At 44.2% G+C, this 57,671-nt stretch carries 51 protein-coding genes and 2 pseudogenes (2 of these 53 only partly in view); 18 read left to right on the top strand and 35 right to left on the bottom strand.

The genetic code is table 11. From position 1 onward, the window contains the following. The 13 genes from AC27HD_RS14230 to gspC form a co-directional block, all read right to left on the bottom strand. A protein-coding gene (locus tag AC27HD_RS14230; protein ID WP_032095333.1) for a YdgA family protein crosses the window boundary here: on the bottom strand, positions 1-737 show its 5' portion. 691 nt of this gene lie to the left of the window's left edge; 737 of the gene's 1,428 nt are visible here — the first part of the coding sequence; it begins with the start codon at positions 735-737; its stop codon lies beyond the left edge, outside the window. A gap of 37 nt (positions 738-774) precedes the next feature. Beyond that, the gene (locus tag AC27HD_RS14225) at positions 775-1,530 is read right to left on the bottom strand and encodes a type II secretion system protein N (protein WP_032095334.1); all 756 of its coding nucleotides are present in this window, start codon (positions 1,528-1,530) and stop codon (positions 775-777) included. After that, on the bottom strand, positions 1,527-2,006 hold the full coding sequence (gspM, locus tag AC27HD_RS14220) for a type II secretion system protein GspM (RefSeq protein ID WP_032095335.1): 480 nt from the start codon (positions 2,004-2,006) through the stop codon (positions 1,527-1,529). The genes AC27HD_RS14225 and gspM overlap by 4 nt, the downstream gene beginning before the upstream one ends. Next, positions 2,003-3,202 carry a type II secretion system protein GspL gene (gspL, locus tag AC27HD_RS14215; protein ID WP_487106650.1) on the bottom strand — a complete coding sequence of 400 codons (1,200 nt, stop codon included), beginning with the start codon at positions 3,200-3,202 and terminating at the stop codon, positions 2,003-2,005. The genes gspM and gspL overlap by 4 nt, the downstream gene beginning before the upstream one ends. Beyond that, positions 3,202-4,242, bottom strand: a complete 1,041-nt coding sequence (gene gspK, locus AC27HD_RS14210; RefSeq protein WP_487106679.1) for a type II secretion system minor pseudopilin GspK — start codon at positions 4,240-4,242, stop codon at positions 3,202-3,204. Before gspK ends, gspL begins: the two co-directional genes overlap by 1 nt. A 59-nt stretch (positions 4,243-4,301) precedes the next feature. Next, positions 4,302-4,931: a type II secretion system minor pseudopilin GspJ gene (gene gspJ, locus AC27HD_RS14205; protein ID WP_487106648.1), complete on the bottom strand. Its 630-nt coding sequence runs from the start codon at positions 4,929-4,931 to the stop codon at positions 4,302-4,304. A 4-nt stretch (positions 4,932-4,935) separates the two neighbouring features. Next, positions 4,936-5,340, bottom strand: a complete 405-nt coding sequence (gspI, locus tag AC27HD_RS14200) for a type II secretion system minor pseudopilin GspI (RefSeq protein WP_487106646.1) — start codon at positions 5,338-5,340, stop codon at positions 4,936-4,938. Then, positions 5,337-5,963 (bottom strand): type II secretion system minor pseudopilin GspH, encoded by a 627-nt coding sequence (gspH, locus tag AC27HD_RS14195; RefSeq protein ID WP_487106644.1) that lies wholly within the window; start codon positions 5,961-5,963, stop codon positions 5,337-5,339. The genes gspI and gspH overlap by 4 nt, the downstream gene beginning before the upstream one ends. An 18-nt stretch (positions 5,964-5,981) precedes the next feature. Further along, on the bottom strand, positions 5,982-6,419 hold the full coding sequence (gene gspG, locus AC27HD_RS14190) for a type II secretion system major pseudopilin GspG (RefSeq protein WP_032095339.1): 438 nt from the start codon (positions 6,417-6,419) through the stop codon (positions 5,982-5,984). Continuing rightward, positions 6,419-7,645, bottom strand: coding sequence for a type II secretion system inner membrane protein GspF (gene gspF, locus AC27HD_RS14185; RefSeq protein ID WP_032095340.1), 1,227 nt, complete (start codon positions 7,643-7,645; stop codon positions 6,419-6,421). Before gspF ends, gspG begins: the two co-directional genes overlap by 1 nt. 1 nt (position 7,646) lies before the next feature. Then, complete coding sequence (gspE, locus tag AC27HD_RS14180; RefSeq protein ID WP_032095341.1) at positions 7,647-9,209, bottom strand: type II secretion system ATPase GspE; 1,563 nt, start codon at positions 9,207-9,209, stop codon at positions 7,647-7,649. Position 9,210: 1 nt separating this feature from the next. Beyond that, a complete protein-coding gene (gspD, locus tag AC27HD_RS14175) occupies positions 9,211-11,256 on the bottom strand; it encodes a type II secretion system secretin GspD (protein WP_487106642.1) in 2,046 nt (681 codons plus the stop codon). Positions 11,257-11,362: 106 nt separating this feature from the next. Continuing rightward, the gene (gspC, locus tag AC27HD_RS14170) at positions 11,363-12,286 is read right to left on the bottom strand and encodes a type II secretion system protein GspC (RefSeq protein WP_032095343.1); all 924 of its coding nucleotides are present in this window, start codon (positions 12,284-12,286) and stop codon (positions 11,363-11,365) included. Between the two features lie 126 nt (positions 12,287-12,412). On the opposite strand from gspC, the gene hslR reads away from it, so the two are divergent. From hslR to AC27HD_RS14145, 5 genes are all read left to right on the top strand, one after another. Continuing rightward, a complete protein-coding gene (gene hslR, locus AC27HD_RS14165; RefSeq protein WP_032095344.1) occupies positions 12,413-12,817 on the top strand; it encodes a ribosome-associated heat shock protein Hsp15 in 405 nt (134 codons plus the stop codon). A gap of 21 nt (positions 12,818-12,838) precedes the next feature. After that, positions 12,839-13,738 carry an Hsp33 family molecular chaperone HslO gene (hslO, locus tag AC27HD_RS14160; protein WP_487106639.1) on the top strand — a complete coding sequence of 300 codons (900 nt, stop codon included), beginning with the start codon at positions 12,839-12,841 and terminating at the stop codon, positions 13,736-13,738. 426 nt (positions 13,739-14,164) lie between these two features. Next, positions 14,165-15,727, top strand: coding sequence for a phosphoenolpyruvate carboxykinase (locus AC27HD_RS14155; protein WP_487106637.1), 1,563 nt, complete (start codon positions 14,165-14,167; stop codon positions 15,725-15,727). A gap of 260 nt (positions 15,728-15,987) precedes the next feature. Continuing rightward, on the top strand, positions 15,988-18,387 hold the full coding sequence (locus AC27HD_RS14150; protein WP_487106635.1) for a TIM-barrel domain-containing protein: 2,400 nt from the start codon (positions 15,988-15,990) through the stop codon (positions 18,385-18,387). A gap of 206 nt (positions 18,388-18,593) precedes the next feature. Beyond that, complete coding sequence (locus AC27HD_RS14145; protein WP_487106633.1) at positions 18,594-19,763, top strand: MFS transporter; 1,170 nt, start codon at positions 18,594-18,596, stop codon at positions 19,761-19,763. 18 nt (positions 19,764-19,781) lie between these two features. Here the strand turns inward: AC27HD_RS14145 and envZ are convergent, their stop codons facing one another. From envZ to AC27HD_RS14125, 4 genes are all read right to left on the bottom strand, one after another. Further along, positions 19,782-21,107 carry a two-component system sensor histidine kinase EnvZ gene (envZ, locus tag AC27HD_RS14140; protein ID WP_032095348.1) on the bottom strand — a complete coding sequence of 442 codons (1,326 nt, stop codon included), beginning with the start codon at positions 21,105-21,107 and terminating at the stop codon, positions 19,782-19,784. 41 nt (positions 21,108-21,148) lie between these two features. Further along, a complete protein-coding gene (ompR, locus tag AC27HD_RS14135; protein WP_032095349.1) occupies positions 21,149-21,871 on the bottom strand; it encodes an osmolarity response regulator transcription factor OmpR in 723 nt (240 codons plus the stop codon). 241 nt (positions 21,872-22,112) lie between these two features. Further along, positions 22,113-23,246, bottom strand: a complete 1,134-nt coding sequence (locus AC27HD_RS14130) for a DUF2855 family protein (RefSeq protein WP_052010095.1) — start codon at positions 23,244-23,246, stop codon at positions 22,113-22,115. Positions 23,247-23,356: 110 nt separating this feature from the next. Next, positions 23,357-24,265 carry a phosphoribulokinase gene (locus AC27HD_RS14125; protein WP_032095351.1) on the bottom strand — a complete coding sequence of 303 codons (909 nt, stop codon included), beginning with the start codon at positions 24,263-24,265 and terminating at the stop codon, positions 23,357-23,359. Positions 24,266-24,417: 152 nt separating this feature from the next. On the opposite strand from AC27HD_RS14125, the gene AC27HD_RS14120 reads away from it, so the two are divergent. The 4 genes from AC27HD_RS14120 to AC27HD_RS14105 all read left to right on the top strand — a co-directional run bounded on the left by AC27HD_RS14120 (position 24,418) and on the right by AC27HD_RS14105 (position 28,574). After that, on the top strand, positions 24,418-27,252 hold the full coding sequence (locus AC27HD_RS14120) for a DUF2339 domain-containing protein (RefSeq protein WP_487106630.1): 2,835 nt from the start codon (positions 24,418-24,420) through the stop codon (positions 27,250-27,252). A 158-nt stretch (positions 27,253-27,410) separates the two neighbouring features. Then, on the top strand, positions 27,411-27,860 hold the full coding sequence (locus tag AC27HD_RS14115) for a hypothetical protein (protein WP_052010097.1): 450 nt from the start codon (positions 27,411-27,413) through the stop codon (positions 27,858-27,860). Between the two features lie 4 nt (positions 27,861-27,864). Next, on the top strand, positions 27,865-28,254 hold the full coding sequence (locus AC27HD_RS14110; RefSeq protein WP_487106628.1) for a hypothetical protein: 390 nt from the start codon (positions 27,865-27,867) through the stop codon (positions 28,252-28,254). A gap of 8 nt (positions 28,255-28,262) precedes the next feature. Next, the gene (locus AC27HD_RS14105; protein WP_032095353.1) at positions 28,263-28,574 is read left to right on the top strand and encodes a helix-turn-helix transcriptional regulator; all 312 of its coding nucleotides are present in this window, start codon (positions 28,263-28,265) and stop codon (positions 28,572-28,574) included. A gap of 75 nt (positions 28,575-28,649) precedes the next feature. Here AC27HD_RS14105 and AC27HD_RS14100 read toward each other — a convergent pair whose 3' ends face one another. Next, entirely contained in the window at positions 28,650-29,396 is a 747-nt protein-coding gene (locus tag AC27HD_RS14100) for a hypothetical protein (RefSeq protein ID WP_487106626.1), read from the bottom strand. A 329-nt stretch (positions 29,397-29,725) separates the two neighbouring features. Here AC27HD_RS14100 and AC27HD_RS14095 point away from each other — a divergent pair. Then, positions 29,726-31,141: pseudogene (locus AC27HD_RS14095) on the top strand (IS1182 family transposase). A 409-nt stretch (positions 31,142-31,550) separates the two neighbouring features. Here AC27HD_RS14095 and AC27HD_RS14090 read toward each other — a convergent pair. The 5 genes from AC27HD_RS14090 to AC27HD_RS14070 form a co-directional block, all read right to left on the bottom strand. Then, on the bottom strand, positions 31,551-31,958 hold the full coding sequence (locus AC27HD_RS14090; protein WP_032095355.1) for a diacylglycerol kinase: 408 nt from the start codon (positions 31,956-31,958) through the stop codon (positions 31,551-31,553). Then, positions 31,946-33,553 carry a phosphoethanolamine transferase gene (locus AC27HD_RS14085; RefSeq protein ID WP_487106624.1) on the bottom strand — a complete coding sequence of 536 codons (1,608 nt, stop codon included), beginning with the start codon at positions 33,551-33,553 and terminating at the stop codon, positions 31,946-31,948. The genes AC27HD_RS14090 and AC27HD_RS14085 overlap by 13 nt, the downstream gene beginning before the upstream one ends. Positions 33,554-33,675: 122 nt before the next feature. After that, a complete protein-coding gene (locus AC27HD_RS14080; RefSeq protein WP_487106622.1) occupies positions 33,676-35,418 on the bottom strand; it encodes an ArnT family glycosyltransferase in 1,743 nt (580 codons plus the stop codon). Beyond that, complete coding sequence (locus AC27HD_RS14075; protein ID WP_487106620.1) at positions 35,393-36,109, bottom strand: TVP38/TMEM64 family protein; 717 nt, start codon at positions 36,107-36,109, stop codon at positions 35,393-35,395. The genes AC27HD_RS14080 and AC27HD_RS14075 overlap by 26 nt, the downstream gene beginning before the upstream one ends. Further along, positions 36,110-36,844 carry a glycosyltransferase family 2 protein gene (locus AC27HD_RS14070; RefSeq protein ID WP_032095388.1) on the bottom strand — a complete coding sequence of 245 codons (735 nt, stop codon included), beginning with the start codon at positions 36,842-36,844 and terminating at the stop codon, positions 36,110-36,112. Between the two features lie 625 nt (positions 36,845-37,469). On the opposite strand from AC27HD_RS14070, the gene AC27HD_RS14065 reads away from it, so the two are divergent. Together AC27HD_RS14065 and AC27HD_RS14060 are read left to right on the top strand one after the other, a co-directional pair. Further along, complete coding sequence (locus AC27HD_RS14065; protein ID WP_487106617.1) at positions 37,470-38,159, top strand: response regulator transcription factor; 690 nt, start codon at positions 37,470-37,472, stop codon at positions 38,157-38,159. Continuing rightward, positions 38,143-39,576: a sensor histidine kinase gene (locus AC27HD_RS14060; protein ID WP_032095360.1), complete on the top strand. Its 1,434-nt coding sequence runs from the start codon at positions 38,143-38,145 to the stop codon at positions 39,574-39,576. Before AC27HD_RS14065 ends, AC27HD_RS14060 begins: the two co-directional genes overlap by 17 nt. Before the next feature lie 269 nt (positions 39,577-39,845). Here AC27HD_RS14060 and AC27HD_RS14055 read toward each other — a convergent pair. Further along, positions 39,846-40,394 (bottom strand): annotated as a pseudogene (locus tag AC27HD_RS14055) (DUF3703 domain-containing protein). An 89-nt stretch (positions 40,395-40,483) separates the two neighbouring features. On the opposite strand from AC27HD_RS14055, the gene AC27HD_RS14050 reads away from it, so the two are divergent. Together AC27HD_RS14050 and AC27HD_RS14045 are read left to right on the top strand one after the other, a co-directional pair. Further along, entirely contained in the window at positions 40,484-40,876 is a 393-nt protein-coding gene (locus AC27HD_RS14050) for a MerR family transcriptional regulator (protein WP_487106615.1), read from the top strand. 458 nt (positions 40,877-41,334) lie between these two features. Continuing rightward, the gene (locus tag AC27HD_RS14045; protein WP_487106613.1) at positions 41,335-42,351 is read left to right on the top strand and encodes a serine hydrolase domain-containing protein; all 1,017 of its coding nucleotides are present in this window, start codon (positions 41,335-41,337) and stop codon (positions 42,349-42,351) included. A gap of 771 nt (positions 42,352-43,122) precedes the next feature. Here the strand turns inward: AC27HD_RS14045 and AC27HD_RS14040 are convergent. From AC27HD_RS14040 to prmA, 7 genes are all read right to left on the bottom strand, one after another. Continuing rightward, positions 43,123-44,082: an ion transporter gene (locus AC27HD_RS14040; protein WP_032097601.1), complete on the bottom strand. Its 960-nt coding sequence runs from the start codon at positions 44,080-44,082 to the stop codon at positions 43,123-43,125. A gap of 182 nt (positions 44,083-44,264) precedes the next feature. Then, complete coding sequence (gene purD, locus AC27HD_RS14035) at positions 44,265-45,554, bottom strand: phosphoribosylamine--glycine ligase (RefSeq protein WP_487106611.1); 1,290 nt, start codon at positions 45,552-45,554, stop codon at positions 44,265-44,267. Positions 45,555-45,583: 29 nt separating this feature from the next. Next, positions 45,584-46,396 (bottom strand): class I SAM-dependent methyltransferase, encoded by an 813-nt coding sequence (locus tag AC27HD_RS14030; protein ID WP_081926639.1) that lies wholly within the window; start codon positions 46,394-46,396, stop codon positions 45,584-45,586. 514 nt (positions 46,397-46,910) lie between these two features. Next, positions 46,911-48,509 (bottom strand): bifunctional phosphoribosylaminoimidazolecarboxamide formyltransferase/IMP cyclohydrolase, encoded by a 1,599-nt coding sequence (gene purH / locus AC27HD_RS14025; RefSeq protein ID WP_487106608.1) that lies wholly within the window; start codon positions 48,507-48,509, stop codon positions 46,911-46,913. 82 nt (positions 48,510-48,591) lie between these two features. Then, the gene (gene fis, locus AC27HD_RS14020) at positions 48,592-48,885 is read right to left on the bottom strand and encodes a DNA-binding transcriptional regulator Fis (protein ID WP_012520109.1); all 294 of its coding nucleotides are present in this window, start codon (positions 48,883-48,885) and stop codon (positions 48,592-48,594) included. Between the two features lie 30 nt (positions 48,886-48,915). Continuing rightward, positions 48,916-49,914: a tRNA dihydrouridine synthase DusB gene (dusB, locus tag AC27HD_RS14015; protein ID WP_032097760.1), complete on the bottom strand. Its 999-nt coding sequence runs from the start codon at positions 49,912-49,914 to the stop codon at positions 48,916-48,918. A 398-nt stretch (positions 49,915-50,312) separates the two neighbouring features. Further along, entirely contained in the window at positions 50,313-51,191 is an 879-nt protein-coding gene (prmA, locus tag AC27HD_RS14010) for a 50S ribosomal protein L11 methyltransferase (RefSeq protein WP_032097603.1), read from the bottom strand. Positions 51,192-51,430: 239 nt separating this feature from the next. Here prmA and AC27HD_RS14005 point away from each other — a divergent pair, with 239 nt between their 5' ends. Next, positions 51,431-52,192 carry a substrate-binding periplasmic protein gene (locus AC27HD_RS14005; protein ID WP_052010352.1) on the top strand — a complete coding sequence of 254 codons (762 nt, stop codon included), beginning with the start codon at positions 51,431-51,433 and terminating at the stop codon, positions 52,190-52,192. A 183-nt stretch (positions 52,193-52,375) separates the two neighbouring features. Here AC27HD_RS14005 and AC27HD_RS14000 read toward each other — a convergent pair whose 3' ends face one another. Further along, complete coding sequence (locus AC27HD_RS14000) at positions 52,376-52,966, bottom strand: hypothetical protein (RefSeq protein ID WP_032097604.1); 591 nt, start codon at positions 52,964-52,966, stop codon at positions 52,376-52,378. Positions 52,967-53,255: 289 nt separating this feature from the next. On the opposite strand from AC27HD_RS14000, the gene AC27HD_RS13995 reads away from it, so the two are divergent. Continuing rightward, positions 53,256-54,872 (top strand): amidase, encoded by a 1,617-nt coding sequence (locus AC27HD_RS13995; protein ID WP_032097605.1) that lies wholly within the window; start codon positions 53,256-53,258, stop codon positions 54,870-54,872. A 274-nt stretch (positions 54,873-55,146) separates the two neighbouring features. Here the strand turns inward: AC27HD_RS13995 and AC27HD_RS13990 are convergent, their stop codons facing one another. The 3 genes from AC27HD_RS13990 to AC27HD_RS13980 all read right to left on the bottom strand — a co-directional run bounded on the left by AC27HD_RS13990 (position 55,147) and on the right by AC27HD_RS13980 (position 56,476). Next, positions 55,147-55,440, bottom strand: coding sequence for a high-potential iron-sulfur protein (locus AC27HD_RS13990; protein ID WP_032097606.1), 294 nt, complete (start codon positions 55,438-55,440; stop codon positions 55,147-55,149). A gap of 222 nt (positions 55,441-55,662) precedes the next feature. Beyond that, positions 55,663-56,292: a flavin reductase family protein gene (locus AC27HD_RS13985; RefSeq protein ID WP_032097607.1), complete on the bottom strand. Its 630-nt coding sequence runs from the start codon at positions 56,290-56,292 to the stop codon at positions 55,663-55,665. Continuing rightward, entirely contained in the window at positions 56,285-56,476 is a 192-nt protein-coding gene (locus AC27HD_RS13980; RefSeq protein WP_032097608.1) for a zinc ribbon domain-containing protein, read from the bottom strand. The genes AC27HD_RS13985 and AC27HD_RS13980 overlap by 8 nt, the downstream gene beginning before the upstream one ends. Before the next feature lie 223 nt (positions 56,477-56,699). Here AC27HD_RS13980 and AC27HD_RS13975 point away from each other — a divergent pair, with 223 nt between their 5' ends. After that, entirely contained in the window at positions 56,700-56,990 is a 291-nt protein-coding gene (locus AC27HD_RS13975) for a hypothetical protein (RefSeq protein WP_032097762.1), read from the top strand. A gap of 159 nt (positions 56,991-57,149) precedes the next feature. Continuing rightward, positions 57,150-57,671 carry the start of an exonuclease domain-containing protein gene (locus tag AC27HD_RS13970; protein WP_032097763.1) on the top strand. The gene runs 1,623 nt beyond the window's last position, so only the first 522 of its 2,145 coding nucleotides appear in the window; the start codon lies at positions 57,150-57,152; its stop codon lies off the right edge, out of view.

Raw genomic sequence — 57,671 nt, 5'->3', positions numbered from 1 at the left:
TTCGTTCCCGTTTCATCTGAAAATACCATTTCTTCAATGGCAATAGCCGCATCACCCTCAAACAGTTCACCGTTCATAGCCGCAAGCATATCGACGTCGTCGTTGTAGGTAATATCAGCGGTGGTGTTCAACATTTCAAATGAGAAAGCACCATCGTTCATAGTAAGTGACTCAGCCTGTCCCTGATAGCGAATGCCATCACCTTCATGTTTCGCTTCACCATTAAAGCCTGAAAAGTTTAGGGTTAGCTCGTCATCTACACCTTGTAGTGCTGGAATCGCATCGGAGTAATTTAGACCATTGAAAAGGCCTAACGTACCTTCGTTAAAATACAGAGGCACGTCTTCGGGCCAGGCTACATACTCGCGAAGCGCTTCACCTTGAACTGCGATATTGTATTTTACTTTTGCAATACCCACACCGTCACCAAAATAGATGGGGCCATGATAGGCGTTTACATTAGCGATTATGGTGGGGTTCTCCATGCTAACGTCTTGAGTGTTGTCCACTTGCTGCGCGGCTAATATACCGTTGATATCTAGCGCGATCTCTATTTGTGCACTGCTGCTAAACCAACCTTTGTCGTAAGACACTATTGATGCAGAATACAGCGGCTGTTCGTTTAACGCAGCAAGGGTGCTGCGTGTTTTTGTTTCAATGTTATTGCCGATAAAAGTGGGGGCAATTAAAAGCGCAGCAAGGGTAACTCCGCCGCCTAAAATGAATGCTTTATTCAAAGTACAGTCCTTTGTTTGTGTAATTAAAAATCAAAATTTAAAGCTTAATTTGCGTGTAGCCATTGGCGTCAGGCGTGCCGAAAAGCCGTGCCGCTTGGTGCACCTCATTGGGCAAACTGTCGTCGGGCTTAAATTTTCCAGCGACTTGGAATTTTTGCATGTCGGCTTGAATGGTTGCATCGATAGACAGCCCAAGCATATTTGGCTCATTTACGGTAATGCCAATATCGTCACCTTCGCAGCGAAGCTTAGCCGAATAGGTCCCAAAATCGATAGGGCCTTTGGTGCCAGCCACTGTCGCGTTTAGCCAGTCACCCGTGCCAGAGAGTGCGCGGCATGTTGGCCCGTAGTGCAACTCGTCTAACTTTACTTTAAAGCGGCCGCCTGCGTTAACTGGCAGCGGTAGCTGAACTTGAGCTAGCACTCTATCGACAGGCAAATACAGCGTAAATGCCTCTGTGCTTACCGATGTTTGACTAAATAGCCCTGTTGAAATTGGGCCTTCAAAAGCAATGTCGTTTTTATCGCGAATATTGCCTGCTTTTACATCAAGATTAATGCTGCCAATGAGCATGTAAAGCGGGTTTAATTCCCACTTTACATTGTTAATAGGAAGACCGTTTACCACCACAGTTTGAGCTTTTCCGCTAAACAGCGTTCCGCTCACGCCTTCAATAGAGACATTTTGCGGCAGTGTTATGCGGCCAATAACTTGAACCGCGGGCATGTAAGCAATGGCAAATAATAAAAACGCGATTATTCCGCCTACAATCCAGCTTATTTTTGACTTCATGCTTTACCTAATCGTAATCGACGAATTTTGATAAACCCTTCGGCATCCGCCGATGTTATATCTGCTTGTAAAATCACCACGCCCATACTTTCCATGGTTTTAAGCCACTCTAGCACATTGTTAAACGGCGCTTGGTCAACCCAAATTTGAAGCTCATCGTTTTGTGGCTGCATGCGCGAAATAGCGATGTCGTGCTTTGCTACCGTGCGATTGACTGCCTGCGGCAGCGAACCAGAAAAGCCTTGGCTAGTGCCAGAGACACGGCGCAGTTGTTTTGCTCTTGCGGCACTGTCTTTTACCCACACCAACAGTGACTGCTGATTATCGAGTAACTTTTGCTGCTGCGAAAGCGCATTGTTAAGGGGAGACCAAATGGCAAAATAAAATATGGCGATCACAACGAATACGCCAGATATCAGTACAAGCTTTTGCTCGCGCTCTGTCAGTGCTTTATATTTTTCTAATAGCGCGTTCATGACGTACTCCTAATAGACACTGTGCCAACAACACCGCTATCGCGATTATTTATCGCACCTTGCTCAACCAAAAAACCAGCCTGCTCGGCGGTTTTCTTAAACTGCTCCAGTGCTTCAAAACTTTTGCCTTCGGCCTGAATGCGTATTTCAGTGCGACTGGCGTCAAAGCGAAGGGTTTGCGGTTTGACGTCAGTGGCAGCAAATGCTGGAGAAAGCTGGTCTAGCATAATTAGCATGGACGCATTGCCGCCACCTTGTTCTAATTTGGCCATCTCACTTTGCAGCTTGCGGCGCACATCTCGGTAGGTGCCAATATTGGGAAAGCCACTTTTCACAGTATTGCTAATTTCACTGCGCAAAGTGTCGTTTTGCGACTGTAATTGATACAGCGTGGCGGTTTTATCAATTAAGCTTGTGCACAGTACCAGCACCGCTAACACAGCAGCTACGCGCCATTGCGACAGCGCACTGCTGCGTTTGCGTTTAACTTTGTATTCGCCTTGGCATAAGTTAAAACTTGTAGCCGTTGCCTCTTTAGCAAGCACCTGCATAGGAAGCTCTAAAGGCGTTTCGGTTTCTTCTATATTGGGCAAACCAGATAGGTCGATACCGGCATAATTAGTCACGCTTACGGGTGTCGAATGCTGTGAAGTAAAGTGAGCGAGTGTTGGCAGTAGCCACTGCTGCTCGCCTTGAATGCCTTTGAAATTATCCTGGCGAACTAATAGCTGATCACCGAGAGTTAATATAGACCAACCGTCTGCTGTGTGAGGCACTGCGAGTACATCTGGAATAATGGTGTCACACGCCAAATTAGCGTCTTGCAGCCATAGTTGCCATTGCTGCATTTTTTCATGACTCACAATAGCGACCGCTTGCTCGTTACCCACTTTGGGGCCTAATGCAAAAAACTGCTGACTAATATCTGTGGCAAGCTCTTCTTCAAGCATATAGGGCAGTGCGGCAATCACTTTTCTGCCAGCTCGCGGTGGCAGTGTTACCCATTTGAGTAAAATGTCGCTGCTTGGCGCTAATGCAATAACGCTTCGCTGGCCAGTGCGCTCTGTAAGCGTACTTAATGCGTCGGCATTCTCTAACTCGCCCGATGCCATTATTTCATCATCGGCAGTTGAGTAAACCAACCAGCTGACGGCGTCGCTTTTATTCGCGCCCAGCCTTACCAGTAGTTGTTCCATTATTGTGTTCCTCCGAACTCGCGCCTCAGTATGTTCACGCCGTTGTCTGTGCTTACTTGAAACACGGTGGAAAGCTTAAACGTTGCTTTATTATATTTAGTTTTTGTATGCAAAATAAAATACTCGGTTTTAACCGTGAACCAGTCTCTGCGCGAATTAGACAGGGTCAGTGCTTGTATAGCCGGCTCGTTCAAAAAGTCGTCCACCTTGTCCCATCCTTCTCGGGGCCTATTAGCTAAAAGGCTGGTGGCTTGCTGCAAATCTAATCCGGTAAGCCCAGCTAAAAGCGGCGCTTCTTCTTCGTCTAATGTGTTGACGTTTATTTTTAACTCGTCGTTATCCGGAATAACGCACACTAATGGTAGAACGTTGCCCAGCCACTGTGGTGATGCGCCATTTATAATACGCAATTCACTGGTAGATGCCAGTGGGCCATTAGCCGCTAAATAAGGAAACTCTCGAGATTCATATTCACTGTCCTCAGCGCCCAAGGAGCGTTGGTTATCGTCCTCATCTACCCAATCGGCTAAACCGTCTCGAAACGTATCTGCGGTATAGCTGTCAAGGCCGTCTATCCCAAGTGCCAACAGCATACTGCTAAACGCCTCCATGGCTTCGGAAGTATCTCTTGAGCTGTTGGGGTTTGTGCCAACCTCACCAGAGTTGATTGCATTAAGGTTAAAGCAGGCTCGCAAGTCTTTTAAGTTGGCGGTAAGCCCACCGCCTTCCAAGGGGTAAGCAAATTCTTGTGCCCAAGGTTGATCAAGGGATATCTTGTCTGGCGTCTCTTCAATCAGCGTTTTAATCGATTTCCTCGCAAAAGCTTCTGCGCCCAAGGCATACCAATACGCCTGATTATTGTCTTTTAAGTTCATAGTGCGCTGCACTTGAAGCTGCAGCCGAGTGCCCATTTCAGTGGCTAAAACCGCCACTAGGGCAACAATCATAAGCACTATCATCAGTGCCACACCTTGCTGCTTTGCTGGCGACTGAAGGCGAGGTGCTTTTCTTTGAGAGGACTTTGCTCGAGACGATCTTATACGTGCCGATTTTGCACGCGTCGATTTTTCAACACTCGCTTTTAAATAAGAGCTATGCTTCACTGCGAGTCACCACTAACAAGGGTGAATTCACGACGAAGCATACCAAAGTCTTTGCTCACGAACTCAATAGCGACGGCTCGTGGAAGCACAGTGTCTTGGTATTTTTCGCTCCACTTAATATCGTCATCGTCTTTTATCGTCGACGAGGCACTGTTGCCAGATAAAAACTCAACCTTAAAGCTCTCAATATTGTCAAGCAGTACACGAACCTTTGGCTCGTAGCCAATCACGTTATCAACGTAATTGCTGTATAGGCGTTCTAATTTATTATCCCGTAATCGATAAGCCACATACTGTAGGGTACTGCGAGGCAGCATTAATTGGGGGTTATGCCAACCGCCGCGAACAAAACCGATGCCGTCGTCATCACTGCCGTCTACTTCACCGCCGGCCATCACTATTTCCTGTTTTTCACCGTTCGCGCGAACTGGCCTTGATACTGCCTGCTGGATATCACGCTCTATGGTCACCATGGCCCGCTGTAGAAGCTGCAGTTTTTCAAAACGCTCTTGTGACAAGTTATTGCTGTCTATCACCGTGGTGAGTAAGCCCGTGGACGCTAAGCCAATAAGCGTAAAAATGGCCATGGCCACTAAAATTTCAATGAGTGTAAAACCGCGCTGCATCAATTTAGCTCTTCGAAGGCTTGGCGACGAACGTAGTTACTGAGGTTACAGTACTCACGTAATTTTTATCTTCACCAACAGAAATGGTGACCGCGCGCAAATCTGCGTCGTTAGTTTTGGTGACTGTTTGTTGCCAAAACCACGTACGGTCTGCCATTTCCATGCTGCCTTTTAAGTTGTTTTTTGGCGGCCATGTGGTTTCAAGCTGAAGCTGGTTTAATCGATTGCTCGCCACCCAGTTAGCAAAAGTCACGGATTCAATTTGCCCGACGCTGGATAAGTGATCGCCAGCGGCTTTTAAAATAGCGGTACCTGTTAATGCAAAAATGAGCAGCGCCACCATCACTTCAAGTAGCGTTAGCCCTTTTTGTTTATCTTTATTAAGAGTTGCGCGCTGGTGCATACTCATAGCGGACTCTCCAGCGGCCCTTCAAGCGCAAGGGGAGGAAGGTCTTTATTTTGCAGGCTGAAGTAAACGGGCTCGTCGCCCTCATCGCCATTGTAATTGAACGACAAGGTAAACGGGGTTACATCGCCGCTCGACATAATAAGTATTTGGGGGGGAGGCAGCTTTTTATCTTCGTCACTGCCTATTTCAACACCGTCTTCTGAGACACTAAGGTTTTCATCAAACAACTCTCGGTCGAAAAGCTGATCTTCAACCACCCAAGGTAAGTCATCTAAATTTAGGGTAAGCGTGAAAGGCTCGGGCAGGGTGTGCACTGCGTATACGTCCTCACCCTCAATGCGCTGCCACTCGTCGTCATCATCAAGATAAACAAAGTAATACTCGTTATCTTTTTGCTCAACGCGCACGCCAAGCTGCTGCTGATTAAGCACGGCAAAATCGCTGGCCATATCCACAATAACTTGCAGCCGCTGAGCTTGGCTTTTAAGCAGGTCTGTTTTGCTGGCACCAAAGGCATTAAACATAACATAGCCAGCAGCTAAGCCCATAAGCAGCAGCACTAACATGACTTCTAATAAGGTGAAGCCGTTTGATGTTGTTTGAGTACTGCCACGCTTGTACATAGTGTGCTTGAGTTACGCCTAGTTGAGGTATTCGTTAATATTCCAGTTGCCGATATCGTCATCGGTACCGGGTTCGCGGTCTGGGCCGTTAGAGAAAATATCAACTACGCTAAGCTCTCCTGGGCTAATAAGTGCGTAAGGGTTTCCCCATGGATCTTCTGGTAGGCGCTTAATAAAACCGCCTTCTGGATAGTTGCGCGGAATAGGGTCTAAGGTTGGCGCTGTCACTAAGGCATCAAGGCCTTGCTCGGTAGTAGGAAAGCGATTGTTGCGCAGCTTATACATTTCAAGTGCACTTTCTAGCTGCTGAATATCTACCGCCGCTTTTTTAAGCTGGGCTTCTTCTTGGTTTCCCAAAATTTGAGGTGCCACCATTGATGCCATAATGCCGATGATTAACAGCACCACCATTACTTCAATCAAACTAAATCCAGAACTACGTTTTAAAGATTTCATTACATATTCACCATGTTATTCAATGCTAAAATTGGCTGCAGAATTGCCATTACGATAAACAATACAATCCCTGCCATTGTGACTATCAATAAAGGTTCAAACACTTTTAGTGAGACACCAATAAGCGACTCGAATTCCCTATCTTGATTATCTGCGGCCCGGGCGAGCATTTGTTGCAATTCACCCGACTTCTCACCCGATGCAATCATATGCATCATCATAGGTGGAAATATTTTTGTATTATCCAATGCTGCTCTCAGGCTGCTACCTTCTTTAACGTTTATAGCGGCATCGGCAACTTGGTTCTTAATATGCTGGTTCTCAAGCACATCACCAGAGATTCGCATTGCCTCTAATAGCGGCACTGCACTGGCACTAAGAATACTGAGAGTACGGGCGAATCGCGCCGTATTGAGGCCGCGGGTTACCTTTCCAATGAGCGGTACTTTTAATAGTGCCTTGTGATAGCGCAGCTTCATTAGCTTTTGTTGCAACACACGCTGCATAATGACAACGAGTACCGCGATAGCTATCAATAAAAACAGGCCATAGTTTTGTAGCCATGTACTCAATGAAATAAGAAATTGGGTAATACCGGGAAGGTCCTGACCCATGTGGTCGAATTGCCCCACAATTTTGGGTACCACCACGGTAAGCAATAGCAGCACAATGCCCATGGCAAAAAACAGCATGAGTGAGGGATAGACTAGCGCTTGGGTTATTTGACTGCGGGTTTGCTGACGTCGTTCGGTGTAATCAGCCAACCGATTTAATACGGTGTCTAAGTGACCTGATTTTTCACCTGCCGCCACCATAGAGCGATAGAGGTCGTCAAAAACACTGGGAAATTCACCTAGTGCGTCGGCAAGGCCATGGCCTTCAACTACCTTACTGCGCACCGCCATCATCATATTTTTTTGACGTGGTTTTTCACACTGCTCGGCAACGGCTAATAGGGCCTCTTCAACGGGCAATGCAGATTCTACCAAGGTGGCCATTTGGCGAGTAAGTAGCGCTAAGTCAGAGGCAGATATGCGCGGTTTGAAAAGCGAGAAGCTAAACCCCGAGCCATTATTTTGCGCACGCTCAGCTACCTGTTCTACATCGAGTGGAATTAAGCCTTTCTCGCGAAGCTGTTGGCGCACTTGCCGTGCATTATCGCCCTCAAGTACACCACTTTCATTTTTACCGCGGGCATTGACCGCTTTATAAGCGAACGCTGCCATACTAGTCTTCCCTTGTTACTCGTAATACTTCTTCAAGTGAGGTTACCCCAGACAGCACTTTTCGACAGCCATCTTCTCGTATGCTTGGCGTAGTGGCTCTTATGTAACGCTCGATTGCCTGTTCGCCCACACCCTCATGCATCATTTCTCTCACGCGCTCATCAACAAGCAGCAATTCATGAATACCGGTTCTACCGCGATACCCAGTTTGATTACATGCAGCGCATCCTCGAGGGGTATAAATAATGGTGCTAGCATCAGCATCAGTGCCTAATACTTCAAGCTGTGATGCATCGGGTGTGTGAGGTTGTTTGCACTCTTTGCACAAGGTTCTCACCAAGCGCTGAGAGAGCACAGCCAGTAAACTCGACGATAACAAGAACGGCTCAATACCCATATCTTCTAATCGTGTTATTGCACCGGCGGCCGTATTAGTATGCAGCGTAGAGAGTACCAAGTGACCGGTTAAACTGGCTTGAACCGCTATTTGGGCGGTTTCAATGTCTCGAATCTCACCAACCATCACCACGTCTGGATCTTGACGTAATATGGCTCGTAAGCCTCTTGCAAAGGTCATATCTACACGAGGGTTAACCTGAGTTTGTCCAATGCCGGGTAAATCAAATTCAATAGGGTCTTCAACGGTAAGAATATTTCTATCGCGAGAGTTAATCTCACTTAGCCCTGCGTACAAGGTGGTACTTTTACCTGAGCCGGTAGGGCCTGTAACCAAAATAATGCCGTGAGGCTTTCTAATAAGCGAAGAGAAAAAGTCTCTATTTCCCTGAGTCATGCCTAAATCTTCAAGATTAAGGCGTGCATTATTTTTATCAAGTAAACGCAGCACCACTCGCTCGCCGTGACTTGAAGGCATAGTAGATACACGTACGTCTACCGCTCTACCTGCTATGCGCAAGGTGATACGACCGTCTTGGGGCACTCGTTTTTCAGCAATGTCTAACTTGGCCATTACTTTGATTCGCGACACTAACATAGAGGATAGCTTGCGATTTGGGCGCAGTATTTCACGCAATACGCCGTCTACACGAAAGCGCACAACCAGTTGATTCTCGAAGGTCTCGATATGAATATCAGATGCCCCTTCTTTGATTGCCTCACCAAGCATCGCATTGATCAACTTGATGATAGGTGCATCATCTTCACTGTCTAGCAAGTCTTCTGTGTCGGGTAAATCTTCGGCAAGAGCAAACAAGTCACTCTCATTACCTAAATCTTCCATGAGCTGTTTAGCAGCCGAGCTGTCCCGCTGGAAAGCCGTCGTTAAGAAGCTTTCAAACTCATCTGCCGGAATGGATTTAGGAACAAAAGGCTCACCGTAAAAACGACGCACTTCAGCAAATACGTCAAAAGGCGTGTTCTCAGTAAAATACAAAACAGCCGGTGTTTCATTCACTTCTAACAGCACTTGATTGCGCTTCGCGAAACTAAATGAAAGCTGTTTGGGCCCACCTTCTTGTTCAGGAAGACCCTCTTCGGCCATGGCTTCAAGCACTTCTTCTTGTGCTTCAAGTGCCTGAGTAAGTTGTTCGTCTTGCCCTGACATACTAGTCATTATCCTCTAGCGCTTCTTTTTCAGTTAAGTACTCTTCAAAAGAAGGCGGTAGCGACAGCTCGTCGTCCCAATTAGGCATAGTGGGTGTGCGTGAGTTAGGCATCAACGATACGCCGTCTTGCTGGCGTTTAAGCTGTAGAGCACGCATGTAGTTATATTTTCTATGACTAATAGAATTCATGGTTGCGGCATCACGCACAATGGTAGGCTTCAAAAATACCATGAGGTTGCGTTTACGCTTGCTGGTAGAGGTAGATTTAAACAAGTTACCAAGAATAGGAATATCGCCAAGTAGAGGTACTTTTGACACACTTTCTTGAATGTCTTCATCAATCAATCCGCCAAGCACAATAGTGCCGCCATCATCTACAATAACGGTGGTTTTTATTTCACGCTTGTTAATAGAGATGTCCACCGAGGTTGCGCCGCTTACGCTTGATACTTCTTGTTCAATAAGAAGTTGAACTGCATCACCTTCGTTTATTTGAGGCGTTACCTTTAACTTTATACCCACTTCTTGGCGCTCTACCGTTGTGAAAGGGTTTGAATTATTCGCACCTGTTGTTGTACCCGTAATGATAGGAACTTCCTGACCTACGATGAAAAACGCTTCTTCGTTGTCCATAGTAGTAAGGTGAGGAGTGGCAAGAATATTTGAATTGGTGTCGGTGCTAACCGCCTGTACAACCGCGCCCCAGCCATCTTCGATTATACCCGCAATCATGCCGTTGGCGCCGCCAAGTAGGCTGGCTAGATTGGTGAAGTCTCCTTCAATCGTGTCAGTAGAGACGACGACCTCACCGTTTGCGGTAATGTTAGTAGTACTCACTTCTCTATCTTCAGCTTGGCGAAGCGCAACGCCTAACGAGCCAACAGGAATAATACCGTTATTAAACTGTGTACCGCCGCCTTCTTCAGATACCCACTGCACGCCAAGGGTGGTGCCGTCACCTTCAAATACTTCAACAATGATGGCTTCAACCTGTACTTGAGCACGACGAATATCGAGTTGACGCACTACTTCTTCCAGTGAGCGCATCATGTCGGGTTCTGCGGTAATGACAATGGCGTTGGAATCTTCATGGGCGTCAATGCTGATGTCGCGATTCGATGAAGAACGACGAGTTGAGGTGGTAGCGCTGCCTTGTGTGTCTGCCTGAATACTGGCTGAAACACCCTGCAGTACTTTCACCATGTCTTCTGCTTTTGCGTAGTTTAAAAACAGCACGCGAGTGTTGCCGTTAGACTCAAGCTCTTGGTCCATACGTTGGATAAGCGTGATGAGTCGTTGTCGGGCTTTTACGTCGCCGCTCACAATTACGGAGTTTGTTCTATCATCTGCCACAACACGAGGGTCAGACTTGGCGCCCGTATTTGCTTTGCCTTGAGATTTGTTAATGCTTTCAATAATGCGCACCATTTCAGACGCTGAAGCAAATCGTAATTTCACAATTTCGACTTCTTCGTCACCGGCGCGGTCAACACGTTCGATAATTTCGACTAAACGGTTAACTACCGCTGCTCTGCCGGTTAGCATCATGACGTTTGAAGGGTCGTGGCTCACTACATTTCCGCCACCGGCTTGGTCGTTTAGCTGGCGAAGAATAGGGGCTAGCTCGCGAACAGGTACATTGTAAACCGGGACAACGCGGGTAATAAATTCATCACCGTCTTGTTCTGCGCCTTCAACCACCGGAATATTTGAGGTTTTTGCATCTTTAGAGCGTACGACTTTTAAAATGCCGCTTGGCATTTCAACCACAGCAAAGTCGTATACCTGCAGCACGTTTAAGAAAAATTGATAGTACTGCTCTTCGCTGAGCATATCGTAACTGCGCACGCTAATTTTTCCGCGAACGTTAGGGTCGACGATAATGGTTCGCTCTAAGTTTTTACCCACAATATTAATGAATTCGTTAATGTCGGTATCTTTAAAATTAGGCATGTACTCGGCAGCGGTCACAGAGAAACACAGCAGCGCTGTACACACAGTGGTGGCTAAGCGAGATAACAATTTGTGGCTTGTGCGCCTTTTCATTCTAACTTCCTTTATTTCTTAATCTGTAAACGGCCGTTTAAGCTGTATTTCTTGCCTAACTGAAACTTTCTCTAGCGGGAAAGAATGCCAGTTTTTTGTTAGCGTTTTATGACTCAGGCAAGTCGAGGTACAGCGTGGTGAAACTACCATCACGAATAATTGTTAATTCTATCGATTGCGCAGAACGAAGCTCTGATAATGCCTCTTGCGACTGCTGTAGGTCAGTTAAATCCAACCCGTTAATTTGTGAAATCACATCACCGGCTTTAAGACCTGCAGAAGCAAAGAGAGCAGGTTCACGGCCTGGGCTTACTTGATAGCCAATCAGCTGACCGCCCTCAGTTTTTGGTGATATTGAAATAAAATCAGTAAAGTTTGCAGGTCGCTCACGTAAAGCTGCTGTGGCCTCAAGGGCCTCTTCGCTGAGCTCTTGCGCTTGAGCTTCGTCGTTACGTGCTGGCGATGGACCCATACGCTCCTGCTGCTCACGTCTGCGATTCGCCTCTTCATAATCGATACCATCGAGCATGAGCGTTTCTTTGCGGATCCCATTTTTGATGATTACGCGATCGTTATACACCGTTTGCAGAGTAGCATTGGTCCCTTCAATTTTTTCACCCAAACCATACACGGCTTGGCTGTTACTATTTTCTATAATCGCTGTGCCGGATTCTTGCTCCGAACTTGCCACGACACCGGTTAGCGTTAAGTTTAAACGGGTTTCGGGTGCGTCGGTGACTTCTTCAGTTTGGGCTGACTGAGGTACGGCTGCGGCATCTCCGAAAAGATTTAGCTGTTGTATTTTGCCAAGATTGACCCCACTTTTCCCATTAGGCGTACTTATGGGAGCAATGCGTGATGCTGTTGGTGTCGCAGACAGCGATGGTTCAGGTATAATCTGCCACACAAGTTTGGCTGTGAATGCAATTAAATACAGACTTAGCAGAACCACTACAAGGGTGTGTAGCTGTTTTTGATGCTGGTTCACAAAAACAACCAGAGATTGTGGATTGGGTTTATTGAATGTCATGCTGCCACTGATGGTACTGCTTTAAAATAAAGTGAATTTTTGGTTAACCGCGCTTTAGCGAATCCATAATAGCCTAGTAAAGGTTAGGGTCACAACACTAAAGCAACACCGTTACGAAATTATTATATGAACCAATCGAATAGCAACAATACAACACAAAATGTCAGGCTGGACAAGTGGCTGTGGGCTGCAAGATTTTTCAAAACCCGCGCAATAGCTCGAGATATGGTTCAGTCAGGCAAAGTTCACTACAACGGTCAACGTGCTAAACCAAGCAGGAACGTAGAGCTTGGCGCTAGGGTAAAAGTTCCCTCAGGCTTCGATTCTCGTGACATTGAGGTGCTCGGGCTTAGTGATAAACGGTTAAGCGCGCCTCTGGCACAGGAGCTTTACGCGGAAACCGCTGAAAGTGTAACAAAACGTGAAGAAAACCAAGCTGCGCGTAAATTAAACGCTTTTCATAGTCCTAAGCCTGATAACAGACCAGACAAAAAGCAGCGACGACAGATTATTAAATTTAAACAGCAATAATTGCTGTAAACAGGATTAGTTATGAGCGATTTCGACAATTTACACCGCTTTTTATTTACCCAAGCCAATGTGCGCGGTGAGCTAGTGCGTTTAAACGACAGCTTAAAAAACATTGTGCATAGCTACGAGTACCCCGTTCAAATTCAGCAATTGCTTTGCGAGATGGCAGCAGCAACGTCGTTACTGACCGCAACGCTTAAGTTTGAAGGCGAAATTGGCCTGCAGGTACAAAGCAAAGGGCCAGTGAGTTATGCGGTTGTCAATGCCACGCACAATCAAACTCTTAGAGGTGTTGCCCGTTGGGATGAAAGCCTAACCACGTTACCGGAGAGCTTTTCCGAGCTGCTTACCGACGCTGTGCTTGTGATTACCATTACCCCTGATGAAGGTGAGCGTTACCAAGGGGTAGTTGCGCTAGACAAGCCTAGCCTTGCCGAATGCATCGAGGGATATTTTCAACAGTCTGAACAGCTGGCCACCAAGGTTCAGTTAATGACTGACTTACAAGATGCAGAAAGTGCGAAGGCCGCTGGTGTACTACTTCAAGTGCTGCCTGCCCAAGCAAGCGCGACGGATTTGGCTTCAGCAAATGATTTTGAACACATTACTAAGCTTACGGAAACATTAAAGCAAGAAGAGATGTTTTCGCTGTCGGTAGAAGAAATACTGTATCGCTTGTATCACCTAGAAGAGGTAGAGGTGTTCCCGCCTAAGACAGTATCGTTTGCCTGCACGTGTTCAAAAGAGCGCAGTGCTGAAGCGCTTCGACATGTAGAAAAGGCAGAGCTTAACTCTATTATTGAAGAAGAAGGCGCAGTAAAAATGAATTGCCAGTACTGTCATGTGGAATATCGCTTTGACAGTATCGACGTGGAAGCGATTCATAACGGCAACTATGGCGGACCGGCTACAAACCAGTAGTCAAGGTCCTTACGCAGTTGGCAAGGGCAACACGCTCTAGCCATTTAAACGCCATTCACTACGCCCATCAAGAAATGACCGCAAGTCAGGTGGGCGCAATTTACTATTGATTAAAAAATCAACACTGGTCAATGTGTTGATCTTACCCACTTCTTCCCTTTCGTTCTAAATATCAATTTTTGCATGTTTTTTCAGCATCGTTTATTGGCGAAAATGAATATAAACAACGAATGCACGACGCATATTTGCCCTTTTTCAAGAGGGGAAACGCTTTCATGTAATAAAATTACATTATTTTTGAAAGTTGAGCCTGTTTCAGTCTTGTCTCTATTTATAAATGCTCTCTATATACTTGTTTACTTGCCTTTCTTGATAGTGTTACTTTTTTGAAAGGCAATTTGTAATATTACATAAAAGGTAACAACTATGACTGCTGCTGAATCAATTCAGACGGACTTGAAAGTAACACCGCTCACCAATCTCACCTCTGCCGAGCTTATTCAGCGTGCCCTTGAGCGCGGTGAAGGCATCTTAGATAAAAACGGTGCGCTTGTTGTACAAACAGGTAAAAGAACAGGGCGTTCTCCCAACGATAGATTTATCGTAAAAGAACCATCGAGTGAGAATGATATCGACTGGGGTAAAGTGAATAAACCCTTCGATTCAGAGAAGTTTGATGCATTATGGGAACGCGTTGACGCTTACTTATCGACTAAAGAGCACTTTTTGTCACACCTTCAAGTGGGTTCAGATCCAGAACATGCATTGCCATTAGAAGTACGCACTCAAACTGCATGGCAGCATGTGTTTGCTCGCAACTTGTTTATAATTCCTGAACAGTGGAACACGAAAGGTGAGCAGCCTTGGCAGATACTGAATGTGCCTGGGTTTGAATGTGTTCCAGAGCGAGACGGTACTAACAGCGACGGCACGGTCATCATCAACTTTGCTAAAAAACGCGTACTTTTAGCGGGTATGCGTTATGCCGGCGAAATGAAAAAGGCCATGTTTTCAGTACAAAACTTTCTGTTGCCTGCTAAAGATGTGCTGCCAATGCATTGCTCTGCAAACGTTGGCGAAGAAGGCGATGTTACCCTTTTCTTCGGCCTTTCAGGCACAGGAAAAACAACCTTGTCTGCCGATCCTAAGCGCTTCTTAATTGGCGATGATGAACACGGCTGGGCACCTGGTAGCGTGTTTAATATTGAAGGCGGTTGCTATGCAAAATGTATCGACCTATCTCAAAAAAATGAGCCTGTTATTTGGAAAGCGATTAAATTCGGCACCATTTTAGAAAATGTGGTGCTTGATGATACGCGTACACCTGATTACAAAGACACGTCGCTCACTCAAAACTCTCGTGCCGCTTATCCTCTTGAGCATATTGAAAAGCGCGTAGCAGAAAATAGAGGCGGTGAGCCCCGCTCGGTGGTGTTTTTAACCTGTGATGTGAGCGGTGTTTTACCGCCAGTGTCGGTGTTAAGCGAAGAGGCCGCGGCATATCATTTCTTAAGTGGCTATACTGCAAAAGTGGGCTCTACAGAAATTGGCTCAACCAGCGACATAGAATCAACGTTCTCTACTTGCTTTGGTGCGCCATTTTTCCCTCGTCCCGCAGGCGTTTACGCAGAGCTTTTAATTAAACGAGTAAAAGCGTTTGGCGCAAAAGTGTATTTAGTGAATACAGGTTGGACAGGCGGACCTTACGGAACCGGCAGTCGCTTTGATATTCCAACGACTCGCGCGGTGATCGACGCCATTGTTTCAGGTGAATTGGCCGACGTTGAAACCCAGCACATAGAAGGGTTAAATCTTGATGTACCTGTGGCGGTTCCAGGCGTAGACAGCAACCTATTGGTACCTAAAAACACCTGGGCAGATAAGGCTAGCTATGAAGCATTTGCTGCTAATCTTGTTAGCGATTTCCAGCAAAACTTTGAAAAATACGATGTTAACGACGCTATCGTAAAAGCAGGCCCAGGTAACTAGTGACTGACTAACCCGATAAAAAAAGAAAAATAAAAAATACGCTCTGCTTACCCTCAAAGGCCCACACTCTGTTGTGGGCTTTTTTTTTAACATTTTTAACATTATGAATACGTATGTTTATTTTGTTCCCTCACAGGGCTGGGTATTATGAATACTATCAATGTAATGTGGCTATAGCGCTACCTTTCGTGCTCGCCTTGTAAACAAGCTGGCGGTGATGTTGAGAGGCGAGTGAGTGTAGTCTATAAGGAAATGCGCTTATGTTAGCTCGCTTGTCGACCCTGTTTGTCCCTGCTCTTGTTACCGTTTCAACCTTCGTTTGCGTGCCTGCTTTTGCTCACGTAGAAAGTGTTACGTTGAAAGACAGCACCTTGATAGTTGATACCAATACCTATGATTTTTCGGTGTCTGCGGTGGCAGATAACAGCTTTGCTATCACTCTACTTACCGACGAGAATGGCGAGGCATACGACAACCTTCCCAGCATGGCCCTTGCTAATCAGGGCGCATTCTCACCTACCCTTGAAGAAAACATCACCGAGGTGTCGTTAAGTATTGGTAAGAGCTCGGTGGTCATCGACAAAGACAGTCACGTGTTGTCCTATTTCTATGATGGCGAGCTTCGAGTATCTGAGCGTGACGGTTTAACCGCAAGTGCTGAGAAAGTGTCGCTATCTCTCGCTCTTGATGAGAGCGAAATGCTGTATGGCGGCGGACAGCGAGTGCTTGGTATGGACCGTCGAGGTCATACTATGCCGCTTTATAACAAAGCGCATTACGGGTATACCACGTCATCCAATCAAATGTATTTCGGCCTATCTGCGGTGATGTCATCGAAGCATTACAGTGTATTGTTTGACAACTCAGCGTCGGGCGAGCTCGATATGGGAAATACTAATCCTGATGAACTGCGCTTTTCTGCAAAGGGCGGTCGGGCGAGCTACATTGTGGTGCTCGGTGAAAGTTTAAAAGATACTGCCACTTCAACCGTAGCCGTTACCGGCAAGCAGCCCCTTGTGCCGCGCTGGCTGTTTGGTAATTTTGCATCGCGTTTTGGCTACAAATCTCAACAAGAGGTGGCCGACGTTGTATCAGCATTTAATGCCCAAGATATTCCCCTAGACGCAGTGGTGCTAGATCTTTACTGGTTTGGTAAAGATATTATAGGTCACATGGGTAATTTGAACTGGGATAAAGAGGCCTTTCCACACCCTGAAAAGATGATTTCATCCCTAAAGCAGCAAGATATTAAAACGGTTTTAATCACCGAGCCTTTCATACTGACCTCTTCTTCACAGTGGGAAAGCGCCGTCGCTAACAACGCGCTAGCGCAAAAAGGTGATGGCAGCCCTTATACCTTCGATTTTTACTTTGGAAACACTGGGCTTGTTGATGTATTTAGCGAAGAGGGGCAGCAGTGGTTCTGGCAGTATTATAAAAAATTAGCTGCGCAAGGTGTTGCTGGTTGGTGGGGCGACTTAGGCGAGCCAGAAGTGCATCCCGATGATTCTATTCATTTGTGGCATTCTAAAAAGGTAAAAGGACAGGTACTTCACAACGGTTACGGGCACCAATGGGCTAAAATGGTGTACAGCAACCTCCGTGAATTGCAGCCTGATACTCGCCCTTTTGTACTCATGCGCTCAGGCTTCTTGGGAAGTCAGCGTTTTGGAATGGTGCCCTGGACTGGGGATGTAAGCAGAAGTTGGGGAGGCCTTAAGCCTCAAGTGGAACTCGCCCTTCAAATGAGCGTGTTTGGCCTGGCGTATACTCACTCTGATTTAGGTGGGTTTGCTGGAGGTGAGGCGTTTGACCCTGAACTTTACACCCGCTGGCTGCAGTTTGGCGCGTTTTCACCAGTATTCCGTCCTCACGCCCAAGATGCTATTGCCCCGGAACCCGTCTTTCACGACGACCCCGTTAAATCCATAGCCCGTGAATTTATTAAACTACGCTACACCATGCTTCCCTATAACTATTCGTTGGCCTTCGAAAATGCCTTACACGGCACCCCCTTGATGCGCCCACTCGCTTTTGATTACAACCAGAAAACGTGGTTTGAGAATGCACAGAGTTACATGTGGGGCGATGCATTGTTAGTGTCTGTTGTTACTGAGCCTAACCAATCGAGCTGGGATGTTGCGCTACCTAAGGGGGTTTGGTTTGACTTCTTTTCCGATACCCGTTTTGAAGGTGGCAACGTTGTGCAATACCCGTTGCAAGACAACACTTTTCCGGTATGGGTGAAGGCGGGTAGTTTTATGCCCATGTCAGATGAGCTAGCGCGCACCGAAGATTACAACCCTGCTGAGCTGACGGTGCATTACTGGGCCGACGACTCGGTTTCCCACGCTTCCTACACCTTATATGAAGATGACGGGGCAAGCCCAGATTCCGTAAAGTACGGTTTGTATACAGCAATGACATTTACTGCCGAGCATGCTGAGCAACTTAGCTTACATATCGATAGTGCGGGAAGCTACATAGGTATGCCTCAGCGACGTAAGCTTACGATGGTGGTACACGGTCAAGGTACTCGTCCTAAGCAAGTACAGGTAAACGGCGCGTCGAGTGATTTCACGTGGGATGAAAAAGGGAAAACGCTTTCACTTGCAATTTCGTGCGATTATCAGCAGTCTGTAGAGATTAAAATCATGTAATCTAGCGTGCCGTTTTCACGCTTTACGCAAGCACTTTTACTAAAGGGCTTTTACGTAAGCTCGGCTCAATATTTGTCTTTATATACTGGTTTTCATTAGGTGGTTTTCATTAGATGGCTTTTATAAGTTGGCTGTCATGCAATAGCCTTACTTTATGAAAGCCAAATAATGCGTTCTTGAGCCGTTCCACATACCTTGGAGCACGAATGAGCCGCGCACCTGCCACCATTGTTATATTCTCTGGCTTCTTTTTAATTGGTAAATTGTTTTTGCTTTGGGGAATTCTGCTTCCCGACATTGCCGAAAACTTAAACATGACTGAATTGGTGAGCGGTGCATTATTTTCGCTGTTCTCCGTTGGCATGATGCTAGGTGCAATTTTAGGCGGAAAGTACGCCAGTAGGTTTGAATATATGCCCTTACTGGCTAGCCTGTTCAGTGTGAATACTCTGCTACTTGTTTTGGTTTCACTGTTATCTTCCTGGCAATGGTTTTTAGTTTTAGCGGTAGCTATTGGTGTGGTGAGTTCCACCATATTTACAATAGGTCATACCCTCATTGCCCGAATGTACGCTGAAAAACGCTTTACCATGATGGGGCTAATGGACTTTATGTTCAGCCTAGGTACGTTTGCCGCGTCCTTTTTTGTTACCCTGTTGTATCTTGTAGAGCACAACTGGCGCTTGCCCATTCAAGTGTTGGCAGGTGTGATGGCTGTCCTTTCTTGTTACACCTATATCGCTGCCCGCTCTCAAGCAAAAATAGTCTCTGACGCGCCAAAGGCCGAGAAGAAAACCCTCACTTTCGGCGTTATTATTAAGCAGCCCGTGTTTATGTTTATGGCCTTGTTAGCCTTTGGGTACGGTGCAGTAGAATTTGGCAATTCAAATTGGTTTGTCAGTTATGCGCAAAATGGCATTGGTTTTACCGGTGAGCAGTCGCGAAACCTGCTAGCCTGTTTTACCGCTGGAATGGTAATAAGCCGTCTTGTATTTCCTTTCTTATTGCGCTTTCTATCTGTGCACCGCCTTATCATGTTTATGGCAACCACCTCACTGATAGGCGTATTTGTGCTAAAAATTATGCCGTCATTTTATGGCATAGGCGCAGGTAATTTATTACTTGGTTTGGGGTTAGGCGGGTTGTTTCCGTTAATGCTATCGGCAGCGATGAATATAGATAGCGATAACGGGCCTGTGCTTTCCGGTATTGCTATTATTGGTAACTCTACGGGAGTGCAGGTAGCGTCATTTTCAACCGGGCTTTGGGCAAATTTTGCGCCCCTTACCACTGCGTTTTGGGTAATACCTATTGGAGGCTGCGTGCTGTGGTTTGCATCCTACGGGTACAGCAGAATGTTGAAGCAGCGAAGGTAGCAGCCTTTTGCGGTGTGTTTAACTTTTTACTGAAGAATAAGGCATAGAGAACTCAGCCACTAAGCCTTGCTGTGGGTGATTACGCAAACTCACTTCGCCATTATGCGCTTCGACAATACGCCTTATTATGGCAAGTCCTAGGCCGGAACCAGACGAGTTTCTGGCCTTATCTCCTTGGGCAAACGCCATAAACACATTATCCAGTTCGTTTTGAGGAATGCCCGGGCCAAAGTCACGTACTTTGCAGTACACGCGTTTCTCGTGTCGGTTATAAAAGCTGCTAATGGCAATATCATCAGAGCCATATTTAAACGCATTTTCAATGAGGTTATCTATTACCCGCTTCATGGCAATACGGCGAAGGGGAAGCACTGGAATAGGGTTTAGCTTTAACTCTATATGGTGCTTTTCGTCTAAATGCCTAGCCTGAACTAAATCTGCGATAATAGAGTTTAAATCGGTTTCTTGTGTTACTTCTTCGGTGTCGTAGCGGGCGTAGTCGATGAACTGATCGATAATAGCGTTCATATCCTCAATATCATTCACAATCCCGTCTTTTATCCAGTCTTGATCTTCTGGCAGCATTTCTGAGGCCAAGCGAATGCGGGTTAAAGGCGTTCGTAAGTCGTGAGATATGCCGGCTGTCATTACGTTTCGGTCGGTTTCGAGCTGCTTTATGCCTTGATTCATGCGGTTAAATGCCCGCGTTACCTGGATCATTTCAGTACTGCCCTGCTCGCGAAGTGGGACAGGGTGCTCACCTTTGCCTACCGAAATCGCCGCTTTTTGAAGTGCCGATAATGGCCTAGTCATGCGTCTTACAAACAGCCAGCCTCCAGCGACACTGAGAATGCCGATTACCATAAGGTACATAGTGAGCGGAGAGATATTCGCTTCGTTTAGCCCAGAAATTGGAATGGATATCCACGTGTCGGGGTAGCGATTTAGCGAGATCCATACGGTGTAAGGAGCATTTTCATCATTCGCTTGAGATTCGGTACTAATGCGAACGTCGGCAAGCTGATTAATATTGTCACTGACTTGAGAGGACATAAAACCATAATACACTGCCGTTTCTAATCCGTTTTGTCGCGCCACACTTTCATCCAACACCCGAACCTGTGTTTCGTTGAAATAGGCCGTTCGGCTTTCCTGATTACTGACCAGTAAGTCATTGGCCAATACTGACTTTACTTGAGTGGCGAGCAAACTATTGATTTGTTGGTAGCTAGGCTGAATAAAATAATAAGTAACAGAAATGTACGACACAATTTGGTTAATAAGCAGCAATACGCCTATCAGCATAACGGTTTGCCCGAAGGCACTTTTAGGAGTTAGGCGCACGTGGAATACACCTGCGCGGATTGCTGCTGGGGCGTCATGGTTTATACTTGTTCGCCATCGGGTACAAAGACATAGCCAAGACCCCACACGGTTTGAATGTATCTCGGGTTTGCTGGGTCTTCTTCGAGCATTCTACGTAAGCGAGACACTTGAACATCAATACTGCGCTCTAATGCGCTGTAATCGCGACCGCGGGCTAGGTTCATAAGCTTATCACGAGACAGCGGCTCTCTTGGATGAGTCACTAAAGATTTTAAAACAGCAAATTCGCCGCTCGTCAGGGTTAGCGGGGTATTGCCTGCTGTCATTTCTCGTGTGGCTAAATTAAGCGTATAGTCACCAAATTCGATAATTTGAACGTCTTTTGACGGTGCGCCTGGCGCTTCGCTGCTGCGCCTGCGTAAAACCGCTTTGGCTCGTGCGAGTAACTCTCTAGGGTTAAACGGCTTGGGTAGGTAGTCATCAGCACCCATTTCAAGGCCTATAATGCGGTCTACCTCGTCACCTTTCGCAGTTAACATAATAATGGGCATGTCATTTCCGGTTTGGCGTAGGCGACGACAAATAGAAAGTCCGTCCTCTCCAGGTAACATCAAATCTAGCACCATAAGGTGAAAGTTTTCCCGTTCTAATAGTCTGTCCATCTGTTCAGCGTTAGCCGCGCTTCGAACCTGATAGCCTTGCTCTAATAAATAGCGCTCAAGCAGACTGCGAAGGCGCATGTCATCATCGACAACGAGAATTTTTGAGGTTTCCTGACCCATAACCATACCCTTGAAAATACGTATGATTCACTATAACCACATGACGAGAAATACAAAAGCAAGAAAGTGTAAAATGAGAGGGCGGTTTGTTACAAATAGTGTCAACAAAGGTCGAGTCAATTGTTGCTGTGCAAAAATTACTCGGTATCCCTTAGCAAATAAGGCATTCACCAAAGCATCAAAAAAGGCAGCAAAAAACGAATTGCTGCCTAAAAGGCTGAAGCTGAACAAACAGCGAGCGCTATTTAAATGAGACCACGTTCAAGGCCTTAGTATCGGCGTTGCCGTTAAGGGTTTCTTTGTAAAGCGCAACAATGTCTTTCGTTCCTTTATGGCTCTGCTTAAAAAAGGTGTTGTCCACTTTGCTAGCAAAGCCTTTCCATGCTTTAGCATATTTTTTCAAAAAGACGTCGTGTCCCCACTCTTTTTGACGCAATTTTACCCGCGAGGGCGCGAAAAATATTTCAGCATCTAGCAGTTTTGGATTTGGCTTTTCTTGGGCCTCCCAGTCGGTGGCGCCAATAAGGGATACCTTACTCAACTTATCGCCTATGGCCTGAGTAATATTGTTAATCAAGGTACCGTTGGCAGCAAAATCGAGTAACCAGAAGATATCATTTTTATCCAGTTTATCTAGTTCGCTGTAGCTTATAACATCGTCATAACAGCCGGTGGCTTTCACCATATCTACATTTGCCGGTGAGGTAAGCCCAATCACTTTGTAGCTTGCACCTCTTTGCGCTTTTTGGTCTTTTAACAGCTGTGCGGTACCTAGTGCTGTTTTGCTTGATGCACTTGAAAGTAGTAACGACTCGCCCTTTGAAAGCTCTGCCACGTAATCGTCTAATACAAAAGAGGTCATATACAGGGGACGAAAGTTAAGCTGCCACGCTTCACGGTTAGCATCGTAACCAGGGTCGGCGCTGCAGCGAAGGTATTGGTCGTAAACTGGGCTAATACTTTTGCGATTTTCATGAATATCAAAGAAGCCATGAGCTGCTACTTTGCCTGCCTTAATGACCCAGTGACTCGCCATTGGCAGATAGCCAAATACCTTTTCACCTTCATTAATATCAGGGTGGCGAGATACTTTTACTGTGGCAAAACCCCACACCGGAACGATGCCATAACCTTCTTCAGCGGGAAAGAATCCCCAATAGCCCATTTTAAAACCCAGCGCAGCATAGGTAATGTTATTCGCCGAAAAGCCAAAACTGTCAGTTTCTAGAATGAGTTCGCCCTCGCTGAGGTGCTCGCTATCAAGCTGCACATCCACCACTTTTGTCTCATTGAGGTTGTTTTGGTTTAACCATATTTGGGTTGAAGTAACAGGTGAGTTTGCATCTGGTGCAGATGACGGTGTAGACGAGGCCATGGTGATATCCTTAATAAATTCTTATAGCATCACCATGGCGCAAATGAGTGAGTATTGCGACTAGTTGTTGTTAATATATTGTTATAGGAAACAGATATAGACGGCGCTTTTTACTCTTCGTCTGAATTCAACCAATCCATTTGGTGCCCTGCGCGGCGCTTTTTATTTAAAATATCTTCAAGTAATGGAGACAGAATAAGCTCCATGGCTAATCCCATTTTTCCGCCAGGCACCACCAGAGTGTTGATACGGGACATAAATGCGCCATCAATCATCTTGAGAAGATAGGGATAATCCACATTTTTCATTTCACGCCTAAACCGCACTACTACAAAACTTTCGTCTTGAGTGGGTATTTCACGAGCGCTAAATGGGTTTGATGTATCTACCGTAGGCACTCGCTGGAAATTAACATGGGTACGGGAAAATTGAGGGGTAATATAGTGAAAGTAATCGTCTAACCCACGCACAATGCTGCTCATTACTGCTTCTCGAGAATGGCCTCTGTCTGTGGTGTCGCGAACGATTTTTTGGATCCATTCCAAATTTACAATAGGCACCATGCCTACGAGTAAATCCACGTGCTTTGCTACATCGTTTTCTTCGGTTTTTACACCGCCGTGAAGTCCTTCGTAAAACAGCAAATCGGTATTTTTCGGTAAGTCTTGCCAAGGTGTAAAGGTACCGGGCATTTGATTAAACGGAACCGCTTCATCAAAGGTGTGCAGGTATTGTCTGAATTGTCCGGTGCCCGAACTGCCATATTCTCTAAAAATCGACTCAAGGAGTTCGAAATCGTTGGCCTTCGGGCCAAAGTAGCTAATGTGCCGACCTTGTTCCTGTGCCTTGCGAATTTCTACTTCCATTTCAGGTCGTGTAAAGCGGTGAAAGCTGTCACCACCCACCACGGCCGCATTCACATTTAGGTTTCTAAAAATGTGACGTATGGCGTTCGTGGTTGTGGTTGTACCCGCACCTGATGAACCTGTTATAGCAATAATAGGGTGTTTGACAGACATAGGACTTCTTGTTGGAAATGACAGTGACTAGTTATAAGCTGATGTGGATGAAGAATCAAGGGTACTGCGGGATAGCAAGTTGACATTTTAACGCGCTTGAAGCAACTTAGCACACTGTCGATTTACGACACATTACTACAGGGACCTTGGTTATGTTGTTTTTATTCGGTGTTCTTTTCGCCATCGTTATTTGCGCTGGAGCTATTTTATCATTTGCCCAGCAAAGCCAAATAACGGCATTAGTGAAAGAAGTTCGACTGCTTAAAAAGCAGATGTCACAACGAGACTCCATATATGAAAGAAATGGCACAGATACTCAAAGCTCTGTAGATGTAGGCTCTTTAGGTGCAGGCTCCTCAGGTGAAACCTCGTTAGACTCAAGCTCCGCAAATTCAGACTCAGAAGATCCAGGCTACGTAGATTTAAGCCTTCCTGATTCAAGCCCCTTAGATTTAAGCTCCGCAGACTCATCAGATATTCCAAGCACTTCTTCCAGCGCATTCAGTGCTGCATCAGAATCTTTAGAGAGTGTAGATCACCAATCAGAATCAAAAGAAAACGCAGGTACACCTTCGTTTTTCAAACGCTTCTTTTCCAGCGATTCCAGTTTAGTGGCATCCATAAAAAGCAACGCATTACTGTGGCTAGGTGCGGCAGTGCTTGCTGTTGGCGGTGTCTTTTTAGCGGTTTATTCAATTGAAGCAGGGCTGGTATCTGCCAAAGTCCGCATTGTATTCGGGGCTGCTTTTGGTCTTTGTCTTGTTGGTTTGGCCGAATACCTTGCACGCCATCGAGAAAAATTCAGCATTTACTCACCTACCATTTGCGCGGCACTGGCTAGTGGCGGGGTAATAACCTGTTATGCCATCATTCTAGTGGCCTACGACTTTTATCAGTTTTTTCCGCCACTATTTGCATTTTCGTTGTTGGCTGCCGTGGCATTTGGCGCTATCTCCCTGGCGCTTCGCTACGGTCCGCTACTTGCGTTAATTGGCATTGCAGGCGCTTATGCCATTCCAGCGTTAATTCAGTCAGACTCTAACAGTATTACCACTTTGCTTGTTTTTGTGTCCTTAGTGTCGCTTTCTGGGGTGTGGGTGTCTCAAAAGGTCGGGCAAATATGGCCCTGGCGGCTAAGTATGATTGGGCACTTTGTGTGGGCGTTTGTCGCTGTAAATCATACCGGTCCTCTTGATATTTGGGTGTGGCTTGGCTTTACTACTTTTTCTGTATATTTGTTTTCTTTTACCCATACGCTGGGCTGGTCACTGCAAGAGCAGTGCAGCGATGTTAAGTCAGTTAAGGCGATGCTAACACCCTCTCGTGAATTATTTGGCATACTGCTGCCTTTTACGTTGCTGCATGTCTATTTGATGGCCCACGGCAGTGATATGCATATTTGGGTAAGCAGTGCTGTCTTAGGCGCTTTATTGTTATTGCCGTCTTACCGACACAGCACCTTCGACAGTTGGCCATGTCTACTGGTTGTTGCCTCAATCATTCATATTCTACTGTTAAAAGATATCATGCCTTTCGCTTACGCCAACGCTGGTAACGCGGGAGGTCTTTCTCCAAATGCGCTTAATTCGCAAGACTTGGCAACGCTATTTACAGGGTATTATTTATATGTGCAGATTGCCGTGGTTGCCTTTACGTCCTATGTGGCGTTTATGGCCCATAGAACAGGTCGTCCAGCATTTTGGTTTTACATCGTTGTGTTTCCAATTGCTTTATATGGTGTGAGCTATGTTGTAAGTACGGCATCGGCGCAGGACGCTTTATATCGTGTTTGGGCATTCGAATTAGCGCTATTAGCAATAGTCAGTACAACAGTGGCCTTAAAGTCTCGTGGTTTAGGTCAGCTCACTTATGCTGTACTGGCTAATGCGTGCCTTACCTTATGCCTTACCATGCTGTTAGAGGCGGCTGTTTTATCGTTTGCCTTGGCCTTGCAGGTAGCAAGTATCAGTGTATTAAGTGCTCGCTATAAAGTGACACTACCTGATTGGTTATACAAAATATTGCTAACTGCCGTATTAGTGCGAATTACGGCCGCACCGTGGTTGGCAGATTATGCTAACGAGAGCATTTGGGGGATTCACTGGACCGCCATTATTTATCCTCTCATTTTTGCAGCGTTAATTATTGCCAAAAAATACAACCCATCCACAACGTTAAAAGTGTGGTTAGAAGGTGCACTCATTCACGTAGCAGCCCTTTTTATTACAACGGAACCAAGCTATTACCTCACCGGAAGTTATCCTGATTTACTGGCAGGTGATTATCAAGAACGAGTGCTGGTAGCCTTAGGGTGGTGTGCACTCGCTGCGGCCTACTGTTATAGAGCGTTTATTGCTCAGTCTATGACAGTGTTGTACCGCGTTGCTGCATTGGTGCTGTTAATCGGGGTAGGTATTACTCATATGGATATTAGTGTTGCCAATAACCCCTTTATTCACTCTCAACCTACTGGCGAGGGAACCGTGTTTAACTGGTTACTACTGCAATGGCTACTACCAGCATTACTCGTCACAAGCGTGTTGTCTAGTGCATTGCAGCGTATGATTTTGGGCGCTCCTGATGCGCTGAATACTATTTTAAGCAAAAAAGTCCGCATTAATTTAGGTGTAATTGCAGGTGGATTCGCCTTTTTATACATTAACAGCATCATTCGCGGTGCCTTTCACAATGCAAACCTATTATTGGAGAATGGCTTCACTCAGCCTGAGCTTTATACGTATTCTGTGTGCTGGTTAGTAATCGCTACGGCCACCATATTTATTGGCCAATTTAAGCAACACCAGCTTGCGGTAAAACTGGGTTTTGGTTTACTCGCATTAGTTATTTTAAAAGCATTCGTTGTTGATATGGCAAACCTTGAAGGTTTATACCGTGCGCTGTCCTTCATTGGGCTGGGACTTAGCCTTGTAGGCATTGGTTGGCTGTTCCAAAAGCTTCGTGGCGACGCTGAATTACTTGACGCATGACTTTTTATTTTCTTTATATATTTTAATGGTTTACCTATACGACACAGGGGTGTCGTATGACAAAAACAGATGATTTACTGTCCTGTCGCATTAGTGCCGTTTCACTTACTCGCTATTTCCGATGAAATACGCTGGCATTGAGACAAAGGAGAACAATCATGCAATCAAATGAAGTTATAACACAATCGCAGGTATCAAGAAGAGAACATATGAGTCAAGTATCGCTAAACAATGGGTATTGGTTTTATTTCGACCACGAAGGTAATGATATCTCTATGTGGGGCTCGGTGTTTAGTGGTAAGGAAAAGGTGTCTTTCAATAACGAAGTGGTATCGTCGTTTAGAAATTTAAGCAGCACAAAAAGTGAACATACGTTTACTAAAAATGGTCATGAGTATCTAGTAAAAACACACATGACACATGTTTTACGGGGTGAATTAAACGTCACGCTGTTTTGTGATGGTAAAGAAGTGGCCAGCGAGACGTTATCGCAATTGGAAAAAGGGAATTTATTGAAATCCTTTTTCAGTATGGATAGGTTTTTATTCGTAGGATTAATTGTGGGCTTTCTTTGTGGTTATTTAGGCTTTATGAGCTTCTCCGGATAACATTATGACGCAAATAACAATGAGGCAGGGGATTTGGTGTCACTTACAACACGAAGACCACAATATAGCAGTGCACTGCAGTTTGTGGTCGGGCAAAGAGGTTGTGTATGTGGACGATCACCCTGTATCAGAACATCGAAACCTGTTTCGGTTTACGGGGCGACATGCACTTAGACTAAACAACCAAGATTATACTCTTGAAGTGAAAGTGGAGAACCCTTTTACTTACCGTACAGAGGTGCGCCTAAAAAAAGGTGCACGTACTGTGCAGCGAGAGTCCATATCTATGCTGTCTCGCAACAACTCGCTCTTTAAAAACATCGCTGTGATTGCCTGTATTGCCGCTTTAGGGGCGGTGTTTGGTTATTTTGCAGTTATGCACTTTGCAGGGTGACATAACAAATGGAAGTGAGAGGCGATATTGTTAAAGGAATGCGCATAGAGCGAGCGTGGACCCAAGCGCAGCTAGCAGAGTTATGCGACGTAAACTTGCGCACCATTCAGCGGGTGGAAAACAAAGGGAATGCATCACTAGAGACTATCATGGCCTTATGCGTTGCCTTTGATGTAAAGCGTCAGACACTATTTAAAGTACCGGAAGTAACAGAAGTAGAGCCTGCACGACAAAACCCAGTAAAAGCTTACCTATTTATTTTTATATGCGGTCTTGTGGTTGGTGGTGGAGCCAGTACAACGATTTTGGCGCTGCTATAAAGTCGCTTGGTAATCACACTAGTACAGATAAGCAGCTTTGCCGCTTATCACTGTAATTAGATTATTATTTCTTATTTAGAATGGGTTAAGAGAGCAATGCTCCGAAGAGCAAAATATATTCGACGTATTATATACTCTAAAACGGTCAGCATACCAAGATTGGCTCCCATAATAATTTCCATTCGGCGTTCGATATTCGACCGTAAAACTCACACCCTTACCACCGTCAAGAGAAAGGCCAAAGTCCCAGATTTGAGTGGTATGCATATTGTATATACCTGAGCTTGTCTCAACTAATTTATCTTCTTTAGCAGTTACAACAATGACTTCAATTTCATCATTACTATTACTTAAAGAGAACGAAGAGCCTAACCTTTCTTTTTGATTATTTCGTTGTAACTGATTGGTAACTCTCGTTAGCTCATCAAATCTTGTCTGAAGATCCTCTATTTCATCTACTGACATTCCCATATGCTCGGCCAATAGTTCTTGATTCTTTGCAAATAGTGATTGAACCTCCACAATAAGGGATCCAGGTGCATCCTCTTCCAACGCAATATAACGCTGAACTTCGATAAATGAGGGGTGGTTTTGAATATCTATGAAACTTGGTTGTAATGGGGATGCGTTGTCCAACGCATATGTTTGGGTAAACTTGTGGAAATCCTCAACAGTCAATCCCAAGTAACTTGCGAAATCTTCATAAGTGTATGCTTCAACGCTTTGTTTACTAACATTTTCATGAGCAATTGCAACGTTTACTTGTGAGAAAAAAGTGCTTGTAAGCAGTATTATTGAAACAACGAATTTAGTTAAATTCATTTTATTCCTTAAGTATTTAGTAAAATTTATTTTATCCCTTAAATAAAAGCAATTCTGGCACAACTCAGTTTGGTCTTTTAATAAACAAATTTAAGCTAGCATTTCTTTTTTACGGCGTCAATTCTGTGACCTCTCCCTTGAAAATCGACACGATATAGAGTGAAGTTAAAACTGTCCGTCCGCTCCTTGTTTTCAGCAGACCACCACCTGCGCGGTGGTGAAAGTCTAGTAATCACTCAAAAAAGTCTGACAGCTTAAATTTGCTAATGTCGGCTTTAGGTCCAGCCTGTGTGAAAACTATTGGTCACCTAAACCACAGAGAAAACGTGATGGCAGATCATATTTTAGGCCAATCCAGAACTCAAACCACCTTACTTCCTGAAGTGCTTGATGACTTTGTTACTGAAGACAATCCTGTTCGAGTTGTAGATGGATTAGACCTTTAAACACTTGGATTTGAGCGGGTGATTGCCACAGGCAAAGGTCGCCCAGGTTATCATCCAGCCGTCATGCTCAAACTCTACATTTATGGCTACCTCAACCGCATCCAATCTTCTCGTCGTATAGAAAAAGAAAGTCACCGTAACGTTGAATTGATGTGTTTGTTGACGCGATTATCACCCGACTTTAAAACCATTGCTGACTTCAGAAAGAATAATGGTAAAGGTATAAAAGCCGTATGCCGGCAATTTGTTCAGATGTGTCGCAAGATGAATATGTTCGCAGATTCACTCTTTGTCATCGACGGCAGTAAATTTGAGGCAGTCAATAGCAAGGACAACAACTATATACCAAGCAATGTGAAGTACCGAATTAATAGGATTGAGGAAAATATTGCAGAATATCTTAGTGATATGGATACCCAAGATAAGACTGAAAAAAGTGATAACAAGGCCACGCCATCCAAACTAGAGTGGTTGCAAAAACGGTTAGCAGAGCTACGAGTCATTGAAGAATAAGTCAATGCGCACCCAGACAAACAAGTCTCGAAGAACGACCCAGATGCGCGTTTGTTACTGACTCGGCACATGGATAGGCAGGTGTGCTACAACGTACAAACGGCGGTCGATACAAAGCATCATCTTATCATCAGCCACGATATTGATAAGTCCGCTGATAGAGGGCAATTAACCTCTGTGGCGAAACTAGTCCAGCAAGCGGTGAAGAAGAAAGACATCACCGTCCTTGCAGATAAAGGTTACTTCTGCCGCCTTGATATTAAGGCGGCATACGATATTGGCATTACCGTTAATGTGCCTCAAACTGATACTTCTGGCTCGGCCAAAAAAGGGATATTTAACAAATCGCTGTTTTTCTATGACAAGGACAAAGATATCTATACTTGCCCTGCGGGCGAGGAATTACCGCATAAACTCAACGTAATAGAAGCAGGTCTTGAGCAAAAAGGGTATGTTAATTCTTATGCATGCCGAGATTGTAACATCAGAGATAAATGCACGAGGTCATTAAAAGAGCCAAGGAAAATGAGACGCTGGATACACGAACCGATTATAGACGCCATGCAAAAACGTCTTGATAACAATCGCGACATTCCGGTGCTCAGGAAACAAACTGTCGAACATCCATTCGGCACCATCAAAATGTGGATGGGTGCGCAACACTTCTTAATGACACGCAAGCATAATGTGTTAACCGAAATGAGTATCCATGTGCTGGCCTATAAACTGAAAAGAATGATGTCGATAATGGGCGTAACTGGATTGATAGCGGCCATGACAGTCTAAGAGTTCTTATCCCCTTAAAATCAAGTGCTAAGCCTTATAAACAGCCAATATCACTACTCAAAAGTCTATCAACGCATTAATTTTACAACTCACATAAAATATCTAACGCATCTACTCCTACACTAAGAACGTGGCTGAAGCCGCCATAGATTGGCATTCAAAATAGTTTTAACACGGGCTGTACGTGAAGCAGCCGTTGGCTTGCTGCGAGCTTTTAGGTAGTTACGTTCAATTAGCGGATTACTGCATCTAGTGATATTTGTAATAAGTCCCATAGTTAAAACACACTTTAACTTCCCATTTTAAAGTTTGTGAATTATAGGGATTTACTGCTTTTAGCAATATGAACGTGTTGGAAAGTTTGACTCATACCTGAGCGTTACCATATTGTGGTGCAAACAGGTTCGAATCAAAAATACCTACACAGTGTTCCTATCCATAACAATGATGAAATTGCGATAGCCACGAAAACACCCGCTGAGCCTAAATCTTTCGCTAAGCCTGACAGTGGGTGAATCTCTTTTCCAATACGGTCAATAGTGACCTCAATTGCAGTATTAACAATTTCAGCGAACAGAATGAAGAGTACGGAGGAAAGCAAAATCGCCTTTTCCATATAAGAAATTGACCAAAGAGCAAGCACTACCGCTGCTAAGACAAGTAAGATAAATTCTTGCCGGAACGCTGACTCGTTTTTAACAAGCCATGTTATAGCTCTTACTGAGTTTTTCATTGCTAATACAATACGCAACATGCCCTTTGGTTTAGCTTTGGGGTCGAAATACATTTCTGATGTGGTTTCGTCTATGATTCGCATTTTTGTAAAATATCCTGAGTGGGTTGGTAGGTGCTACTCTGTACATTAGAAAGACCAAGCAATGTGTCAAAAAGGTTGTCCTGCGAATAAGGATGACTGGATAACGAATTTACGCAATCACTGTATTGAGGCTGGCTAAACTTGGAGGCCCAATAAACCATTGGCACATGCGTTTGCTCAACAGGCGCTAAATTATAAGGGAAACCGTGCAAATAAAGCCCTTTCTCTCCCAATGACTCACCATGATCCGATAAATAAAACATCGACGAATTAGGAATAGTGGAGAGTTGTTCAATAATCTGGCCTAGCACGTAGTCTGTGTATGCAATAGTATTATCGTACGTATTTGTCAGTTCTGCCTCTTCACAATTTTGAATATCACTTCTAGGGCAATCAGGCACGAACTTAGTAAATTTCTTTGGGTATCTCCGGTAATATGTAGGCCCGTGTGAGCCAATCATATGCAAAACTATCACTCTATTTTCTTTAGATGGCGTTGAAAGAGTTTCTCTTAAAAGGTCAACAAGTACCTCATCATAACAATAATCTCCATCGCACAACTTTTGATCTCTGGACGGGTTGAAGTCTATGGTATTTACCCTCTTGCATACGCCTTTACAGCTACTGTTATTGTCAATCCAGGTAACGTTAACACCTGCACGATGAATGATGTCTAAAACATTGTCCTGACTGTCTGCAATACGCGAATTATAATTTTCTCGTGTGAGCCTTGAGAACATACATGGCACGGAAACGGCGGTAGCAGTACCGCAAGATGTTACCTTGCTAAAACTGATTGCACCTGCATTCTGGATATTAGGCGTAGTACGCCTCGAATAGCCGTTGCTTGAAAACTTGTCCGCTCTGGCCGTTTCGCCAACCACTAATACAGTAGTAGATGGATCTATATCAGCATTCCCTTTTACGTAGGGATGCTTGTCTAACACTTTGTAGGGTAAAGGCGGATAAAAGTAAGTGTCCCTAAGGTATTTGTACCCTGAATCATAAAAGGCGTAGGGAATAATATACTTCGTTAGGTCTTTGTTATTTCTGCCGACAGCTGCATAACTCTTGAAAAGGAACGTGGCTATAATTGCAATACCCAGTAAAGCTAATAAGTTCAGTATTAGAAGGTGCTTAATTCGCGCCTTGAGCTTCCCATTTATTTCTAGGTTGAAAATCGCAAATACAGGGATTAACCCCAACAAAGAGAAGAATACAACAAGTGTTGAATTTAGATAAGAAAAGGCTTCACCAGAATTTGTTTCGATTACATTCTGTATCATGCTCTTATCGAAAATTACACCATAAGCCAAGGTGCCGTAAAGTAGAAGAGAACTGACAAGGAAGGTAATTGCAACTGTGATGCGAGGCAAAAATAAAGCACCAAAAAAACTTAAAAAAATAACATTCAAAAAGGTTAGCAAGAGCGGTACAGAGAGAAAAAATACCCACTCATTCAATGTTATAGGGGCTACAACTTCATAAATAGCAGACAAAAATGGTGCGTTGAATATTGCTGCGGTAAATAATGAAGAAAGTAAAATGAACTGAGCTGATGTAGGATTAAAATTTAGTGTTCTTGGAAATTTCACAATAAGGTTCTCGTATACTTCTTAGCACACAAGTTACCTGTCAAAACTTAAATAACGCTTAAGAAAAACTGTGGAATGAAAATTTTCGCATTATTTTTTAATTGTATGAAAATATTCATTCCTCACGTAACGGGCCTGTCTGGGATATAGCTAAAGATCTCAGTCGTCGTTTTCGTAAGTGGACACTTTTCGGTTAATGCCTCGTGCGATAATAGTACCCAGTGGACGCGATGTGCATATCCTACAGACGTTGCCATTTCTTTTTTAAAACAATCGTTGCGTACGTGTTTTTCATCGACGAGGATATACCTTCCCTTGTCAGTCTTCTCCAGCCACTGGTAGGCGGCAGACAATTGCTGATCAACAGGGGTATGATAACCAAAGTGAATGATGGGATAAGGCGAGAAGAGAATAAACTGTTCAGACAAATCAACAAGTGCAATAGTTGCATCATGTTTACCAATTTCTGTTTCAATATTTTCAAATACGCTTTTAGGGGTTTTTACATCTTCAAGTAAAGTGTAACCCCAAGTAGCGTACATGCCCCAGAGAGTACACAAGAAATAGGGCCACGCTTTCCAGTGCTTCCCTCTAGAAGTAATCACAGCAACCAGACACGTCAGTACCCCCGTTACTAGAAAAAACATCCACGGAGAAAGCCCGAACTTTTCTTCTAATTTTAGGGCGAATGATGCTTTTACTATGCCGGAAAAACCAGACCCCAATAAGCCTACTGATAGTAAAAATACAACACCCCACAAAAGCCAGGAAAATACTTTTTTATTAACAACTGAATCAAAGTAGGGCGCAGAGATCAGTGCCAGCATCGGCAATGCGGGTAATATGTACACCCCCCGTTTGCCAGGACTTACACTGAAGAAAAGCAGGACAAGTACAATCCAACCCAACGGTAAGAGTATGCGGGCATCACCTTTTTTAATTGCGCGATACCAAAATGGGATGAGCCATGGAAGAGCGATGCTAATTGGCAGCCAGAATAATGGAATAACCTCAACGAGGTAATACCAGAACGGCTTTATGTGATGCCAGGAATCAGCATATCGAGTGACCGTTTGTCTGAAAAGAATGTTATCTCTGTATAGAGCAAGTGATGGATCGTGGCTATTTTCGACCAATATCAACATAGGTACAAACCATAGTGATATAGCCAGTAACATCACCACTGCACCCATTATCCACGGTAATACGGAGTTTTTGGTTTGCTTCTTAGTTATGTCCCGCTGAGGCCAAACGCGTCGATGTATCAAGTATGGTATCAGCATCAGGACTGGTAAAAATCCGACCCCTTTTGTGATGACGCCAATTCCCATGAAGAAAAAGGCGAGGTAATACCAACGCCATTGCCTGTCAACTAAGAAAAAGCGCAGAAGACCATAGCATCCGATTGTTATCCAGCAGCAGACCATTGCGTCTATCTGTGCAGACTTGGCTTGAAGCAAAAATTGAAAACTCAATAAAAGAAGTAACGTTGCGATCAGCGCCTCTTTTGTACTCCACAGTCGTTTTGAGATGTCATACACCAAAAAAAGTGTGAGTAGGCTGCATAAAGCAGATGGGAGCAGAAAGGCAATCTTAATTGACCCGAATAGCGCAAAGAAAAAAGCGATAGACCACATAAACACAGGTGGTTTATCAGGATAAAACTCTTCCGCTCTGGCTGGAAAGAACCACTGACCTGTTTCAACCATTTCTTTTGCAACTTGTGCAAAACGAGGTTCGTCAGCAGGCCAGGGATCTCTTAACCCAAGCCCGATAAATATCAACACGCTAGCCAATACAAAAAGCCAGAAAGTATAATTTGGGTGCTTGTTCTTATGTTTAATGGCTAAGCTCGTCTGATTCATTGCTACATTTGCTGCTTTTTGTGAGTGAACGAAGAGTTTTATCGTCATTATGTTGACGACGATAAACCTTAAAAAGATATGCGCTTAGCAAGCTGGAAATCCCAAATAATAGGGCGCTTATGATTATTTTAAGTTCAGAGTTGACTAATACACCCTTACCCATCAATGCAAAAACCGCCATTTGAGGGATGTAGCCAATAGTAGACCCAAGAATAAAAGAGCGTCGTGGAATTTTTGAAACGCCAGCAAAAATGTTTGTGAGTAGATTATTCCCTACTGGCAACAGTCTAATGATAACGGACTTAAGAAAGGGAGAGCGAAGTAGAAAGTGGTCTAACTTGCGCACCCGCATTTCAAAGTGTTGAATAATAATCGGTCTAGCGAAATACCGGGACACTGCCATAACTGTTGCACAGCTGAGCGTAGCTGCTAATGTTGAATAGATGACACCTTCAGCAAATCCAAAGGCATACCCCCCCATAAATGCGACTAACTGACGTGGAAGTCCGATAGTAAGTAAAAATACTGAGACGGCTAAAAATTTGGCTATCCCTGTCACTCCATTCTCACGGGTATGATTGTCTATCCACTCCTGATTAAATGCGTCAAATGAGGGAGAGAGCGAAATCAAATGACTAAAAAACAGAATGGTAAGTACCAGAATGAAGAAACGAAGGAGACTGGAATTCAATTAATTACTCTCTTCATTTTTTAAGATAACATCATTAAGTTTATTACGTTTCTGAAGCCAATAAACTCCTGCCATATCAATTAGTCCGACCCCAAGTCGCCCTAACATGTTATATTTAGATTTTCCGAATTGCCTGTCTCTGTGATTCACTTCAACAATTTTAATGATCCCACCTTGTCGCCGGATCAGTGCTGGCAGAAAACGATGCATATGATCAAAATAGGGTAAGTCGAGGAATGTTTGTTTTGGAAAGACCTTCAACCCACATCCGGTGTCAGGTGTATCATCATTAAGAAATTTACTTCTTACCGAATTTGCTAGTTTTGACTGAAATCTCTTCCAAGCTGTATCCTTTCTGCTTTTTCGGTGACCAGCAATGCAAAAGTGACTCCCTAACGGAAATTGAGAGGCTATAGTCAGGAGGTTTGGTATATCAGAGGGATCATTCTGCCCATCCGCATCAAGTGTTACTACAAGTTCTCCATCAGCATGGCTCACCCCTGTCCAAATAGCTGTACTTTGTCCCACCGAGTGCTTATGCCGTAATACGTTGACTCTGTCAAAGCCACTCGCTTTCAGATAAAGCAAATTCTCAAATGTCTTATCCGTACTTCCATCATCGACATAGATGACTTCGAAGTTTGCTACATCTGTTAACGCTCTATAAATTTCCTCAATTAAGGGTTTTAAATTTTCTTCTTCGTTTTTCGCTGGTATTACAACTGAAATTCGCACGTAGCCCTCTGCCAAAGCCCTAAGATCAAGCAAATTCTATTTTCGACAGGAAAACTCTAACAAACGAAACTTAAGATACGCTTATGAAGAGTCATTTAATTGAGGTAATAATGTTCTAATCGCTCAGCCATCGAATTCGCTACCTGAATATCTCCATCTGGGAAATGGTAACGGGATAAAAAAATGGAATGTTGAACTGGAAGTATACATTTCGCGCAGTCAGATAGATAATTTTGAAGCCGCTATCAGCGTATGCTAGAACAAGTCCAGACGCATTTTTTATTGCAAAAAACACAATTTTTACAATGGGTTATTATTCCATTGATGTCAAAAATGTCTGCTTTATCACTCTTACCATTGGAAGGGAATTTCTGTAGAGGTTATTGAGCATCAACTACGTAGCAGCGCTAATATAAAATAAACCTTCATCGTTAGTCACAAGACAGTTATTAATATGAATATAATAACGAGATAAGCTTAAGAGCTAATGAAGGAAACAAGTCGATTTCTGTTAATAGAGCCACTTGTACGTAGATTAACTATATGTACCTGTTCAATACCATCTTCAGCAAATCCTAAGGTTGAGAAGGTATACTCAAATGACTTTAAAGCTGACGTTCAAATTATGAGAATACTACTGATAGAAGACTCCTTATCATTGAGAGACAGTTTGAGCTTAGGCTTAGAAAAGTTGGGCTACTCAGTTGATACTGCTGGCACTGGCTCTGAGGGATTAAGCATGGCGTTGCTTGGTAGCTATGAAATTATTATCCTTGATATGATGTTACCTGAGCTGGACGGAATGACTATTCTTAAAACGTTACGAAAAAGACATTTAGAAACAAAGGTGATCATCCTATCTGCACGATCTGAGCCCGAAGACAAAGTTACGGGGCTATTAGCAGGTGCAGACGACTACCTTTCTAAGCCATTTTCGTTTGACGAACTGTCTGCTCGGCTTCTTAGCCTGATGAGGAGAGGAGCCGCGAATTGTCTCAATGACCAAGTTGCCATCAACGGTTTGACACTGAATATCCAGTTCAAAACACTTACATACAATAATAACGCTATTAACTTGACCCCAAATGAATACAAAATTGTTGAATGTATTTTCCTCAATAGACACAAGATAGTTACATCAGAAATGCTGAGTGAATTTATCTCTGGAAGTTATGATTATATCTCAAAAAATGCGATTGAAGCTCACCTTTCCTCAGCAAGGAGAAAAGTAAGGGAAAGCGGCGCGTCTCTGCCCATTAGAAGTAAACGTGGTTTTGGCTACACAGTTTTAGAAGCTAATGAAATCAATACGTAAAACATTAACACGAAGACTCTCTATTATTATTTCACTGTTAGTGATCGCCGTTCTACTTGCAGCAGATATCGGCGTTGATTCTTGGGTCGAACAAGAATTTAATCAGGCTATGAAGGCAAAGATTGGTATGCTTCAGAGCTTGGTAAATGAAGATGTCGAGGGTGTGGAGTTCGAATTTTCAGGAGAGTATTTGCCTGAGTTTGAAGGGACGTCCTCCCCCGAGTATTTTCAACTTTGGTACAAAGACTCAACGTTTGAAAAATCAGACACTCTGGGGCTTTACACCATCAATGAATTGCCTTACAGCAGCATTGGCTTGGAAGAATATTCTTTCCAGGATATTACTCTGCCCGATGGCCGTACAGGTCGGGTAATTTACACTCGATATATACCTCAGATTGATTCAGAAGACAGAGCTGAATTTTATCGTGTCATGGGTAACGATACTCGCCCTTCAATGGTTATCGCGTACGCAACATCTACAGAATTGTTAAATTTCACATTGTGGTTTATCGATGGTGCTTTTCTATTTGCATTAATTATCGTGCCCTTAGTTGTTCGATTTACCGTGCGCAACACTGTGGCTTATGCTCTGGCACCCTTGGATGCCTTAAATGCCAAGATAAAAGGACTACGATTTACTACCCGACAAAAACATGAAGCTTTTCAAAATGATGTTGAGGAGTTAGAACCAATCACCCAAAGCTTGAATCACTTTATTGAAGATAATTATTCGCTTTACCTGCGCGAGAAGAGATTGACTTCGGACATCGCTCACGAGCTAAAAACGCCTGTCACTGAGCTGATAAATATGACCGAAGTAGCGATTAAGTTTCCAGGAGAAATAAGATTAGAAAAAGATTTTAAGCCACGTGTGTTGCAAATAGGCACAAGAATGAAAAATATTATTTCTGGCCTTATGTTAATTCAAAAGTATAGTTTTAAGAGCCTTGAGCTTACTGATGAGATAGATATCCACAAATTAGTAACTCAACTTATTCAGATCAAAGAAGCAAGAAATGTTAAGGTGCAGGTTTGCTCCAATTTTCAATTGAGCGTCAAGAGCAATCACGTCGCAGTAGAATCGATAATAAGTAATCTGATAGATAACGCTATCGAACACGGAAAAACTGATACAGAAATACTTGTGAGCTTAGGTGTAAATAATTCTAGTAATATTTACCTCAGAGTGACAAATAAGGTGGGGACAGAGGTTAATAAGGATGATCTAAAGCACATGTTTGAACCGCTTTGGCAAAAAGATGCCTCTAGAACATCTGAAGATAACTTTGGGCTAGGCCTTTCCATAGTAAGTGCACTGTGCGACGCCGTATATGCAGAAGTTTCTGTAACCAAAACCGACGAAGAATACATATCGTTTCTGGTGACTTTTAAAAATGGAAATATTAGTCCTTAATCGTTGGCAGATTTGAGTTGATATCATCCCTGAGAAGAGAGCTAGCGACTTGTTAAGAGAATAAAAATAGCTTATATAAATGTAATCTAACGTTCGAATTTGGTACACGGCGGAAGTTTAAATAAAGTTTTCGGCCGTCCGCTTCTTGTCTGAAGACAAACTGTCAATACACTACGGCTCTAAAACAGACTGCACCGTACGAAAACGGACCTTCGAACTTTCGGTTCTGTCTATTGCCTTCATTCATCTCATGGCTTACTAAATGCACATTATGTCTTGGCATTTATTTTTGCTAAAACGATTTGGTTCTGTTCCGATATTGGCATTGATTTAAATGCGCTGATATTGCTGCCGCCAGTATTACCATGAGGTAAAAGTCCTACTACCGTTTTAGTTATAGCTCCCAATAAGCGCACAGATTGCCCAATGACTTCGTTGAGAATCTTGTAACGAACGCCAAATACCAACATCTACCAATGAACTAGCGTATGCAGATACGTTGAACGTTGGCCGATGACATGAGCGTCCTCAAGATGTTTAAACTCAGCTTTAACATCGCCTTTTTCGCGAGCTGTGTTTGCTTGATTTAGTTTTGTTTGTACAAATGGCTTTGCTCTTTCGCAGTAGCCTTTTTTGTGCTTAGAACCAGAATTTCTAACGTTACGCTCACGATAACTAAAAGCTATCAATGAGAGGCTGGCTAGAAGCACGATAGGGTGTAAAACTAAGCTATGAACTACGCTTTGCCCTGTGAAAAAACCATGCACTAAACATATACAAATGGAAATTACACCAATCCATACTCCAACTGATTTCATTTCGAACTCCTCGCTCGCTTTTGCTTGCCGTTTAAAAACAAAACTATAATGTCTATACTCGGTATAGGGTCAAATAAGAATTGAAAGTTATGCAAATAGGCGAACTGGCTAGAAAAACAAGCTGCACTGTTCAAACGATTCGACTCTATGAGCGAAGCGGATTGTTAAAACTCCCTTCGCGCAGTGCAAGAAACTATAGAGTTTATGATAGCGTAGCGTTAGAAAGGCTGGTCTTTATTCGACAATGCCGCACACTGGGAATATCAATTAAAGAGATTGCGACATTGTTACACCGGAAGGAGACGCCCGATGAAAGCTGTAATGAGGTAAATCAGCTTATCGCAAAGCATCTTTTAAAAGTTCAGGAAAAGATATGTGAACTGCAAGGACTGCAAATCACATTAGAGCAACTATCAAACGAATGCTCAGGTAGGAGTACAATTCAAACTTGCGGTATTTTCAGTAAACTCGAATCCACTTAAACCTTGACCAGTTGATAGATGAGAAACTTACTCTCTTTAGAGACTGGTAAGGTCCGCTCTTTGTCTTCAACAGACCACCGCCTGCGCGGTGGTGACAATCTGGTAATCGCCCAAAAAAGTCTGAAAGCTTACATTTGCTAATGTCAGCTTTAGGTCGGCAGTCGCCATTTTTAAAACGGCAAAAACTCCGACAAAGCGGACATAAGGATTTGCTTGGTGTCGGTCTTTTCGGTGCCAATACCTGTCGTTGAGTTTGCAAGATTTCAATGGCAGCTGCGTACGTGAAGCAGAACTTCGCTACTATTTGAAGAGATCCCAAGAAACAGAACCAACACTGTTATTCATAGCGTGAAAGATATGTTTGGGTTGAATGTAATTTAGCTGCGCGGTGGCATTAAAACTTACACTGTTAAGTATTTTATACTCAGCCATAGAATCACAATTTGGAACTTAAGCAAATGGAAAAAAGCAAATTAGCGGCAATTCGCATTGCCGCTGCTATTGTTACCTTTACTAGTATCTACGTGTTTGCGCCATGGGAATTCGGACTTTACTATCTAAAGCCACTTCCGAATACCATAGAGCAGGAACTGGCGAATGCCGTAGAGGAACGACTCGATGGCATAATCGTATATGTCGATAGAAACGGCAAAGCGGGTGAATTATATGCTGAAGGCTTTCACGAGCGGAATACTAAAACCCCCGCTTCCCCTCAAGCCTTATTTAAAATAGCCAGTATTGGTAAGCTTTATGATGCGTCCGCTCTCGTCAAACTTGTCGCGAATAAAACGCTATCGTTAGATGGAACACTCGTTGATTACTTACCGGAATTTAATGGAAAGATCCAAAATGCCGACAAAATTACGCTTCGCATGATGGTCCAACATCGAAGTGGCATCCCTAATTTTACCGATGCCGAAGGATTTAATTGGGCCGACCCTAATATTAATGGTTTAGGGTTGATTCTTAATAAACAGGCTGATTTTAAGCCAGACACAGATTACAGCTATTCGAATACCAATTACCTGTTGCTACAAAGAATCATGACAAAAGTACTCGGTTACGATTACGGGCAATTTATCAAGCAAGAAATGTTTCTCCCCTTGGGTATTGAGGATACCTTTATGTCGGTCAATGAAGTTAACCAAGACAGGTTGATGAGTGGTTATTACATTGGATATCCAGATGATTTCAAATATCTAGACCAAGGTATGGTCGCAACAGCAGAAGCGGTAGGGAAATTTATCAGGGCACTCAATGACGGTACCTTATTTACTCCTGAAGAAGCCGAGATTTATAAAGGGCTTTATGAGTATCAGCACGATGGCTGGGTATTAGGCTACTGGAGTCGCGCTCGTTACTATGCTGATATTGACACCGTTGTTGTTCAGTTTGTTAATACCACTGGCGATGACACCTTGCTCCTTTCGCAAATCGTTCACAATCGAATTATTGATATCATTCGTAAAAGGTAAATCACTCAATTGGTAAATTTGGACTCTCCAACATTTGAACCGTCCACTAATATGACAATGAGTGCAAAGGAGCTACAAGGTTTAGCGATTGAACAACCTTTTAGTTATCGAGAACATGTGTTTTCAGTAACATATGGAGGTCAAATATATGCCAGAAGATTTGGCGTAGCATGTTCGGATTCAACCATTTTGGTGATACATGGTGTTTTGTCAGATGGATTTACATATAACAAGTTCTCAGGACTCCTAAATGAGGTAACTCAAGCGGAAATCGTTACGGTGGACTCACGAGGACATGAACTTTCTTAAGGAACCCTTTGCTTATATTATTTACAAACGATACAAGTCCGCTTATCGCTGTGAGTTCAAAGCCGATTTTAGAGTATTTACGTTAACTTACAATGAGGCATAAACGAGCCATATCTGACCGTCTGCTCCTTGTCTTCAGCAGACCACCGCCCGCGCGGTGGTGACGATCTGGTAGTCGCTCATAAAAGTCTGACAACTTACATTTGCTAATGTCGGCTTTAGGTCGTTTGCTGCCACTTATCTAAACAACATTCAGTGTCTGCCAATGGCACAGACCGGAAGCTAAAATACAATAACCTTAACGTCTGCTAATGTCTAAAGCGGCCTGTCAGGTGGTGTCTAAACCAACAAATGAACGTGTCAGATCAGATATGAGTCACCACATTCAAAGCCAACTATAGCTGCCTAATCAATTAATGGGCCAGTCAATTAACAGACCAATAATTAACAGCCCAGTGCCTTTTATTCGTTTTTCGACTTACCGTTGTGGTGGTGTTGCAGTAAGCGAATGATAAGGTGGGCTTCTTCTTCGTCTAAATCAAGTAAGCCGCGTACCCGTTCAATATGATGAGCGTCATGTTCACTGAGCACACCGTCATCTAGCGCGGTGCGAACGGTATCTTTAAATCGGTCTCGTTTAAGCTGCATTTTTCCTGTGTAGCTCGAAGATAAAATCCCCGCTGGTAATGCATAAAAGCAAATCCCCATTATGGTAATAAAGCCGCCAAAGAGTTTACCGAGTGACGTGATGGGTACAGCGTCTCCATAGCCCACTGTGGTTAAAGTCACTAAGGCCCACCACAGCGAAGCAGGAATGCTGCTAAACACCTCGGGCTGGGCATTGTGTTCGATGTAGTAAATGCAGGTGGCGGCAATCACTGTAAACAGCATTAATACACTCAGTGCGGCGAAAAGAGAATGTGCTTCGCTGCGCACCACATCAACGAGGGTTTGGATAGAGCGAGAGTAGCGACCAATCTTTAATATTCTTAGCACTCTGAAAATACGTAAAATACGCAAATCGAACACCAAGAACATACTGAGGAAAAACGGCAATATGGCCATTAAGTCTATAATAGCCATAGGGCTTTTAATGTAATGCCAGCGCTTTTTCCAGGGCGACTCAGCTTTAGTAGAGACCGCTGTTTGAAAAGCCCTGCTACTTATAGTTGGATCTGATGCACTGCTGTAAACACGCAGCACATACTCTACGGCGAATAAAACCACCGAAATAACTTCAATAGTGTGAAGCTTGACTAACCAGGCCTGGGATATATTAGGAACGGTCTCTAGCATCATCGCAGCAATGTTGACTGTAATGATAACAACTAGACAGAAGTCAAAAAAACGGCTCGCCCTTTTAAAATGAGTGGCTTCAGAGGCGGGCGCAAGTATGTGATAGCAGGCTTGTTGCAATGTCATTGTTAGTTAACTTAGTGAATGCTACATCATCAATGTAGCAATATTTATTGAAGCAAGAAACCAAATGGTTGAAGCAGATAAAGAAAAAGCGAATTAGTCAGCACTAATTCGCTTTTATTTTTACTGAAGTTAGAGTTTAAGAAAGTTCTGCTTAATTAAGCGCCCTAAACTCGACGTTAAAGCTAGGCTTTCGCTTCTCTCGCTATGGCTCGGTGAGCTATATCGGTGCGGTAGTAAACGTCTTTAAATTGTATAGTATTAAGTAGGTCGTAAGCCTTTTGTTGTGCTTCAGTTACGCTATTTCCAAGCGACGTGGCACACAGTACACGTCCGCCAGCGGTAACGACTTTGCCGTCGCTAAGCGTAGTTCCAGCATGAAACACCTTGCCTTCTAATTTAGCTGCTTCTTCAAAACCTGTTATTTCATCGCCCTTGTCATAGCTGCCAGGGTAGCCGCCAGCTGCCATTACAACACCTACTGATGCGCGAGAGTCAAAGTCGATGGTTTGTCCGTCAAGTTCGCCCTTACAGGCTGCAATACACAGTGGAACAAGGTCGGACTGTAAACGAAGCATAATAGGCTGAGTTTCTGGATCGCCAAAGCGACAGTTGTACTCGATAACTTTAGGCGTGCCGTCAGCCATGATCATAAGGCCAGCATAAAGGAAACCCACATAGTCGTTACCTTCCGCAGCCATGCCTTCAACCGTAGGCATGATCACTTCTTTCATAACTCGGTCGTGAATAGCTTGGGTAACTACTGGCGCTGGAGAGTATGCACCCATTCCGCCTGTGTTTGGCCCTTTATCGCCATCAGCTGCTCGCTTATGGTCTTGGCTTGTGGCAAATGGCAGTACGTTTTTGCCATCTACCATGACAATAAACGACGCTTCTTCGCCATCTAAAAATTCTTCAATGACCACTCTGCTGCCTGCGTCGCCAAATGCATTACCCGCTAACATATCGCGAATAGCTGCTTCTGCCTCTTCTAAGGTCATCGCAACAATCACGCCTTTACCTGCCGCTAGGCCATCGGCCTTAACAACAATGGGTGCGCCTTTTTCGCGAACGTAGTCGATGGCAGGCTCAATATCAGTAAAGTTCTGATATTCGGCAGTGGGAATATGGTGGCGCGCTAAAAAGTCTTTGGTAAATGCCTTAGACCCTTCAAGTTGCGCGGCCGCCTTTGTAGGACCGAAAATCATCAGTCCTTCGTTAGTGAATGTATCGACAACACCTGCAACTAGCGGCGCTTCTGGACCAACAATGGTAAGTTCAACGTCGTTACCTTTTGCAAAAGAAACTAAACCTGCGATGTCATTAACATCGATAGGTACATTTTCTAGCTTAGGCTCTGTTGCTGTGCCTGCATTACCAGGCGCGACAAAAACTGTTGAAACTTCAGAAGACTGGGCTGCTTTAAAAGCTAGCGCATGTTCGCGACCACCGCCGCCAATTACAAGTACGTTCATTCACTATTCCGTTTTAACTTTAGGTTTTATTAATTAGGCTTTTTAAATTTAAGCGTCATGCGATTACTCTCACCGATGGCAAGGTATTTTACACGATCTTGATCTTCAAGTGCTAAGCGAGGAGGTAATGTCCACACACCTTTTGGATGATCGGCCGTATCCATTGGGTTTGCATTAACGTCGCTACTTGCTTCTAGTGTGAAGCCGGCTTTCTCAGCGGCGGCAACCACATAGCTACGTTTCATGTAACCACTGTTCTTCATGGCTTCATTATCGGCACTTTCTGGCAGTTGGTGTTCTACCACACCTAATACGCCACCAGGCTTAAGCGCTTTGAAAAAGGCACCAAACGCATTATCAACACCTTCATCTTCGCTACGCATATACCAGTTATGTACATTGCGGAAGGTTAGCACCATATCAGCACTGCCTGCTTGGGCAATATCTAGGGCTTTGGTTGGGTGGAACGCAGTAATCATCGCGCCTTCATACTTCATGCCCGGCTTAGTTTGTTCTTTAAAGCCATCTAGTGCTTTTTTGTAGTAGTCGTTCGTCGACTCATCGACATAGTAATGCGCTGCTACATACTGGCCGTCGTCTTTAACAACAGAGCTGATGATGTCAGCATACCAACCGCCGCCAGGCGATACTTCAACTACCGTCATGTCTGACGATAGTCCAAAAAATCGAAGGGTTTGTTGAGGGTTGCGATATTCATCGCGCACTTTCGCTTTTGCCGTGCGGATATCACTCATTGCGGCATCCGATATGGCATCGGCTGTGGCGTAATTTGCAGAGAAGCCTAGGCTGGCTGCTAATACTAATTGAGCTAACTTTTTCATTATTATTTCCTTTTCTGTCGAGGGTATTTTTGTCAAAGCACTCTAGGTCAATACGCCCTAGGAAATGGTGCTCTTTTTAACACTATTCTTTGTAACAACAGTATTTGTGTTAACACTATTACTACAAGGTACCACAAGTCAGATCAAGACTATCAGCTAAGTGTGACACGCATCCGACACCCAACAGAATAATTCGCAACTCTATCGCATTCACGCTCTACCATCGGTACATGCCGCTGGTACGCGTTTCTACCGTATATACGGGGTACAAACAATGTAATAAACCGAGTGATAAACAAGGTGTAAAACGAAGTAGTTAACCCATTTGCTTATTTACTGATAAATAGACTAGCGGGGAGCAAGTTACAGTGTGACTCCACTGCAACAAGCATGCTGCAGTGAAGCCCCGCTGGGTTCTATATCTATTTATGCGCAAAAAGCGCACGTCTTTTAGTAGGCGCCAATCGTTCAATAAACGCGAAAGGTTTAATAAACGCCAACCTTTTAAAAAGGTTTAGTGGCGGAAGTGGCGCATACCCGTGAACACCATAGCAATACCGTGTTCGTCAGCTGCATCAATCACTTCTTGGTCGCGCATCGAGCCGCCAGGTTGAATAACCGCTTTTATACCGGCTTCTGCTGCTGCATCTATGCCATCACGGAATGGGAAGAATGCATCTGAGGCCATAACCGAACCGGCTACTTCAAGGTTTTCATCTGAGGCTTTGATACCTGCAATTTTTGCAGAGTATACGCGGCTCATTTGTCCTGCGCCCACACCAATAGTCATACCATCTTTGCAATACACAATGGCATTAGACTTCACGTATTTGGCTACTTTCCAGCAGAACATAAGGTCGCGAAGCTGCTCTTCAGATGGCTTGATTTTAGTCACAACTTCTAAGTCTTCTTTATCGACCATGCCGAAGTCGCGTTCTTGAACTAGCAGGCCGCCATTAACGCGTTTAAAGTCGTAACCTTCAGTTAACTGACCAGCCCACTCGCCACAGGCTAGAAGGCGTACGTTTTTCTTCGCACTGACCACTGCTTTTGCTTCGTCGCTTACTGTAGGCGCAATAATCACTTCAACGAACTGACGGTCTACAATAGCTTGCGCTGTTTTAACATCGAGCTCGCGGTTAAAGGCAATGATGCCGCCGAATGCAGAGGTAGGGTCGGTTTTGAAAGCACGATCGTAGGCGCTTAAAATATCGTCACCAATAGCAACACCACAAGGGTTGGCGTGTTTAACAATAACGCAGGCCGGTTCGTCGAATTCTTTAACGCACTCTAGCGCAGAGTCTGTATCGGCAATGTTATTAAACGATAGCTCTTTACCCTGAAGCTGTTCAGCGGTTGCAACAGAGGCTTCTTGAATCGTATTTTCAACGTAAAAAGCGGCATTTTGATGACTGTTTTCACCATAGCGCAGGTCTTGTTTTTTGCTCATTTGAACGTTGTAAGTGCGAGGGAATTCACTGTGCTGGTGGTCGCAGTCTTCTTCACACTCTGTGCTATCTAGACGTGCACCAAAGTAGTTGGCAATCATGCCATCGTACTCAGCAGTGTGTTCAAATGCTTTAATGGCTAGGTCAAAACGGGTTTTATAATTCAACGAGCCGCTGTTGGCGTTCATTTCTGCTAGTACATTGTCGTAATCTGCTGCATTGACCACAATAGTCACGTCTTTGTGGTTTTTCGCTGCTGCACGCACCATTGTCGGACCACCGATATCGATATTTTCGATAGCGTCTTCTAATGTGCAATCATCGTTGGCAACAGTAGCCGCAAACGGGTATAGGTTTACGACGACCAAATCGATAGGTGCAATATTGTTTTCTTGCATAACCGCTTCATCAATACCGCGACGGGCTAATATGCCGCCATGTACTTTAGGGTGAAGGGTTTTAACACGGCCAGCCATAATTTCAGGGTGACCTGTGTGATCAGACACTTCCGTTACAGGAAGGCCTGCATCAGCGATAAGTTTCGCAGTTCCGCCTGTTGATAAAAGCTCAACGCCCGCATTGTGCAGCGCTGTCGCGAAATCGACGATACCTGTTTTGTCAGAGACACTTAAAAGAGCACGTTTGATTGGTTTTGGTGTTTGCATAAATGTATTAGCTTCAAAGTTGTAGTGTTGAAACAAAAAGAGCACCGATTGGTGCTCTTTGCTGGGCAGCGCCCTTAGAATTTTAGTTCATGCCGTATTGCTTTAACTTTTTGCGAAGTGTGCCGCGGTTGATGCCCATCATAATCGCTGCGCGGGTTTGGTTGCCGCGAGTGTAGGTCATAACTTCTTCTAGAAGTGGTGCTTCCACTTCAGCCAGTACCATTTCGTACAAGTTATCGATGTTTGCGTTGTCTAGTTGCTTTAGGTACTTGTTAACCGCTTGCTTAACAGAGTCGCGCAAAGGCTTTTGAGCCTGCGTTTGTGAAGGCGTAGTTACGGTAGTAGTAAAAGGTGAAGTCACGTTTTGATCGAACATAATACTGTGTTGCTCTTTAGTTAGTCATCACTATGCTGCGGGAGAAATCTGTCGGTTTTCTCTAGTCTGCAGCGCTTGAAAATATGCATTTAGTGCATCGAGTTGCTCAGTAGCATCATCGATAGCGTTAAACGTTTTACGAAACTGACGATCCGTATCATGCTCCGAGAGATACCAGCCCACGTGCTTTCGGGCTATTCTTACACCGGCTGTGTCACCGTAAAAACCCTGTACGTTCGTTACGTGTTCGTACAAAATCTCAAACTGTTGTGACAGTGGCGGTGGAGCCAAGGTTTCGCCCGTTTCAAGATAATGTTGAATTTGTTTAAAAATCCAAGGTTTACCTTGCGCGCCGCGACCTACCATAACGCCATCTGCACCAGTGTAATTCAGTACCTCTTGTGCCTTTTGTGGAGAAGTAATATCACCATTTGCAATAACAGGTATTGATATTGCCGCCTTTATTCGGCGTATAGTGTCGTACTCTGCTTCTCCTTTATACATACAAGCTTTTGTTCTACCGTGAACAGCAAGCGACTGTATGCCGTTTTGCTCTGCAATGCGGGCAATATCTACCCCATTGCGATTTTCTGGATTCCAACCGGTACGTATTTTCAGTGTTACAGGAACATCGACAGCGTTAACCACTGCTTTGATGATACTTTCCACTGTGTCTGGGTACTGAAGCAGTGCTGAACCTGCAAGCTTCTTATTCACCTTCTTGGCAGGGCAACCCATATTGATGTCGATGATTTGCGCACCATTCTCAACATTAAATTGCGCTGCTTGCGCCATAAGCTCAGGATCGGCACCCGCTATCTGTACAGAGCGAATTCCTTCTTCGCCCTCATGGTTCATGCGCGCCTGCGACTTCGCGGTATTCCACACTTTCGGATTACTCGACAGCATCTCAGACACTACAAGACCTGCGCCTAAGCGCTTGCATAATTGACGAAACGGTCGGTCAGTTACGCCAGCCATGGGAGCTAACATCAAATTGTTATCTAACTTATATGGTCCAATTTGCAACGATTGTTGCAAAGGCTTTTGCATATGTTGTTGCATAAGTTAACGAGAAGCCCACCATTTATAATTGCACAGAAATTATACACCCGGCTAAAACGGGGCGCTAAGTGTACGTGTTTTCGCAATGCTTGAAAAGGCTAAAAATCACACAAAATTTCACTTATCGGTATTGACAGCGAAAAAAATCTGTCTCGTTAGTAATCTAACGCATAAATACTGGTGAAATTTTGTGCTTAAGACGTGAAAGCCACGAGTTAAAAGGGATGTAATGTGAAAAAATTTAACAATTACATCCTGCTTTTTATCGATTTACCGTATTGCGCAACACTGAGAAGCTGAAAATGTATGCGGGTTCAGTGAACAAAAAATATCACAGGTGATGTCTTATTGAGCGCGCAGCACTAATGCTTGCGTCCAGATACTCTCGCCCATTCACCGTCAATTGCACTTGGCTCAAGTGAGATATCGTTCGCATAGGCCTGTTCAATAGTGGGTACCTGTTCGGCTAAAATACCCGACAGCACGAGCAATCCATCGGATTTACAATATCCCGTAATGACTTCTCGCAGCTCAAGAAGAGGGCCAGAGAGTATATTGGCAACAACCACGTCGGCCTCTAGCACTGGCTGGTTTTCAGGTAAGAACACGTCTAGGCGGTCTTCTACCCCATTTCTGCGGGCATTTTCTTTAGTGGCTTGTAAAGCCTGAGGGTCGATATCAATTCCAATTACACGTTTGGCGCCTAGTTTTAAGGCGGCTAATGCCAAAATGCCGGAGCCACAGCCGAAGTCCACCACGGTTTTGTCCGTCATGTCGATACCATCTAACCAGCGTAAACATAACGCAGTCGTAGGGTGGGTGCCCGTACCAAAGGCAAGGCCGGGGTCGAGCATCACATTAACGGCATTAGGATCGGGAACGTCTCGCCAGCTTGGGCATATCCACAGCCGTTCTCCAAACTGCATGGGGTGGAAGTTGTCCATCCACTCACGCTCCCAGTCTTTGTCTTCTAGTGGTTCAAGCTTGTAGGTGAAGTCTGGGCCCAACACTTTTGCTTTGGCTAACCGTTCTAAAATACGTTTCATATCAGCGTCGGCTTCAAATAAACCAACCACTTGCGTGTCGGGCCAAAGCAGCACTTCGCCAGGCTTGGGTTCATACATGGGGGTATCTTTCGCGTCCACATAAGTGACTGCTTGGGAGCCATTGGCACTTAGCATATCGCCAATTGCATCTGCGTGTTCCGAAGTGGTATTAATTCGTAGTTGTAGCCAAGCCATAGTCGTGTGCCGTTAACGTATTTGGCGGTATTGTACCTTTCACCTGATGTAAACGAAATCCGGCGGCTGATAAAAATAGTGTTCAATTGGGCATACCCTAGTTTTACCGCTCCTTTTTGCTATTTTTCCTTTCGAAACGTGAGCTTTTTGATTAAAACTTAATCTTTTGTCGACTACCAACTTATCTGCAAGCTTGTATTATTGTCGCTCACTTATCCTTAAATGAGAATCACTTACCTATGCGATCACTGCTTTTACCTCTTTTTATACTGCTAGCTGCTTTTAACGTGCAGTCTCGAGAAGTAGAGGTACTTGTGGGGATGGATAAGCCGCCATACGTGAATTCTGCCAATGACAGTGGATTTGAAGTTGACCTAGTACGCGCTATTCTCAGCGATATGGGACACAGTGCAAAAGTGCTCTATCTGCCCTATGGCAGAACGACAAAGGTAATCAATCAAGGGGCTGTTGATATTGCGCTAACGCTGACGCCTTCTCATGCAGTATCGGAAGATATCCTCTCTAATCCATACATTGCCTATCAAAATGTTGCCATAACACGTTCAGACAGAAAACTTCATATTGATAGTATTGAAGCGCTAAAGACAAAGAGTGTGGTGGCCTTTCAAACTGCCACATCAGTACTTGGTAAAACGTTTGAAGCAACGCTTTCTTCGCAACCGACCTATTTAGAAATGGCAAAACAAGAGCGGCAAGTTGAGATGCTAATGCTAGGCAGTGTTGATGTAGCGGTAATGGACAGAAATATTTTTTCTTACTTCAAACTAAACGACGACAGGTATAAAAACGACGATGTGGTGATTCATGAACTCTTTCCTATTTCTACCTATCGAGCGGCTATTCCTAATGAAGAGCTGCGTGAGGCGTTTAATCACAGTTTGTCTGTAATTATTGAAAGCGGTCGTTACCAAGCCTTACTAGAAAAGTATGGGCTTGAATGGAGCGGGTCAGAAAGTGTGTTCGCTATTCTTTCTAACTAGCTTTCTGGCTAGGCGCCTACTGTTTTGCCCCTATTTTCCCCGCTCTTTAATGGAAACTCATCCGTACCTTGATTAGTGCACTTTTTTTGATAGCGCACAGTTTCCAGCGCACCTTTATTAGTATTAGTGCGCTTCCCTATTAACGTTCTTTGCAGAACAAAAAACGCTTAACTATTTAAAACGCTATCCACGAAGTGGTAAATAAGTAAGGCTTGTTTCTGTTGCTTTAAATGCCTTTCTCACCGCGGCGATATCTTGTTCGGTTACAGAGGGGGCGAATGCTTCCACCGTTCCTTTTGGCGATGAGTTCACGCCCACACCATCGCGACATGAATCGCTAGAGGCTCCCCGAGCCCGACTTATGCTTCTTGGGCAATTATCCAGAACATCTGGTGACTCATTGTTGTCTGCCATTGAGTCTTCTCTCAATATGATTTTGCCACCGTAATAAATTTTACTTTCCGACAATGAAAGTGCGGCCAGCTGCCCTTCAAGGATATCCCAGGTATTTACTTCACCTTCTTTAGCGCAACTTACCTTGCCGAAGTGGTAAGTGCCCGTTTCTAATTCTGCGGCAGCAAACGCACTTGTCGTAAATGTAAGGCGCTGGGTGTTCGCATTAGACTGAGAGACTAATTCAATATCGAGCTTGTCACAGTTCAGGTTGCTTGAAAGTTGGAGTACATAAGCCGTGTTTGGTGCTTTGGTTTGGTTGGCAACCGCGGAGGATGCCGCGACGGCGAGGATAGCCGAAGCAATAAAGAAGCGATTCATACAATATCCTTATAAGTTGAATGTATAACATTAGTTGCTAAGTACGTTATTCGCAACCTCTGTTGCTTAATTTTTGGCACGTTTATTTTCCATTTAGCGTCTACATACCGCCTGCTTTACGTAGTTATTTTCGTTACATATGAACTATTTTTGCTGCATAGTATTAAAAGTAGTTAATGCGAAAAAAAACGCTAAAAAAAGCGCGTTAATAAAATTACACCGCTATTTACCCTGAGGCAGGCCGCCAACAGGCTTTTGAGTAGTTGTGTAGCAAAATAAGGGAAAAATAATGATAAAGAAGTGGTATCTACTCATTTTTGTGGCGCTATGCAGCGCATGCACAACAACAAATAAGCAGCAAAGCACGGCATCACAATGGCTGGATAAACCGGCGTATGCCCAAGCCGGCGCTATTCAGTCAGGCGAGTTATCGTCGTATGATTTGGTATCAGGCTATTTAGCTCGCATTGAGCGCCTAGATACTGATACTAACAGTGTACTGGCTATTAATACCCAAGCCCTTGAGCAAGCTAAGCGCATTGATGCAAAAATTAAGAATGGCGAAAGCGTTGGCGCATTAGCCGGAATTCCCGTTTTACTAAAAGATAATATTGAAACAAGCGAGATGGCAACCACCGCGGGATCGATGGCACTGCTGAACAATACAACGGGTCGCGATGCGCCGATTGTGGCTAAGCTAAAAGCAGCTGATGCCATTATATTAGGTAAAACGAACTTATCAGAGTGGGCAAACTTTCGCTCGGAGTCGTCAATTAGTGGATGGAGTGCAGTGGGTGGGCTAACCCGTAATCCGCATTTATTATCGAGAAGCGCCTGTGGCTCTTCATCAGGCTCTGGTGCCGCTATGGCCCTTCGCCTAGCCTCTCTTGCCGTAGGTACAGAGACAAATGGCTCTATTATCTGCCCGTCTTCAATGAACGGTGTGGTTGGCTTTAAACCAACAGTAGGTATGCTTTCTCGCACTCACATTGTTCCTATTTCATTTAGCCAAGATACCGCCGGCCCAATGACAAACAATGTTCAAGATGCATGGCTAATGGCGTCTATCATGGCCGGCGAAGATACAAAAGACAGCGCAACAGCAGATGCGGGCAAGCACCTTATTCAGCAGCCTAACGCATCGCTTATTGCTACTGATTTAAAAGGTGTAAGAATTGGTGTGGTACGTTTCAGGCAAGGCGATAACCCTCATATACTCGCAGCCTACGAAAATGCGTTAAGCAGCCTGGAAAATGCTGGCGCAACCCTTGTTGATATTGACGACTTCGAACAGCCAGATAGTTTTTGGGCAGACTCGTACAACGTTCTGTTAAGTGAGTTCCATTCCTCGATTAACGAGTATTTAGCCGACTCGCCTGCAGATATTCCTGCGAGAGATTTACAGGCACTTATCGCTTTTAACAAAACAGATAAACGAGAGCTAGCGTTGTTCAATCAAGACATTTTTGACAAGTCGCTAGAAGCCGCGGCCATCGATAGTGAGGAATATAAGTCGGCACTTTCACTGATTCAGAAAACCGCAGGAACCAACGGCATCGATACACTGATGCAGCAGCACAATGTTGATGTTTTGGTTTCTCCTTCGAACAGTCCTTCGTTTTTAATTGACGGGGTGTATGGCGATCACTCGCCAGGCGGGTTTATTGGCGTTGGCTATTTAGCTGCGGTAGCAGGGTACCCACATTTAACCGTGCCTGTTGATGACATTAAAAACCTCCCCGTTGGACTTAGCTTCATCGCGAGTAAGTGGATGGATGAAAAGGTATTGCGAATTGGTAGCGTTTTTGAAGCCAAACATGGCTTTTCTATCACTCCGGGTCTTTTACCTTCACGATTTGATGCGCCTGAGCTTGAATCCATTACTGAAAACGTGACGTCCAACTAGGGCTTGGTTCCTCTATGAGGAGCTAACAACGTCTTATAACTAAACACAAAAAAAGAGCCTCAACACCATGTGTTGAGGCTCTTTTCTATTGTTGGTTTACACAACAATTGTGTAATGAGTGCTTACAGCTTGTTCTTCATTGTTCACTCTGCCTCGCTTGTTGCCACTAATCTTCAATGAAGCTCAGCGCTTGCGAAACAACCGCTACATTAGCACAGTCATTATCCAAACGTTTGAGACAGCGCTGATAAGTCAACAGTGAAAGACACGCTACCTAGCCAGGCTTTTTAACCCAAGCGCTACACCAGCCGTTTGCATTAACCAGTTTGCCAGGGAAGATATTACATGGACGGTGTGGTTCGCCATCGGCGCCCTGTACGTACATGCAGTTACTGCATTTTGCACCATCAACAGTTGAAGCTGGCGTGTAATTAAGGGCTTTTGCAGTGGCATCGTCTGCGCTCAACTGTTCTTGAGCTTGTGCACGCAGTGCAACGCCGCCTAGGGTTAACCCTATTAGCGTCGAGCCCGTGAATTTCATAAAGTCGCGGCGATTAACAGATTTCATAACATTCTCCTAATGAGATAGAAACGATAATGATTCTTTTTTATTCAGTGCCTTAAACGCAAAAAACCTGCCCAGAAAGAGCAGGTTTTTTGTTACATACTTTATACTAACGCTTTTTCAGTAAAGATCGACAAAAATTGCGTAAAACTCAGTTTTAATCGATTAATAAAATTTTATCTATTGCCATTCATGCACAATAAGACAGCGTCTATGCTTAAAAGTTTACTTTGTTTCAAGGGGGACATTTGGCTTAGCGTACGCGTACCTCGCCAACCGTTTGCTTGAGTGATAGCTATCTAGCCCACTGATTGACGCAGTGTTTAAAGCTTCAATATCAAGATACCCATCTTTATCAAGGGCATCTTTAGCAAAAAAGACTTCTTGGATTTCACCAATTACCATTTCGGTATTATTGAGCAAGCTAAAATGCTGAGCGACTTTAAGGCCAATGTTAACTTCGCTTTCTTTAACATAAGGCGCACTAAACGTATCGCTGAAAAAAGGTGTCAGTCCCACTGCATCAAATTCGCTTTCATCTTGCTCGTAGCGGGCAGAGGTTTGGTGCGCTTTATCAGCCCACTGAGTATTCACGTGATTTAAGGTGTAAAAGCCCTGCTGCTTAATATTATCCAATGAATCTCTCTGCACAGTGTGCGGACGCATTATCATGCCAAGTAGCGGCGGGTTAGCACCTATGTGAACTACTGAGCTAATAATGGCTAAGTTGTTAGTTTTCCCATCTGAGGTTCCCAGCAACACCGCCGATTTAAAGCCAGACAAACTATTAATTAAATTAGCGCGGTAGCGCTGCTCTAAGTTATCTAAATCATCGCGAGTCATACGGTCAGTCATTTTCTCGTTCTGCCTCTATAGAAAGTTCTTCACCGTGCTGAAACACTCTTAATTCGATGGGCTGACAGCAAACTTGGCAGTCTAGTACCTGAACTTGACCCACGTCGTTTATTTCATCAATTTCAACGTCATTAGGGGCCATACAGTACGGGCAGGAAAAGCCCATTGCGCGTGTCAAACTCATATCTTAATTCCATGTTTTTTCAATTTACTATAAATACGCTTATTACCAATGGGTGGATTGTTTTTAACTTCTTATGCATTGCTTGTTGAATGATTTATTGGATGACTTATTGAAAAGCTTAGGTAGCAGATTAGTGATCAGGTGCCAGTATTTTCGGTATTAATGAATAGCCTAAATGTTTAGGTTATTCATTTGGTATTTAAACAATAGTGAGGTGGTTGGTGTGGCAAACACTGTTGGGATATGTCCTTGCTGCAAACGTAAAACGCGACTGACATATCATCATCTTATTCCGAAAAAAATGCACAGGCGTCAATATTTTAAGAAGCATTACACAAAAGCCGAACGCCAAGAGGGGGTGCATGTTTGCAGGCAGTGTCATAGCGGTATTCACCACTTTTACGATGAAATGACCCTTGCCAAAAACCTCTGTACATTGCCGCTATTACTAGCCGATGAGCAGTTAGCATCGTTTTTTAGCTGGGTAAGTAAACAGCGGGTAAAGGTTGATTAATGGTGCTGTATAAATATACACTATAAAAAGTGTTTTGTTGTGATTTGAGTCGCTATGCCTTTAAGAAGGCATAGCTTGAGTGGCTACAACCATTAACTGTACCCAAATATCGTTAACTGACTATTTTTAATTGACTGGGCTGCTGGCCAAATGCGAAAAGTGCGAAAAGATCTCCCTCCCCGCTATTACCTCACTCATTTTCATGAGTTCCTCAGCTTTTTTGAGGGGGCAAGCGCGACACTGCTTTCTGATGAGGCCGCATCGTTTATCGAACGTTTTAACGCGTTAGACGATGACAAGCAGTGCATTATCGTACGTGCGGCTAACCGTAAATATGCGATTATTGACCGAACACAATTTAATTACGCAGAAATTAACACACCTCAAGCTCAAATAAACAGCCTAATAGAAAGCGGTTGGTTTGGCGACCTCACGAACGCCTCGTTTAATGACATAGCCGGTGTGCTTACCAAAGATGCCATATTAACGCTGTTGGCGGATTACGGCAGTACGCAAGGATTGTCCTCACAAACTAAGCCAAAGTTAGTGACGCTACTTGGCAATGAAATACGTGCGAATGGATGGCCTAGCCGCTTTTCTATCGATAACTATTTAGTGTGTTTGTTTAACGATGCACTGCGCTTCCTATTATTTTTATATTTTGGCAATACGAAGAGCCGC

The sequence above is a fragment of the Alteromonas sp. 4NS20-0143 genome, from assembly GCF_057542855.1.
This window is presented reverse-complemented; position numbering and strand designations above follow the sequence as displayed.

Bases quoted from the DNA above. Each gene is read 5' to 3' on its own strand.
- AC27HD_RS14225 (WP_032095334.1), bottom strand. From the start codon at position 1,530: ATGAAGTCAAAAATAAGCTGGATTGTAGGCGGAATAATCGCGTTTTTA.
- gspM (WP_032095335.1), bottom strand. From the start codon at position 2,006: ATGAACGCGCTATTAGAAAAATATAAAGCACTGACAGAGCGCGAGCAA.
- gspL (WP_487106650.1), bottom strand. From the start codon at position 3,202: ATGGAACAACTACTGGTAAGGCTGGGCGCGAATAAAAGCGACGCCGTC.
- gspJ (WP_487106648.1), bottom strand. From the start codon at position 4,931: ATGCAGCGCGGTTTTACACTCATTGAAATTTTAGTGGCCATGGCCATT.
- gspI (WP_487106646.1), bottom strand. From the start codon at position 5,340: ATGAGTATGCACCAGCGCGCAACTCTTAATAAAGATAAACAAAAAGGG.
- gspH (WP_487106644.1), bottom strand. From the start codon at position 5,963: ATGTACAAGCGTGGCAGTACTCAAACAACATCAAACGGCTTCACCTTA.
- gspG (WP_032095339.1), bottom strand. From the start codon at position 6,419: ATGAAATCTTTAAAACGTAGTTCTGGATTTAGTTTGATTGAAGTAATG.
- gspF (WP_032095340.1), bottom strand. From the start codon at position 7,645: ATGGCAGCGTTCGCTTATAAAGCGGTCAATGCCCGCGGTAAAAATGAA.
- gspE (WP_032095341.1), bottom strand. From the start codon at position 9,209: ATGTCAGGGCAAGACGAACAACTTACTCAGGCACTTGAAGCACAAGAA.
- gspD (WP_487106642.1), bottom strand. From the start codon at position 11,256: ATGAAAAGGCGCACAAGCCACAAATTGTTATCTCGCTTAGCCACCACT.
- gspC (WP_032095343.1), bottom strand. From the start codon at position 12,286: ATGACATTCAATAAACCCAATCCACAATCTCTGGTTGTTTTTGTGAAC.
- hslR (WP_032095344.1), top strand. From the start codon at position 12,413: ATGAACCAATCGAATAGCAACAATACAACACAAAATGTCAGGCTGGAC.
- hslO (WP_487106639.1), top strand. From the start codon at position 12,839: ATGAGCGATTTCGACAATTTACACCGCTTTTTATTTACCCAAGCCAAT.
- AC27HD_RS14155 (WP_487106637.1), top strand. From the start codon at position 14,165: ATGACTGCTGCTGAATCAATTCAGACGGACTTGAAAGTAACACCGCTC.
- AC27HD_RS14150 (WP_487106635.1), top strand. From the start codon at position 15,988: ATGTTAGCTCGCTTGTCGACCCTGTTTGTCCCTGCTCTTGTTACCGTT.
- AC27HD_RS14145 (WP_487106633.1), top strand. From the start codon at position 18,594: ATGAGCCGCGCACCTGCCACCATTGTTATATTCTCTGGCTTCTTTTTA.
- ompR (WP_032095349.1), bottom strand. From the start codon at position 21,871: ATGGGTCAGGAAACCTCAAAAATTCTCGTTGTCGATGATGACATGCGC.
- AC27HD_RS14130 (WP_052010095.1), bottom strand. From the start codon at position 23,246: ATGGCCTCGTCTACACCGTCATCTGCACCAGATGCAAACTCACCTGTT.
- AC27HD_RS14125 (WP_032095351.1), bottom strand. From the start codon at position 24,265: ATGTCTGTCAAACACCCTATTATTGCTATAACAGGTTCATCAGGTGCG.
- AC27HD_RS14120 (WP_487106630.1), top strand. From the start codon at position 24,418: ATGTTGTTTTTATTCGGTGTTCTTTTCGCCATCGTTATTTGCGCTGGA.
- AC27HD_RS14115 (WP_052010097.1), top strand. From the start codon at position 27,411: ATGCAATCAAATGAAGTTATAACACAATCGCAGGTATCAAGAAGAGAA.
- AC27HD_RS14110 (WP_487106628.1), top strand. From the start codon at position 27,865: ATGACGCAAATAACAATGAGGCAGGGGATTTGGTGTCACTTACAACAC.
- AC27HD_RS14105 (WP_032095353.1), top strand. From the start codon at position 28,263: ATGGAAGTGAGAGGCGATATTGTTAAAGGAATGCGCATAGAGCGAGCG.
- AC27HD_RS14100 (WP_487106626.1), bottom strand. From the start codon at position 29,396: ATGAATTTAACTAAATTCGTTGTTTCAATAATACTGCTTACAAGCACT.
- AC27HD_RS14090 (WP_032095355.1), bottom strand. From the start codon at position 31,958: ATGCGAATCATAGACGAAACCACATCAGAAATGTATTTCGACCCCAAA.
- AC27HD_RS14080 (WP_487106622.1), bottom strand. From the start codon at position 35,418: ATGAATCAGACGAGCTTAGCCATTAAACATAAGAACAAGCACCCAAAT.
- AC27HD_RS14065 (WP_487106617.1), top strand. From the start codon at position 37,470: ATGAGAATACTACTGATAGAAGACTCCTTATCATTGAGAGACAGTTTG.
- AC27HD_RS14060 (WP_032095360.1), top strand. From the start codon at position 38,143: ATGAAATCAATACGTAAAACATTAACACGAAGACTCTCTATTATTATT.
- AC27HD_RS14050 (WP_487106615.1), top strand. From the start codon at position 40,484: ATGCAAATAGGCGAACTGGCTAGAAAAACAAGCTGCACTGTTCAAACG.
- AC27HD_RS14045 (WP_487106613.1), top strand. From the start codon at position 41,335: ATGGAAAAAAGCAAATTAGCGGCAATTCGCATTGCCGCTGCTATTGTT.
- AC27HD_RS14040 (WP_032097601.1), bottom strand. From the start codon at position 44,082: ATGACATTGCAACAAGCCTGCTATCACATACTTGCGCCCGCCTCTGAA.
- purD (WP_487106611.1), bottom strand. From the start codon at position 45,554: ATGAACGTACTTGTAATTGGCGGCGGTGGTCGCGAACATGCGCTAGCT.
- AC27HD_RS14030 (WP_081926639.1), bottom strand. From the start codon at position 46,396: ATGAAAAAGTTAGCTCAATTAGTATTAGCAGCCAGCCTAGGCTTCTCT.
- purH (WP_487106608.1), bottom strand. From the start codon at position 48,509: ATGCAAACACCAAAACCAATCAAACGTGCTCTTTTAAGTGTCTCTGAC.
- fis (WP_012520109.1), bottom strand. From the start codon at position 48,885: ATGTTCGATCAAAACGTGACTTCACCTTTTACTACTACCGTAACTACG.
- prmA (WP_032097603.1), bottom strand. From the start codon at position 51,191: ATGGCTTGGCTACAACTACGAATTAATACCACTTCGGAACACGCAGAT.
- AC27HD_RS14005 (WP_052010352.1), top strand. From the start codon at position 51,431: ATGCGATCACTGCTTTTACCTCTTTTTATACTGCTAGCTGCTTTTAAC.
- AC27HD_RS14000 (WP_032097604.1), bottom strand. From the start codon at position 52,966: ATGAATCGCTTCTTTATTGCTTCGGCTATCCTCGCCGTCGCGGCATCC.
- AC27HD_RS13995 (WP_032097605.1), top strand. From the start codon at position 53,256: ATGATAAAGAAGTGGTATCTACTCATTTTTGTGGCGCTATGCAGCGCA.
- AC27HD_RS13990 (WP_032097606.1), bottom strand. From the start codon at position 55,440: ATGAAATCTGTTAATCGCCGCGACTTTATGAAATTCACGGGCTCGACG.
- AC27HD_RS13985 (WP_032097607.1), bottom strand. From the start codon at position 56,292: ATGACTGACCGTATGACTCGCGATGATTTAGATAACTTAGAGCAGCGC.
- AC27HD_RS13980 (WP_032097608.1), bottom strand. From the start codon at position 56,476: ATGAGTTTGACACGCGCAATGGGCTTTTCCTGCCCGTACTGTATGGCC.